Raw genomic sequence first — 57263 nt, forward strand, 5'->3', positions numbered from 1 at the left:
GTCTGGGCAGAAGGCCCAACGCCGGCGCTTCCCCCAGATTCAAAAGCCGATTTCGATATCGTAGTCCATGATCACCGGCGCGTGATCGGAAAAGCGGGTGCCGCTGTCAATCCAGCCATCCTGAATGGTCTTGCGAATGCCCGGGGTCATCAGCTGGTAGTCCACCCGGATGCCCGCATTCTTGCGTGACCCTTCAGTCTGCTCCGGCCACCAGGTGAACTGATTGCTCTGCTTGTTGATCTCGCGGAACGCATCAATACAGCCCATCTCATCAAACAGGCGATCCAGCCACGCCCGCTCATGGGGCATAAAACCGGACACATCCAGCTTGTGGTAAAGCGGGCTCGCGTCCGTCACATGCTGTGCCGTCTGCAGGTTGGCGCCGAAAATGAACTGACGACGCTTGCGCAACGTTTTTTGCATGTGCAGGCCAAAGGCGTCCATGAAGTCGTCCTTGTGGTCCAGCACGGTCAGATCATCGTCACCGATCAGCTCATCTTCCCGGCCCAGGGCGCAGGGCGCCAGAACACAGGCAACCGACACCCTGTCAAAATCCGCCTGGATAAAACGCCCTTCCCGGTCTGCCTGCTCATTGGCGAATCCGTACATGATGGCCTTCGGGAAATGACGGGTGTAGATACCAACACCGCCATCCTCGTTATTCTCGCCATCAATGAAATACGCCTCGTAACCTTCCGGTATCAGGTTGAAGTCTTCAATCTCATAGGCCCGCATGCGGTGATCCTGGACGCAGACCACGTCAGCGTCCTGCTCGGCCAGCCACTCGAAGAAACCTTTTTCAACAGCCTGGGCCAGACCGTTGACGCTGATTGATACTACCCGCATACGTGTTCCCTGATTCGGTTTGTGTGTATGATACCGGTTTTACGCTTTAATTAAAGATCCACACCCGCCAGAAGCCTTGTCATGCACGACTATCAGCAACATTTCATTGAATTTGCCATTCGCCGTAACGTTCTCCGTTTTGGCGAGTTTCAGCTCAAGTCCGGTCGCACCAGTCCGTACTTCTTCAACGCCGGCCTGTTCAACACCGGTGAGGACCTGCTCGAATTAAGCAAGGCCTATGCCGCAGCCCTGCAGCGCAGCGGCCTGGATTATGACATCATTTTCGGCCCTGCCTATAAGGGCATACCGTTGGCCACGGTAACGGCCATGGCCCTGGCCTCTGAAGGCCAGAACAAACCCTTCGCCTTCAACCGCAAGGAAAAGAAGGATCACGGAGAAGGCGGTAACATCGTCGGCGCCCCACTTGAGGGCAAGGTGCTGATTGTTGATGATGTCATTACCGCCGGGACAGCCATTCGTGAATCCATCGACCTGATCCGGGCGGCTGGCGCAGAACCCGCCGGCGTGCTGATTGCCCTCGACCGCCAGGAACGCGGCAATGGCGAACTGTCGGCCATTCAGGAAGTGGAAAGGGACTTCGGTCTGCCGGTGGTCAGCATTATTCAGCTGGACCAGGTTCTCGATTACCTGGCGACCCAGCCTGGCTTTGCCGACCATGCCGATAACGTTGCACAATATCGGGATCGTTACGGAGTCTGAACTCACATGAAGCGTCTGACCAGGTTTTCACTCATTGCTTCCGCCCTCCTGCTGGCCGCAACTGCAGCAGAGGCCAGGATGTACCGTTACACGGACGAAAACGGCCAGATTGTCATCAGCAACACCATTCCCCAGGAAGCCTCCCGGCGAGGCTATGACATCCTCAATTCCAAGGGACGGGTAATCGACTCCGTTGATCCTGCACCCACTGCAGAAGAAATTGCAGCCAGGGAAGCCAGGGAACAACACGAAGAGGCCGAAAGAATCCAGCGTGAGAAAGATCAGGCTCTGCTCAAGCGTTTCAGCCACCCGGACCAAGCAGTCAGGGCCATGCATCGCAAAATTCGCGAACTGGAGGGCCTGAACCAGCTCAAACGCGGCAACATCTCCGTGATCGTCAGCCAGCTCGACAACGAGGAAGGCCGGGCCGCCGACATGGAGCGCGCCGGGCGAGACATCCCCGAATCCATGTTGGAAAAGATTCGTCGCCTGGAAGCTCAAATCCATGACATTGAGCAGGAAATTGCCTTGCAGAAATCCGAAATCCAGTCCCTGCGCGACGACTTCGAAGCTGACATCAAGCGTCTGGAAACCCTGACAGGAGAAGAGAGAACGCTTCCCCTCGAACGCCCCGAAGACAACCAATAGCTTCGCGACACAGTCACAAAAAAGGCCACCTCAACAGGTGGCCTTTTTGCTGAATCCGGCAAGCGGATCAGGCAGAAGCAGTGCTCTTCTTGGCAGTGCTCTTGCGTGCGGTGGTCTTGCGCGCCGCAGGCTTCTTGGTCTCAACGGACTTCTTCGCAGTCTCGGCCGCTTCGGAAACTTCTTCCGCGGTTTCAGAGACGGCTTCCGCGCCTTCAGCGGCTTCTTTTTCCAGCTTCGCTACCAGATCAGCGGCAAAGTTGTTGAAACGGCTGTTTAGGCTGCGCAGCTGCTCGAACAGGCTTTCGCTGTAGCCGTCGTAACGGGTACGCAGGGTCTTAACGCTGTATTCGCGTACTTCAGACTCCAGTTTTTCAGCGTAGTCGAACGGCTTGGAAGCCAGTTTCTTCTGCTGCTCTTCAGCAGTGTTAATACCCTTCTCGACGATGTCCTGAAGCTGTTCCTGATATGACTTGAGTTTACCCATAATTGTCTCTCCTGAGATTATCGAGGTTGAGGATTCGTTAGCGATCCTTAATAGCACTCACTCAGGTTACGGCTAAAAATTAGAATGTTCATACTAAAAGCCGCACAGAAATCAATCAGATCTGAGGAGACACATTTACCAGCGGAAAAGAACCCAACTGGGCACCAGCATGTCGGTCTCGTCTTCACGGATCCAGCCACCGCCATCGGCTGGCACCAGGTAATACTCCGGCCCCACTTCCGGTACCACCTTGATTTCCACCAACTGGCCATTCACCCGATATTCGTAAAACACTTCCTGCTCACCGGGACGAATCACAATCTGAGGCCCCTCGGAGGACGGCTGGTAATCTGACACCACAATGGGCTCTTTCGGTGTCTCCACAACCTCCTGATCAAGCCCGCCACTTTGCTGCGCAACAACCGGCGCGCAGAGCAGCACAGATACAACACCCAGACAGGCGACTCGTTTCATTTTCGTGATACCCTTTCGTCCATTCATGGCTACAGAGTTGCACAAGGCAACCCTTGCTTCAATCAGAATCCGGACCTGCTTGATATGACACAGCAACAGACCCCACCGGTCGTTCTTGTAGACGGCTCATCTTATCTGTTCCGGGCATACCATGCCCTGCCACCACTGACCACCAGCAAAAATCACCCCACCGGCGCCATCAAGGGCGTGATCAGCATGCTGCGCCGACTGGAACAGGACTTTCCTGGCTCGAAAATGGTGGTGGTGTTCGATGCCAAGGGCAAAACCTTCCGCCACGACATGTACGAAGAGTACAAAGCCAACCGCCCGCCCATGCCGGATGACCTGGCGTGCCAGATCGAGCCCATCCACGAGATCGTCAAAGCCATGGGCCTGCCCCTGCTGATCGTACCGGAAGTGGAAGCGGACGATGTCATCGGCACCCTTGCCCACGAAGCCACCAGCAAGGGCATCGACGTGGTCATTTCCACCGGCGACAAGGACATGGCGCAACTGGTCAGCGACCACGTCACCCTGATCAACACCATGACCGAAACCCGGATGGACCGGGACGGGGTGGTTGAGAAGTTTGGCGTCAAACCGGAGCAGATCATCGACTATCTCGCCCTGGTGGGCGACAAGGTAGACAATATTCCGGGCGTCAACAAATGCGGGCCCAAGACCGCGGTGAAATGGCTGCAGGAACACCACGATCTTGACCAAGTCATCGCCAATGCTGACAAGGTCAAGGGCAAGATCGGCGACTACCTGCGAGAGGCGCTGGACACCCTGCCCCTGAGCCGGGAACTGGCCACCATACGCACCGATGTTGACCTGGACTTCGGCCTGGAAGACCTGCAATTGCGCAACCAGGATGACAGCACCCTCCTCGGCCTGTTCCGGGAGTATGAGTTCCGTTCCTGGATTGCCGAGCTGGAAAATGCGGATGACGCGCCATCCGACGCCAGTACAGAAAGCGCCAGTGATAACAGTCAACCGCTGGAAAAGCGCTACAGTGTGGTGACGGAACAGGCAGAGCTGGATCGCTGGATCAATCGCCTGAAAGAGGCCGCCCTGTTTGCCTTTGACACCGAGACCACCAGCTTGCGCTATATGGATGCGGAAATTGTCGGGGTCTCCTTTGCCATCGAACCCGGCGAGGCGGCCTATGTGCCCCTGGGCCACGATTACATGGGCGCTCCGGAGCAACTGGACCGGGACGACGTTCTGGCGCAACTGAAGCCGCTGCTGGAAGATCCGGACGCCCGAAAGCTGGGGCAGAACCTGAAGTACGACAAGAACGTGCTGGCAAATCACGGCATTACCCTGGAAGGCATCGCCGAAGACACCATGCTGGAGTCCTATGTACTGAACTCCGTGGCGTCCCGCCACGACATGGACACACTGGCCATGCAGTACCTCGACGAGCAGACCATTACGTTTGAATCCATTGCCGGCAAGGGCGCGAAGCAGCTCACCTTCAACCAGATTGATCTGGAAAAGGCCGGGCCCTATGCCGCGGAAGATGCGGACATCACCCTTCGTCTGCACCACGTATTGCGCCCCAGACTGGCAGAAACCGGCAAACTCCAGTCCGTTTACGAAGACATCGACCTGCCGCTGGTTCCGGTGCTTTCCCGCATGGAACAACGCGGTGCGATGATCAGCGCCAGCACCCTGAAGCAGCACAGCCAGGAACTGGCGGAGCGAATGGCGGAGCTGGAAAAGGAGGCCCACGACGAAGCGGGCGAAACCTTCAACCTGGGCTCCACCAAACAACTGCAGGCCATCTTCTACGACAAGATGGGGCTGCCGGTCATCAAGAAAACCCCCAAAGGCGCGCCTTCCACGGCGGAACCGGTACTTCAGGAACTGGCCCACGAGCATGCCCTGCCCCGGCTGATTCTGGAGCACCGCAGCCTGAGCAAGCTCAAGTCTACCTATACGGACACCCTGCCGGAGCTGATACATCACCGCACCGGGCGCATCCATACCTCCTATCACCAGGCGGTCGCTGCCACAGGACGACTGTCGTCGTCCGAGCCCAACCTGCAGAACATCCCCATCCGCAGCGAACAGGGGCGGCGTATCCGCCAGGCCTTTGTAGCTCCGGAGGGCTACAAGCTGGTAGCGGCGGATTACTCCCAGATCGAACTGCGGATCATGGCTCACCTGTCCGGTGACAAGGGTCTGCTGACCGCCTTCGACAAAGGCGAGGACATCCACAAGGCGACCGCTGCGGAAGTGTTCGGGGTGTCCGTCAGCGATGTAACCGGCGACCAACGCCGCAGCGCCAAGGCGATCAACTTTGGCCTGATCTACGGCATGTCCGCGTTTGGCCTGGCTCGCCAGCTTGATGTGGGTCGCAACAAGGCCCAGGAATACATCGACCGCTACTTCGAGCGTTACCCCGGCGTGTTGAAGTATATGGACAATATCCGCAAGCAGGCCCACGACGACGGTTACGTGGAAACCCTGTTTGGCCGGCGCCTGTACCTGCCCGAGATCAACGCCCGCAACAAACAGATGCAGCAGGCCGCCGAACGCACGGCGATCAACGCACCAATGCAGGGAACCGCCGCCGACATCATCAAACGGGCCATGATTGAAGTGGAAACCTGGCTACTGAAAAACCATGCCGACGACGCCCGGATGATCATGCAGGTACACGATGAGCTGATCCTGGAGGTTAAGGAGAGCGCTCTGGAAAAGATCTGCAAAGGTCTTGAAACGCGCATGTCCGCAGCCGCCAGCCTGGATGTTCCTCTGTTGGTGGAAGCCGGTGTCGGTAACAACTGGGACGAGGCGCACTGAGGGACACTGGCCGGGCCTATGTCCGGCCAGTCATCCGGCCGCCTGTATCGGCACCATTTCGGGGCGTTTTTGATTAAGATGCCCCGTTTCAGTACGCACCTTATCCGCACCTTCACCCCACGCACCCTGCCCCGCCCTCCGATAACAACATTCGCCTGTACGGCACGATATTCGCAAGCTATTGACCGTCGGCTCCTATTTCCACCCGGGAGCCAGGTTGTGACAACTCTTTTCCGAGGCCCTTACCATGACATCTCTGGCATCTGAACGAAGCTGGCTACTGGACCCTGGCTTGCTGAAACTGGTCCACCAGTGCCGCCGACTGATTCATACCGAGTTCGGAGTCAAGCTGCACCTCACGGAGGAGCACCTGGAGCAGAGGCTGGCCGACTACGCCCGCAAGACACGCTCCAGCCAGTTGATACGCACCTGGGAAACCCTGAAAGAACGGGTTCCGCAGCTCGATATTGCCGATCCGGAGGATGACAATCCGGAAGCAGTAAAACGAACCTACCGCGGACAGGTTATTCCGGAAGACAACAGTGGTGACAGGGAAAGCCGTCAGGAAGAGGAGGAGACCCGGCCACGACGAACCAGGGTGATCTATCGTGGCCAGGTGGTTGGCTGACCGGACCCGGTCAGCCTGTCAGCAGGATCCGCTTAAAAGGACTTGCTGACCTGGATGCCAGCGCTCCAGGCGTCGAGCTCGTACTCGCCCTGATAGTTGCTCTGGTCCGGCACGCCCGGCTGAAGTTCAGCGACCTGTGACGGGTTTTCGTGCTGGTAGTTACGCTCATCGACCCGGCCGTTGCCGTCGAAGATCAGCGTGCCGGCCGCAACGTCAACGGTCCAGCCGCTACTTGCGTCAGCCCACTGGGCACCCAGCGTGAGCCAGTGACGGTCATTGGACGGAATGCGTGCGGTGACGTAGTTTTCATTAACCGGTGATTCGTCAAATGCATAACCGGTTTTGAATGCCCACTCCGGAGTTGCCTGCCAGATGCCGCCGAGGTTGAACTGCCAGGTGTTCTGCCATTTTTCGGTGATGTGGCTGAGGACCGCGCCTTCCTGGGGCGCCCGGGTAATCTCGCCGCCCGTCTCACGACTTATGATATCCAGCTCTTCGAAACGACTCCATTTGGCATAAGTCGCGCCCGCCAAAAGCGTAACGGTATCGGTCAGCTGATGGCGTGCACCCAAGGTGATGCTTTCAGGAATCGCCAAAGGCACTTCCACCTTCTCGGAGACGCTGGTCGGTGTGGTTACGCCTGCCGCCGGATTCACGTAGCCAGTCAGGTCTGCGTCACCCTCAAGGTTCAGCTCGGTGCCTGTTTGAGCCGACAAGCCAAACTGGGTTCTCTCGGACAGCTCATACAGGAAACCAACACGGAAGGTTACGCCAACATCGTCCCCCTCAATGTCTGCATAACCCTGATCATAAAATCCGGGATCGGGATTACCGCTTGGCGCCGTCACCGCCACACTGGCCAACGAGTTGTCCAAAAACCGCGTCAACTTGCCTTCGGCGTAAATGATATTGATGCCTGCACCCATCGACAGCCCCTTGCCGTTGTTGACGGAAATGGACGGACTAAAGGAGATGGCAGTCAGCTCGGTTTCATCGGCGAAGAAGCGCCCGGTGAAATCATCCTCGTAGTCAGCCGCTAGCCCGAACGGGGCGTGGATACCAAAGCCGACATCGATAGAATCACTGACCTCGTGGGTCATATAGAGATTGGGTAGTACTGCCGGGTCAGCAATATCCCCGCCGCGCGAACCCTGTACCGGAAGCCCCAGCTGATTGGTGGCTTCCACGCCCTCTTTCGCTTCCGCATCAATATCCAGCACGGCCGTACCAAAGGAAATATTGGTACCAGACAGTTGGCTCATGCCCGCCGGGTTGAACAGCACGGTGGTTGCGTTCTCGGGATTGGCGGCAGTACCGGCATTGGCAACTCCCATGGCGCTGGCGCTTTGCTCATTCAGGGCAAAACCACCGGCCATAACGCTGGCAGGGGCAGCAGCGGCAGTCAGGGTGGCAAAGCGGATGGCAGAATAAAGATTGGACTTATTGTTGCGCATACTTCCTCCTTTGAATTTTGCGGCGGAGTATACGCATCGCGGGCCAATGGCCTCAAATGCCATCCCTACTGGTTCGTGAGACTAATCATTTCAGACTAAAGTCTAATTCGCTTGCCGGTTGATCAATCGTCCTGAATCGACAGTTTGTCCACGGATGATGACAATTGATCGGCGCCCTGGGCGTCGGTACCCAGCTTGATCATCAGGCGCAGATCATTGGCGGAATCCGCATGGGCCAGGGCATCCTCGTAGGTAATCGAACCTTCAGCATAGAGCTTGTAAAGCGCCTGATCGAAGGTCTGCATGCCGGATTCGTTGGACTTGGACATCAGTTCCTTGAGTTTGTGCACTTCGCCCTTGCGGATCATGTCTGCCACCAGCGGCGTATTGATCAGCACCTCGATCACCGCCTTGCGGCCCTGACCATCCGGCGTCGGAATCAGCTGCTGGGCCACGATGGCCTTGAGGTTCAGGGACAGGTCCATCCAGATCTGGTTATGCTGCTCCGGCGGGAAGAACTGAATGATGCGGTCCAGCGCCTGGTTGGCGTTGTTGGCGTGCAGCGTGGCCAGGCACAGGTGACCGGTTTCCGCGAATTGCACCGAGTACTCCATGGTCTGGCGGGTACGCACCTCACCGATAAGAATCACGTCTGGCGCCTGGCGCAGTGTGTTCTTCAGGGCGACCTCAAAGCTTTCGGTATCGATCCCCACTTCCCGCTGGGTCACGATACAACCCTGGTGCTGGTGCACGAATTCGATGGGATCCTCGATGGAGATGATATGGCCACGGCTGTTGCGGTTGCGATGCCCCAGCATGGCCGCCAGCGAGGTGGACTTACCGGTACCGGTGGCGCCCACGAACATGATCAGGCCTCGCTTGGTCATGGCCAGGTCCTTGATTACCTCTGGCAGGGCGAGGTCGTCAATCTGCGGGATTTTCACTTCGATCCGGCGCAGCACCATGCCGCACAGGTTACGCTGAAAGAAAGCGCTCACCCGGAAACGGCCAATGCCCCGGGCGCTGATGGCGAAGTTACACTCATGGCTTTCCTCGAACTCGGCCCGCTGCTTGTCGTTCATGGAACCGTAGACAAACTCCCGGGTCTGCTCCGGTGTCAGCGCGCTCTTGGTGACCGGGAGTACCTTGCCGTTCACCTTCATGCTGGGAGGCACACCGGCGGTAATAAACAGGTCTGAACCGCCTTTTTCCACCATCAGCCGCAACAGTTTTTCGAATTCCATGATTTATTACCTATTCGTCGGTCTTCGGTGCAAGGGCGCACCGGGTGAAGCTATCCGCGCCCGCAAGCGTTGTTCGTGCCTGCCAGACAGATCAGAAATTGTCTGGCATTTTTGCCTTGGCCTTTGCCGCTTCGCGGGAAATAAGGCCTTTTTGCAACAGGCGCTCCAGGCATTGATCCAGGGTCTGCATGCCAATGGCACCGCCGGTCTGAATAGACGAGTACATCTGGGCGATCTTGTCTTCCCGGATCAGGTTACGAATCGCCGATGTGCCGATCATGATTTCGTGGGCAGCGATCCGGCCGCCGCCCATTTTCTTCATCAGGGTCTGGGAGACGACCGCCTGCAGGGATTCCGACAGCATGGAACGAACCATGGATTTCTCCTCGGCCGGGAACACGTCAACCACACGGTCGATGGTCTTCGCGGCGGAGGTGGTGTGCAGGGTGCCGAAGACTAGGTGGCCGGTTTCAGCCGCGGTCAGCGCCAGACGAATGGTTTCCAGGTCCCGCAATTCGCCCACCAGGATGATGTCGGGATCTTCCCGCAGTGCCGAGCGCAGCGCTTCGTTGAAGCCCAGGGTGTCCCGATGCACTTCCCGCTGGTTAACCAGGCACTTTTTGGATTCGTGCACGAATTCGATCGGGTCCTCGATGGTGAGCACGTGCTCGTAACGGCTGTCGTTGATGTAGTCGATCATGGCCGCCAGGGTCGTGGACTTACCGGAACCGGTCGGGCCGGTCACCAGCACCAGGCCTCGGGGAACCGAGGACACGTCCTTGAACACCTGTCCCATGCCCAGGTCTTCCATGGTCAGCACCTTGGACGGGATGGTCCGGAATACCGCACCGGCGCCGCGGTTCTGGTTGAAGGCGTTGACACGAAAACGGGCGACACCGGGAACCTCAAAGGAAAAGTCGGTCTCGTAAAATTCTTCGTAGTCCTTCCGCTGCTTGTCGTTCATGATGTCGTAGATCAGCCCGTGGACTTCTTTATGCTCCATGGGCGGGAGGTTGATCCGGCGCACATCGCCATCAACTCGAATCATCGGGGGCAATCCGGCGGACAGGTGCAAGTCGGACGCACCCTGTTTGGCCGAGAAGGCAAGCAGTTCGGTAATATCCATAGATTTCCTCGGAAGGCGTTTTTCTTTTATCCCGGTCTGAAGCCGGTTCCGGTGCGGATCCCGCATTCAGGATCACTTGGCATTTCAGTAACCTGCGGGTAACGTGTCAGCAAGACAGTGACAGACCGGAGTCGGCGGATTCACACTATGAGCAGCATAGCAGACAACATCGGGAGCGTAACCCGACGCATACAAAAAGCAACATTGAAGGCCGGGCGGGCTCCCGAATCTGTGCACCTGTTGGCAGTCAGCAAGACCCGCACGTCGGACGATGTCCGGGAAGCCGTAGCTGCGGGCCAGGTGGCCTTCGGCGAGAACTACCTGCAGGAGGCCCTGGACAAGATCGAGGCGCTTGAGGATCTGCCGGGGATTGACTGGCATTTCATCGGCCCCATCCAGTCCAACAAGACCCGCCAGATCGCTACAGCTTTCTCCTGGGTCCACAGCGTTGACCGCCTGAAAATTGCTCGCCGGTTGAGCGAGCAGCGGGACGCCGGCCTGCCGCCCTTGAATATTTGCCTGCAGGTCAATATCAATAATGAAGAGAGCAAATCCGGGTGCGCCCTGGAGGACCTGGACGAACTGGTCAGTGCCGTTGGCGAACTGCCCAACCTCTCACTGCGTGGGCTGATGGCGATCCCTGATCCCGACCAGCCAGAGGCGCAGCTGCGGACCAGTTTCCGCAGCCTGGCCAACACATTGAAAGCCCTGCGCCAGGATCATCCTGAAGCCGGCCCCCTGAATACGCTTTCCATGGGTATGTCCGGGGACATGGAAATTGCCATAGAGGAAGGGGCAACCTGGGTCCGCGTTGGCACCGCCCTCTTCGGTGAACGGGCAGCAAAGAGCTGAATCGTTCAGTTCCTGTTATCATCGGGGCCGGATCAATAACAGATCAACTTGTGGAGTGAACTTTGAGCACATCACCAACCATTTCGTTTATCGGGGCAGGCAACATGGCCAGCGCCATCATTGGCGGTATGCTGGACAACGGCTTCAAGGGAGCCGATATCTGGGTCAGCGCTCCCGATGACAGTCACCTGCAATCCATTCGCAAGCGCTTCGGTGTCAGTGTGACCACGGACAACCGCTACTGCGCACAGCAGGCCGACATGGTGATTCTGGCGGTGAAGCCCCAGGTCATGGCGGATGTCTGCCGCGATATCGCCCCGGTGGTGCAGAACACGCGACCACTGATGGTGTCCATTGCCGCCGGTCTGGAAGCCGGTACGCTGGACGAGTGGCTTGGCGGCGGCCTGCCGCTGGCGCGGGTCATGCCCAACACTCCGTCGCTGGTTGGCAAGGGCGCTGCCGGGCTGTTTGCCAATGATCAGGTCAGCGACAAACAGAAGCAGATGGTCGAAACCGTCTTCAACAGCATCGGTTCCGCCCTCTGGGTGGATGAGGAATCCCTGCTGCACGCCGTCACTGCCCTCTCGGGCAGCGGTCCTGCCTACTTCTTTCTCATGCTCGAAGCCCTGGAAGAGGCCGCCACGGAAGCCGGCATTGCCCCGGAGACCGCCCGTCAGCTGGCGATCCAGACCATGGCTGGCGCCGCCGAAATGGCCGGTCGCAGCGAACATGATCCCGCCCAACTGAAGCGCAACGTCATGTCCCCCGGCGGCACCACTGAGCGCGCGATCCACACCTTTGAGGATGGCGGCCTGCGGGATCTGGTCAAGAAAGCCTATTCCGCCGCTTTCTCACGCTCTGAAGAAATGGCCAAAGAACTGGCGAACCAATAACGGAGACACGGCTTCATGCTGGCTGATATTCTGATCACCATCCTGCTCATCGCCTCAACGTTTTACATGACGATTGTCCTGTTGCGCTTTTTACTGCAGTTGGCGAGAGCGGATTTCTACAATCCCATTTCCCAGTTCGTGGTGAAAGCCACCAACCCGCCGCTTCGCCCCCTCCGGCGTGTCATCCCGGGCTGGGGCGGCATCGATGGCGCCGCACTGGTGCTGGCGATCGTCATCCAGGCCATCGCGTTTCTGCTGATCCTGGTGACACTGAACGGCGGCATGCCGAGCATCAACCCACTCACCTTGTTGGTGTGGGCCGCCCTGAACGTACTGGATCTGGTGGTCAAGATCTACTTCTGGTCGGTCATTGCCGTGGTGGTCGTCAGCTGGATTGCTCCGGGCAGCCATCATCCCGCGATTCAGCTGGTGGCGCAGATCACCGAGCCGGTCATGCGCCCGGTCCGGAACGTGATACCGTCCATGGGCGGACTGGACCTGTCCCCGATTGTCGTGTTCCTGCTGCTGAACGTGATATCGGTGGTCATTAACCACATGAAGATCGCTGCGGGCATGGGCGCCCTCGCCGGAATGTAAACCACGTCACGAATATACACTCCGTTACAGTTCTCTACACAAAGCATCACACCCGGGCCGCCGATTCATCCCACTGATTCGGCGGCCTTTTTTGACCAATACCTGCCGCTCTGCTATACACATCTGTTTTCACGCCCAAAGAAACGCACAGCAGCTGGGATAATATTGCCTATAGTTCGCCATTAACCCGTGCACAACACCGTTACCCGGAAGTCGCGCAGAAGGAAATTCCGATGAACAAACAAGGAACTCTGTCGCAGCAGGTAGAGGCCTACCACAACTGGAAAAAGGAACTGATCCGCCAGATCGGCCGTTACCGCTTGTGGTTACAGGACAACGACCTGTTCTCAGAGGACGTGAGCCGCCGTATCCGGCACGGCCTGGAACTATTGATCGAAGACGAACTGACCATCGCCTTTGTCGGGGAATATTCCCGTGGCAAAACCGAACTGATCAATGCCCTGTTTTTCTCCGAGTATGGCCAGCGCATGCTGCCATCCCAGGCCGGACGCACCACCATGTGTCCCACCGAGCTGTTCTTTGATCGCACCGAAAACGCCAACTACCTGCTGCTGCTCCCCATCGAGACCCGCACCGGGGAGTTGTCCCTGCATCAGCTGCGCAAGCAGCCGGAACGCTGGGTCAAGCATGATCTGGACGAACGTAACCCTGAAGTGATGCGGGAAGTATTGGCGGAAGTGGCCCGGGTCAAAAGCGTGACACCCAATGAAGCCCGCGACCTGGGTTTCGACGAAGACATGCTGGAGCACGATCGCAACAACCCCGGTAATGTCCTGGTCCCTGCCTGGCGCAATGCCCAGATCAGCATCCGCCACCCGCTGTTTGAACGTGGCCTGCGCATTCTCGACACACCGGGCCTGAATGCCCTGGGCTCGGAACCGGAGCTGACCATCAGCATGCTGCCCCGGGCCCATGCGGTGGTCTTCCTGCTCAGCGCCGACACCGGTGTCACCGCCAGCGACATGACCATCTGGAAGGAGCACATCGACACCGAACACGCCGATCACCGCGCCGGTCGGTTCGCAGTCCTCAACAAGATCGATGTGCTTTGGGACGATCTCCAGGGCGAACACCACACCCGTGAAGCCATTGACCGTGTCCGCAACTACACCGCGGACCACCTGGGCATTCGCAACAATGACGTGATCCCGCTCTCCGCCAAGCAGGGCCTTACGGCCCGCGTCAGGCAGAACAGCGACCTGTTTGAACGCTCCAACCTCGGGCAGCTTGAACATCTGATCATCAGGCGCATCCTGATGCACAAGGAAGAGCTGATCACCCAGAGCCTGATCAATGATCTGCTGGGCATGCTCCAGAACAGCCAGGCCGCCATGCAGACCCGGCTTGATGCCCTCGAGGAAGAGCTGGACGCCTGCTCCGGCGCCACCATGGACAAGGCGGCGTTACGCCGCCTGGCCGACCGGGCACAAAAAGACTACGACTTTTACTACAAGAAACTTATCACCCTGCGCTCCAGCCGCCGGCTTATGGACTCCCAGGGCGACATGCTGAAAAAGCTGGTCAACCAGGAGCGCTTTGAGGGCCATGCGAACAAAGTCCGCCAGTCGATGTCGAAGAGCTGGACGACGGCCGGTATGAACCGTGGCATGGACCACTTTTTCGAGTTACTGGAAAGCGACCTGAACAACCTGATGAGCGAAGGCCGGCTGGCGGAAAAAATGGTCGGGGCCATCTATCGGCGTTACAACGAAGACACCCGCGCGCGCCACCTTGAGCCCATCCCCCTGCGCTCCGGTCGGCATGTGATCGCGATAAGGGAATTGCGCAAGAAAGCCCGGCGTTTCCGCGCCAATCCCAAGAACCTGCTGACCGAACAGTCCGTGCTGATCAGACGCTTCTTCAACGTCATGGTCAATGAAGCCCGCACCCTGCACCAGCGGGCCCAGGCCGACGTGGAGCGCTGGCCATCCGAGGCTCTGCTGCCGATCATGCAGTACTCAATGGAGCAGAAACAGCTGCTGGAGCACCAGATCCGTCGCCTCAAGGACATGGTCCGCAGTGACCGTGACAGCCGTGCCGAACGGAAGCGTCTGCAAAACACCATCACTGACCTGCGCCGGCAGCTGGAACTGGCGGACGCCATGCAGCGACAGATTCGCAAACCCGCCCCCACACTGATTCAGCAAAAGGTCGTTAACATATCGGGCGCTGTCTGAGCGCGCCCGATCATCCTGCGGTTGCAGCCACGAGGGCCGGCCTTTAAACTGCTGGGCTGGCAACCGCTCTCCCCGCGTTGTTCCAGACTTTTACTGACTGAACCAGGAACCTGTCGCGCCGATGCCCGATTCCCTGCCAACGGATTCTGTCGGGATAGTCACCCCGCAGACACTACATTTCGACGCGCCCATTACACTGGCGTGTGGACAAACGCTGGATAGTTACGATCTGGTGATCGAGACCTACGGCACTCTCAACGCCGATGCCAGCAATGCCGTTCTGATCTGTCACGCCCTGAGCGGTCACCACCACGCTGCCGGTTACCACTCCATGGATGAGCGCAAGCCCGGCTGGTGGGACGCCTGCATTGGCCCGGGCAAACCCATCGATACCAACCGCTTCTTCGTGGTCAGCCTGAACAACCTCGGAGGCTGCCATGGCAGCACCGGCCCCAACAGCATCAACCCGAAGACCGGCCAGCCCTACGGACCGGATTTCCCGGTGATTACCGTCAGCGACTGGGTGCAGAGTCAGGCCCTGCTGGCGGACCGGCTCGGCATCGAGTGCTGGGCCGCTGTGGTGGGCGGCTCCCTGGGCGGTATGCAGGCACTGCAGTGGAGCCTGGATTATCCGGATCGGCTGCGGCATTCGGTGGTGATTGCCTCCACCCCCCGGCTGACGGCCCAGAACATCGCCTTCAACGAAGTGGCGCGGCAGGCCATCACCTCAGACCGTGAGTTTCACGACGGCCGTTATCAGGATTTCAATACTGTCCCTCGCCGTGGCCTGATGCTGGCACGAATGGTGGGCCACATCACCTACCTGTCCGATGCCTCCATGGGTGAAAAATTCGGCCGTGAATTGCGGGATCAGGCCTACAAGTTCGGCTATGACGCCGAATTCCAGGTGGAAAGTTACCTGCGCTATCAGGGCGAACGTTTCTCTGAGATGTTCGATGCCAACACCTACCTGCTGATGACCCGCGCACTCGATTATTTCGACCCGGCGTACGAGTATGGTGGAGACTTGTCCAAGGCGCTGGCGCCCTCCAACTGTGAATACCTGGTATTGTCCTTCAGCACCGACTGGCGCTTTACCCCGGCCCGCTCCGAAGAAATCGTCAACGCCATGATCGCGGCAAGGAAGCGGGTGAGTTACGCGGAAATCGACGCGCCCTGGGGGCACGATGCCTTCCTGATTCCCACGCCGAGGTACACTGATATTTTCACCGCCTATATGGATCGTGTCGCACGGGAGGTGGGCGCATGAGACCAGACCTGGAAATCATTCAGCAATGGGTCAAACCCGGCAACCGGGTGCTCGACCTGGGCTGCGGTGACGGTACCCTGCTGGACTTCCTGCAGCGTGAACGCGGCGCCACCGGCTTTGGCCTGGAAATCAACCCGGACCACATCACCACCTGCATGAGCCGTGGCGTTTCGGTGATCGAACAGAATCTGGATACCCAGGGCCTGGGTAACTTCGACGACCGCACCTTCGACACCGTCCTGATGACCCAGGCCCTGCAGGCCGTAAGGCGGCCAGACATGGTGCTGGATGAAATGCTCAGGGTGGGCCGGGAAGGCATTGTCACCTTTCCCAACTTTGCCCACTGGCGCCTGCGATGGGGACTGACCCTGAAAGGGCGCATGCCGGAATCCGAGGCATTGCCGTACAAGTGGTACAACACGCCCAACATCCGGCTGTGCACATTCCATGATTTCGAAGCCCTGTGCCGCCAGAAGAACATCCGCATCAAGAGTCGGCGGGTGGTGGACGGACAGCACCAGAATAGCTGGCTGGCCCGCCTCTGGCCCAATATGCTGGGAGAGATCGCCATATACCGTATTACACGGGAGGAAACATCATGCTGAGTTCCCGAATCTGGCAGACTGCCGCGCTGATCTGCCTCACCCTGATCAGTTCAATGGCCCATGCCGCCGGTTCCAAGGATTTTGGTGAGTACCAGGTGCATTACAGTGTCTTTCCGAGCACATTCCTGGATCCCGAAGTGGCCAGGGCCAACAACCTCAATCGCAGCCAGAGCATTGGCATCGTCAACATTGCCATCATGCAGGAGGGGGAAAACGGAGCGCTGCAAACGGTCTCCGGACAGGTTGAAGGCAAGGCGCTGAATGACGTCCAGCAGCCGAAGTTCCTGGCGTTCCGTCGCATCCAGGAGGGTGACGCCGTCTATTTCATCGCGGAATACCAGTACCGCACCGCGGAGTTGATGACCTTCCAGATCACTGCCCGCCCCAGTGGCGCCGGCCAGGATCTTCCCATCCGATTTGCCCAAACACTGTTCAACGACTGATGACTGAAACCAACACCCAACTGGTCATTGCCAGCAACAACAAAGGCAAAATCGCGGAGCTTACCAGCCTGCTGAGCCCGCTTGGCGTGCAACCCGTGGCACAGGGCGAGCTTGGTGTCAGCGAGGCCGAGGAACCCGCCGTTACCTTTGTCGAGAACGCCATCCTCAAGGCCCGCCACGCCGCCCGGGAAACCGGGCTGCCGGCACTGGCGGACGATTCCGGGCTTGCGGTTGACGCCCTTGGCGGTGCACCCGGTGTCCGCTCGGCCCGCTACGCCGGCGAAAACGCCAGTGACGCCGACAACGTGCGCGCCCTGCTCGATGCCATGTCTTCGGTTCCGGATGACCAGCGGGGCGCCCAGTTCCACTGCGTCCTGGTGTATCTTCGCCATGCCGATGACCCCACGCCCATCATCTGTCATGGTCGTTGGCCCGGGCGTATTCTGAGGGACCTCCGCGGCGAAGGTGGTTTTGGCTACGACCCGGCATTCCTGGTTCCCGAGACCCACTGCAGTGCCGCGGAACTCAGCCGCGAACAGAAAGGCCGCATCAGCCACCGCGGCCGCGCATTGGCCCTGCTGCTTGAACAGCTGAAAGCCAGGACGGACACCCCGTGACGTCCGCCTTCACCGAGGCGGATTCTGCCCTTCCGCCTCTGAGCCTGTATATCCACGTACCCTGGTGCGTTCGCAAGTGCCCCTACTGCGACTTCAACTCCCATGCCCTGCAGGGGGACATTCCGGAAGACCGTTACCTGAACGCGCTGCTGGAAGACCTGGATCAGGATCTCGCCCTGACCGGAGGGCGTCGTATCGAGACCGTTTTTATCGGCGGCGGCACGCCCTCACTGATGTCGGCGACCTTCTACCAGAATCTTTTCCGGGCCCTGAGGCAACGCCTGGACTTCAGCCCCGATGCCGAAATCACCCTGGAGGCCAACCCCGGGACCGTGGAACAGGCAAGGTTTGAAGGATTCCGCGATGCCGGCATTAATCGACTGTCCCTGGGCATCCAGAGCTTCAACCCGGAGCACCTGAAAGTTCTGGGGCGCATCCACGATGATCGGGCTGCCCACGACGCAATCAGGGCCGCCAAACAGGCAGGCTTTGACAACTTCAACCTGGACCTGATGCACGGGCTGCCGGGGCAAACACCGCAGAACGCCATTGCGGATCTCGAAGCCGCCCTGGCCTGGGAGCCGCCCCACGTTTCCTGGTACCAGCTGACCCTGGAACCCAATACCGAGTTCTACAGCCGCCCGCCAGTGCTGCCGGATGACGACCGCTTATGGGACATCTACGAGCAAGGGGGAGACTACCTGCGACGCCATGGCTACACCGATTATGAGGTGTCCGCCTGGTCCCGTCCCGGCATGGCGTCCCGCCATAACCTGAACTACTGGACCTTTGGCGACTACCTGGCGCTGGGCGCCGGCGCTCATGGCAAGATCACTACTCCCGGGCAACAGACGCGATACTGGAAAACCCGGCAACCGTCGGCATACCTGAACCGCATCGGCAGCCGCACCGCCGGCAGCGAGATCATTGAAACCAGCGAATTGCCACTGGAATTCCTGATGAATGCTCTGCGTCTGACCGAAGGCGTGGACGATCAGTTATTTAGTGCACGAACAGGTTTACCCCTGAGCACGGTTGCGGTAAAACTTGAACAGTTAAGAAAGGAAAACCTGCTGGCCCCCGACCGGATCAAAGCCACCGAGCTTGGTCAGAGGTATCTGAACAGCCTGCTGGAGCGTTTTTTGTAATGCACATTCCGAGCATCATCCAATCCTTACCCAAAAAACTGAAACTGGGTCTGGTCGTCACCGTTACGCTGCTGGTGGCCCTGCTGGCCACTAACCAGCCCCTGCAAACCGGCTCGGCGCCCCAGGGCATCGTCAGCTTCCAGCTCGCCGCCACCGCCGATCACTCCATGGCCATTTTGCGCAGCTGGCGCGGCGACGCCATGTTCTGGGCACACCTTTCCCTGTGGCTGGATTTCCTGCTCATCCCCGCCTATGTCATCACGCTGCTGATGGTGACCAACCTGATTATGCGGGATCGCCCCGGAGTGCGGGAGCGGAACGTGGCGCGGTGGGTCAGGGCATTGTTTGTCACCGCCGGCGCCAGCGATGGACTGGAAAATATTCTGCTGCTGAATAATCTGAACCCGCCAACCGATACCATCAGTCTGTCGGCCACTATCTGTGCACTGATCAAGTTCACCGGACTGATGCTTGGGATCGCGGGACTGGTGATTATCCGCGCCGCCAGACGTCACCCACTGGCTCACGGGTGACGCCTGAGGATTCAACGTCAGTTGGTGCGGTGGAAGAGCAGATCCCAGACCCCGTGACCAAGGCGTTCGCCACGTTTCTCGAACTTGGTGATGGGGCGGTCATCCGGGCGTGGTGAGAACTGCCCCGACTCCCGGGCATTGGCGAACCCCTCCGCCTCACTCATAACCTCCATCATGTGTTCGGCGTAGTTCTCCCAGTCCGTTGCCAGGTGCAACACACCGCCAACCCGCAGTTTGTGGCGAATCCTCTGAACAAAGTCATGCTGGATCAGGCGGCGCTTGTGATGACGTTTCTTGTGCCAGGGGTCGGGGAAAAACACCATGACCCGATCAAGACAGGCATCAGGCAGGCACAGGTCAATGACATCGTTGGCGTCAATGGAATACACCCGCACATTCTCGAGCTTGCGATCTTCCACTTCTTTCAACAGCGCACCGACACCGGGCAAGTGCACTTCCACGCCAATGAAATCCTGTTCGGGTGCGGCCTCCGCCATATCAGCGAGGGATTTGCCCATACCGAAGCCAATTTCCACGTTGAGCATGGCATCGCGCCCGAATACCTCGCGCGGATCAATCATGCCATGTTCCCGGGTTAAGCCGTAGACTGGCCAGCTGCGTTCGTACGCCTTTTTCTGGCCTTCGGTCATCCGGCCCTGGCGCAACACGAAACTGCGAATACCCCGGCGCGTGGTTACCGGAGAATCGTTGGACAGATCTTTTTCATCGGTCATCTGTAGTCCTCAACCGCAGGAAGCGGATTCTGGTTCTGAAGAAATTACCGCACAGTTTACCAGAGTGGATCGTTTCAGGCCGACACTACCGAATTTCGTGACTGCTGCCGGTCCAGCTTGCGATACCCAAGCGCTTCCACCAGATGGCCATTGCCAATGGTATCGACCCCATCAAGATCCGCCAGCGTTCGCGCCACACGCAGAATCCGGTGCAGCGCCCGCGCCGAGAGCCCAAGCTTTTCCATGGCGCCCGACAACAGGGCTTCGCCACCGCTATCGAGGCGGCAGTGGCGGTGCAGTTCATTACCAGCAAGGCTGGCATTGATCGTGCCCCGTTGCAGCTGACGCTCCCTGGCCCGAGCCACCCTTGCCCTGACAACCTCGCTGGATTCGCCATCCGCCTGTTTCTGCATCAGCACGTCTCCGCCCTGAACCGGCACTTCCACATGCAGGTCAAAGCGATCCAGCAACGGACCAGAGACCTTGCCCCGGTAGCGTATGACCTGCTGTGGCGTACACTGGCATTCGATGGTCGGGTGACCATTGTAGCCGCAGGGGCAGGGATTCATTGCCCCCACCACCTGGAAGCGGGCGGGAAAGCTCACCTGTCGCACCGCGCGGCTGATGGAGATTTCCCCGCTCTCCATGGGTTCCCGCAATACCTCCAGCACTTGCCGCCCGAACTCCGGTAACTCGTCGAGGAAGAGTACGCCGCGATGTGCCAGGGAGATCTCTCCCGGACGGGGGCTGCTGCCACCGCCCACCATGGCGACGGCGGAAGCGGTGTGGTGGGGCGAACGAAACGGAGGCTGCCGCCAATAGCCATCCCGTACCGGCAACCCGGCAATCGAGTGGACGCTGGCCACTTCCAGCGCGGCCCCGGTGGTCAGCGGCGGCAGAATACCGGGCAACCGGCTGGCCAGCATGCTTTTCCCAGTGCCTGGCGGGCCAAAGAAAAGCAGGTTATGGGCACCGGCGGCGGCCACTTCCAGCGCACGTCTTGGCACGCTCTGCCCCCTGACATCCGCCAGATCCGGCCCGGCACCGGCGCCCTCATCCAGGGACGCCGGCGGAACCGGCACCAGCGTTGCCCTGCCACACAGATGCTCACACACGGTCAGTATATGGGCCGCGGAGAGCACATCGTCCTGGCTTGCCAGGGCCGCCTCGGAGGCATTCGCCTGCGGCACCAGCAATCGCCGGCCCTCCTCTCGTGCTGCCAGTACTGCCGGCAACACGCCTTTGAGGGGCCGCAATGCACCGTCCAGGGACAGCTCCCCAACGAATTCGCAGGACGTCAGGCTTTCGGGGGGGATCTGGCCGGAAGCGGCAAGAATGCCCAGGGCAATCGGCAGGTCAAAGCGGCCACCTTCTTTCGGCAGATCGGCAGGGGCAAGATTGATGGTGATACGACGAGCAGGAAATTCGAAACCGGCGTTCAGCAGGGCGCTACGAACCCGCTCTTTGCTTTCCCGAACCCCGGTTTCCGGGAGCCCGACAATGGACAGGGCCGGCAACCCGCCGGACAGGTGTACTTCAACGGTTACTGCGGGTGCGGACACGCCAATACTGGCGCGGGAATGGACAATAGCTAACATAACGACCTTCCGTGGTCAGATTCATTCGGTGTTCAATGGAGGGGCACCCAGGCCTATCCCGGGGCAAACTCAGCTGTCTTGCAGCTTGCTTTCCAGTGCCGCTACGCGCTTCTCAAGCGCCTCCACCTTTTCACGGGTTTTCATCAACACCGCCTGCTGGGCATCAAACTCTTCACGGGTCACCAGCTCAAGGCGGGAAAGCACCGACATCACCGTTGCCCTCGCCTGGGTTTCAAAATCTTCCCGGGCCGCACGGGCCATATCGGGCACGAACTGGCCAAACTGGCCCTGGAGCTGGGTCAAGAAATCCTGCGGACCTTTCACAACATCACCTCTCTGGCATCGACGGGTTCCGGCGCTAACCGACGATCAGTCGCCCGGAACGGAGTTGCGGGAGTGTAACACATCGCTGGCCCTGCCATACTGTGCCCTGTCCGCAGTATAATAGCGCCGCTGGACGGTTTGCACGGTGCGCCAATTTGGCTCGTCGTGAGAACCAATGCTCTGTTTTGGTGCAACATAATGTTCCAAACTGGAGCGCAATATTTCTAACAATATGAAATTATGCAACTTTTTTGCGTTGGCACACCCGATGCTATAAACCTCGTACGCAATCCGCACAATTGGTGTGCGAGGTGGCAGCATTCCGACCTCAACATAAACGGCTAATAGGCCCTCACTGTTGGGACGGCTTTACCAAGGAGAAAGCAATGAAACTTGTGACAGCGATCATCAAGCCTTTCAAATTGGATGATGTCCGTGAGGCACTATCCGAGATTGGCGTGCAAGGCGTAACCGTCACCGAAGTGAAAGGCTTCGGGCGGCAGAAAGGCCACACAGAACTCTATCGTGGCGCGGAATACGTGGTGGACTTCCTGCCCAAGGTCAAGGTTGAAGTTGCCATCGGTGACAACCTGCTGGACCAGGTTATTGAATCAATCACCAAGGCTGCCAATACCGGCAAGATCGGTGACGGCAAGATCTTCGTGACAGAACTCGAACAGGCGATCCGTATCCGGACCGGGGAAACCGGCGAGGAAGCGGTCTGATAACAGCCTGAATTCCGATAGCCAACGCAAAAAAAACTTATAACCTGAAAAGCCTCGTGCGGAGGGCTTCATATGGAAAGCAACATCTTTCACCTGCAGTATGCTATAGATACTTTTTATTTCCTGGTGTGCGGTGCATTAGTCATGTGGATGGCAGCTGGCTTTGCCATGCTGGAAGCTGGCTTGGTACGCGCCAAAAACACCACTGAAATCCTGACCAAAAACGTGGCCCTGTTTGCAGTGGCCTGCACCATGTACCTGGTTTGCGGTTACGCGATCATGTACGGCGGCAACATCTTCCTCACCGGCATGGGCGACGTGGACGTGGCCGGTGTCCTTGGTGACTACGCTGGCCGTGAGGACGGCTTCGAAGGCGGCTCCATCTACTCTGGCGCCTCTGACTTCTTTTTCCAGGTTGTGTTCGTTGCAACCGCCATGTCCATCGTATCCGGCGCCGTGGCCGAGCGTATGAAGCTCTGGGCTTTTCTGTTCTTTGCGGTTGTGATGACTGGTTTCATCTACCCGATGGAAGGCGCCTGGACCTGGGGCGGCGCCTCCGTGTTCGGCATGTACAGTCTGGCCGACCTGGGCTTCAGTGACTTTGCCGGTTCCGGCATTGTGCACATGGCCGGTGCCGCCGCCGCTCTGGCAGGTGTTCTGCTGCTGGGTGCCCGTAAAGGCAAGTATGGCCGCAATGGCGAGATCCATGCCATTCCGGGTGCCAACATGCCGCTGGCAACCCTTGGCACCTTCATCCTGTGGATGGGCTGGTTCGGCTTTAACGGTGGCTCGGTGCTGAAGCTTGGCGATATCTCCAGTGCCCACTCCGTTGCCATGGTGTTCCTGAACACCAACGCCGCCGCCGCTGGTGGCGCCCTCGCCGCGCTGATCACCGCACGACTGATGTTCGGCAAGGCCGACCTGACCATGCTGTTGAACGGTGCCCTGGCCGGCCTGGTCGTTATCACTGCCGAGCCCGCCACCCCCAGCGCCCTGACCGCACTCATCTTCGGCGGCCTCGGTGGCGTGCTGGTTGTAATGAGCATCGTCACCATGGACAAGTTGCGGATTGACGATCCCGTCGGTGCCATTTCGGTACACGGCGTGTGTGGTCTGCTTGGCCTGCTGCTGGTGCCGGTTACCAACGACGGCTCCAGTTTCATCGGCCAGATCGTCGGTGCCCTCACCATCTTTGTCTGGGTGTTCGTCGCCAGCCTGATCGTGTGGGGCGTCATCAAGGCCGTGACTGGCCTGCGGGTCAGCGAGGAAGACGAATACGAAGGCGTCGACCTGTCCGAGTGTGGTATGGAAGCCTATCCGGAGTTTGTCAGCAGCAAATAAAGACTGCCGACAGTGACACGCAAAAGGGGCGCTCCATGGAGCGCCCCTTTTGTTTATCAACCAATCAGGGGTTATATCGCATTGCGGAAGATGTCGTCTTCCGAGTGGCGTAAATAAAGCAGCAGCTCCATCTGCGCCTCATTCACATTGTCGAACGGCCCTTCAAACGAGCCCTCCCGGGTCTGAAAGAACCACTGGCCATTGACCATGGTAAACCGATCACTGCGAAACCAGTTTCGCTCCTGCTCACCTTTTCTAACGTCCATATCCTACTCTCCAGCTACAACCGAACGGTTAACGTCGATCAATTACTGATCACTTTTGCAGTTTAGCCAAGATCCACAGGAATGCGAAAACCATCAGGCCTCGCCGGGAACAACGCGATCTTCCAGCACGTCCACCATGAACTGTGGCATGGCCAGGGCCCCATGATGCGTGCCGACATTGTAATAACGGGTCACAAACGGCCGCTGCTCGGCGTCTTCCTCACGGAAGTACTGCACCGGCTTTTCTTTCCCCGCCATGGTGCAGCTCCACCAACCGGTCGGGTAGACCGGCTGCGGGAATGGCAGCGTCTGGATGTGATCAAATCCGGCCTTTTGCATATCTTCATGCATCGTCTTGATGATGGTATCGGTATGCAGCAACGGCGATTCGCTCTGCTGGACCAGGATGCCGCCATCACGAAGGGCCAACATGGCGTCACGGTAGAAATCGAGGGCAAACAGACCCTCCGCGGCGCCCACGGGATCGGTGCTGTCGATAATAATCACATCGATGCTGTTGGGCTCCACATCCCGCATCCACTCAACACCATCTCCAAAGAAGAAGTTGGCGCGAGGGTCGTCGTTGGATTCACAGAGTTCCGGGAAGTACTTCTCTGACAGCCGGGTCACCCGCTCATCAATCTCTACCTGCCAGGCTTCCTCAACGCCCGGGTGCTTCAGCACTTCCCTCAACGTGCCGCAGTCACCGCCCCCCACGATCACCACCTTCTTCGGGTCACGGTGGGTAAACAGCGCCGGGTGGGTCATCATCTCGTGGTAGAGGAAGTTATCCCGGCTGGTCAGCATCACGCAGCCATCAAGAACCATGAGGTTTCCGAATGTTTCGGTCTCGTAGATCTCCAGCTTCTGGAATTCGCTCTGCTCCTCGTGCAGTTTTTTCTTAACCTGCAGGGAAAATGCCGTTCCCTGGTCCTGGAATACCTCGGTAAACCAGTTTTCGTTCAATGCCTTCATGGTGAGTTCCTCGTGTTGCTCAGCGAGCCTGTTTCGTATTTGCTGATATTGTAGGTGGGCCAGGCTCTCAGCTAAAGCACTATAGCCCGCGTCATCCACGTATTTTCCACAAGCGGTTCTTTTAGCCGGGCAGCGTAATCCCTACAATGGCGACCATACGCCGGCATGTGCCCGGCCCGGATTCTGTACAGGATGACCGCAATGACCCAAGCCACCGTAAGCGCCGCCCACAAGGTGTACAACATCGCCCACTGGAGCGATGGCTATATCGATGTGAATGACCGTGGGGAAGTACTCATACGGCCAGACCGTGGCCGCAGTGACAATCCTGCGGAAGGCATCAACCTGCCGGAACTGACCCGCACCCTGACTGCGCGGGGCATCCAGTTGCCAGTACTGATCCGTTTTACCGACATCCTCCACGACCGGGTGAACAAACTGTGCGGCGCGTTCAACAAAGTGGCGTCGGAACAGGGCTACCAGGGGCAATACACCGCGGTTTACCCGATCAAGGTCAACCAGCAGCGTCGCGTGGTGGAGGAACTGCTGAGAGCCGAGCCGGCCGCAAGCAACAACCAGATTGGTCTGGAAGCGGGCAGCAAACCGGAGCTGATGGCCGTATTGGCGATGTCCCGCCAGCCGGGATCGGTGATTGTCTGTAACGGCTACAAGGATCGCGAGTACGTCCGCCTCGCACTGATCGGTCAGAAACTGGGGCACCGGGTTTTCATTGTGGTGGAAAAACAATCCGAGCTGCCTCTCATTCTGGAGGAATCACGAAACCTCGGTGTTTCGCCGCTGATCGGTGTACGCGCCCGCCTGGCCACCATCGGCAAGGGTAACTGGCAGAATACCGGGGGCGAAAAATCCAAATTCGGCCTGTCCGCCAGCCAGGTACTGGATGTGGTGGCGACCCTCCGCGAGGCGGACGCACTGGATGCCCTGCAACTCCTGCATTTCCACCTGGGATCCCAGATAGCCAACATTCGCGACATCCAGACCGGTCTCAAGGAGAGTGCGCGATTCTACAGCGAATTGCGCAAGATGGGCGCTCCCGTGGGCACCGTGGATATCGGGGGCGGCCTGGGTGTGGATTACGAGGGCACGCGCTCGCGCAGCAGTTGCTCCATGAACTACAGCGTCCACGAGTACGCCTACAATGTTGTCCATATCCTTCAGGCGGAATGCGACCGCGCCGGCATCCCCCACCCGGATCTGATCAGTGAATCCGGCCGGGCGTTAACGGCCCATCACTCCGTGCTGGTCACCAACGTGATTGACCAGGAAACCCCCGACGCCCGCGTACCAGCCCAGCCCGGGGCCGACGCCGCCGCACCGCTGCAGGATCTGTGGCGCGATCTGCAGAGTCTCAACGATGAAGGCTCACCCCGTTCACTGGCGGAAATCTACCACGACGTACTCCACGCCATGGCTGATGTTCACGCCCAGTTTGCCCACGGCCTGCTGTCCCTCGACGAACGGGCGAACGCCGAGACCCTGTACACCTGCAGCTGCCGGTTGCTGAGATCCCAACTGGACAGTGCCAACCGGGCGCACCGCGAAATCATCGACGAACTGAACGAAAAGCTCGCCGAGAAGCTGTTCGTGAACTTTTCCCTGTTCCAGTCACTGCCGGATGTCTGGGGCATTGATCAGATTTTCCCGGTCATGCCCATCAATGGACTGGACCGGCCCTTGCAACGTCGCGCAGTGATCCAGGACATCACCTGTGACTCCGATGGCCGGATCGATCGCTACGTGGATGGTCAGGGCGTGGAGACCACCTTGCCACTACCGGAGAACAAGCCCGGCGAAGCCTTGCTGATGGGGTTCTTCATGACCGGCGCCTACCAGGAAATCCTGGGCGACATGCACAATCTGTTTGGCGACACCCATTCCGTCGATGTCCATGGCAATGGCGCCGAAGGGTACACCGTCAGTGACGCCACCACCGGAGATACCGTCGCCAAGGTGTTGCGATACGTGAACTTCGAACCTGAGGCCCTGCTCGAGTCCTACCAGCACCAGTTCCGCGCCAGCAGCCTCCCCGCTGATGAACAAACCCGATTGTTCAATGAGCTGAAAGGCGGACTTGACGGCTACACCTACCTGGAAGAATAACGCCGCACCCTGGCCATAGGTGCTTGTCCCGACAGTTCTGAAAAAACGGCTGATCCGCAACGGGGGTCAGCCCGTATATCACGGAACTGACAAACCCGAGACGAGTGCATAGAATAATGTCCAGAACATGCTCAAATCATGCAACAGTCAAGGAGCGTCCGGTGACAACACTGGAGCGGCAGTCCGCTCGCCCCGAGGGCCGCAAGGATCCCTGGAGCCAGATGCTGGACAAGGTGGGCAAACACCAGGATCGCCAGGCCTATCACGCTCTGTTCGAGCATTTTGGCCCGCAGATCAAGTATTACGCCATGGCGAATGGCCTGGCCAGTCACGCTGAAGAACTGGTGCAAGAGGTCTTCGTGTCCATATGGCGGCGATCCTGCCTGTATGACTGGCGCAAGGCCGCGGCCTCAACATGGATCTTCACCATCGCGCGGAACCAGCGCATCGATATGTTGCGGAAGATGAGGCGCACCAGTGCGGAGATGCCGATCGAAACCGAGGATCTGTGGCAAATCCCCGGCGAAAACGAGGATGAGCCAGTCACCTCTCTGCACCGTCTGATGTCCGAGCGACGCATCCGGGAGTCCCTGAGCCACTTGCCGGAAGAACAGATTACCGTGATTGCCAAGGTCTACATGGAGAACAAGTCCCACCAGATGGTGGCTGACGAGCTCAATATTCCCCTTGGCACCGTAAAGAGCCGGGTTCGTCTGGCTCTGAACAAGCTGAAAGTGATTTTGCAGGACCAGAACGTATGACACGGCACCATCCCGACAGCCTGACGTTGATGGAGTACAGCGCCGGCAACCTGACCGAGCCCCATGCTCTGTGCATCCGGCTGCATCTGGATCAGTGCCCCCATTGCCGTGGCCGCGTGGACACTCTCGACAGCCTGGGCGCGGTAATGATGGAACATCAGCCGAAAGTCAGCGTCAGTGAGGATATGTTCGACAACATCCTGTCGCGGATTGACAGCGAGGAAGACGAAGGCCGTGCGATTGCGGCCATTGAGCCAAGGGTCAGCGCGCTCCGGAAATTGCTGGGGGACGACCTGAACAGCCTGCCCTGGAAACGCCAGTTGGGGGATGTCAGCGTGCTGGATATCTCCGAACGCTTCCCGGGGCAACACGAACAGGTCGTCCTGCAGAAACTGGCAGCGGGAGGCAAGGCGCCCGCCCACACCCATAGGGGCGAAGAAACCACCATCGTGCTGCAGGGTGCATTCGCGGACCACAAAGGCGTGTTCAATCAATGGGATTTTGTGGTTCTCAACGAACAGGACGAGCACCGGCCGATCGCGGTTGGCTGCGAGGACTGCATCACATTGTCCATCCTCAGTGCCCCGGTTAAATTGACCGGCACCTTTACGCGACTGCTTAATCCTTTCATTCGCTGAGCACGTCGGGGTTGAGGCACGGCACCAGTAACCAGGTCCGCATGCTGGCCGGAAATGACCGACAGTTGTCAGGCTCTGACCTTCAGATAGTCTGCCCGAAGATAGATACTAAGCGGGTTGATTAGTGTCTCTGAACTAGTCCTGTTCAACTCCCCGTCGGGTTGAACACTTGCTTGTAAGCCACGCCCCGCGTGGCTTTTTTTATGCCTGCCGATGCTTGGGTTACAATCTCCGTCTTTGACATCACCGGAGACCTCCATGACCCCTGACGACTACGGTTTTCGCTTTGGCGGGATAGAACGCCTGTATGGCCGTCGCGCCCTGGAAGCCTTTCGCCAGTCGCATATTGCCATCGTCGGACTCGGCGGCGTGGGCTCATGGGCGGCGGAAGCGCTGGTTCGGTCTGGCGTCGGTGCCATGACCCTGATCGACATGGATGACATCTGTGTCTCCAACACCAATCGACAGCTTCATGCCCTGGAAGGCCAGTATGGTCGAACCAAGACCGACGCCATGGCGGAGCGGCTGAAAGCGATCAATCCCCAGGCAGACATCCGCGTGCATTTCGGATTCCTGACCCCGAAAAACGTCGATGCGTTGATCACCGCTGACATGACCGCCGTGGTGGATGCCATCGACAGCGTCAAGGCCAAGGCCGCCCTGATTGCCTACTGCCAGCGCCGGAAACTTCCCGTGATCTGTGCCGGCGGCGCCGGCGGCCAGCTGGACCCGACCCAGATCCGCGTTGCCGACCTCAGCAAGACCACGCAAGATCCATTACTGGCCAAGGTTCGTAACATGCTGCGCCGGGAGTACGGTTTCTCCCGTAATCCCAAGCGGCGCTTCGGCATAGAAGCCGTGTACTCGCTGGAACAGCTGACGTATCCTGCCGGAGACGGCGAAGTCTGCCTGCAGAAACCCGCCACCGAAGGCCCGGTCCGTCTGGATTGCGCCTCGGGCTTCGGGGCAGCCAGCCCGGTCACCGCCAGTTTCGGCTTTTTTGCGGCCTCGCGGCTACTGAACCGGATCGCACGACGCGCTAACCCATAACTCAACGGACCTGAAGTCACTATGCCCGTAAGCACTGTTCTGCTTCTCGCAAGCATCGGCATTCTTTCTCTGTTCTGTCAGTGGCTCGCCTGGCGCGTCAGGATGCCAGCCATTCTCTTCCTGCTGGCTGGCGGTATTGCCGCGGGCCCCTGGCTGGGTTTCCTGACACCGGAAGTGGTGTTTGGCGACTTACTGTTCCCGCTCATTTCCCTGTCTGTCGCCATTATTCTCTTCGAGGGCAGCCTGACGCTGCGCTATGAGGAAATCCGTGGCCACGGCAAAATGGTGCGTAACCTGATTCCGGTCGGCTCCATTGTCACCTGCATCATCGGCACGCTGTCAGCACGGTGGCTGCTTGAGGTGTCCTGGGAGGTTGCCCTGCTCTTCGGAGCCATTTCCATCGTCACCGGGCCGACGGTGATCGCCCCGCTGCTGAGATCCGTTCGACCGGACGCCAAACTGGCCAACATCCTGCGCTGGGAAGGCATTATCATTGATCCGGTGGGCGCGCTACTGGCGGTTCTGGTGTTCGAGGGCATTGTGTCCTGGGGTCAGGGCAATGTGTTCGGACACTCGCTCTACATCTTCGGCAAGACCCTGGCGGTGGGCTTCCTCATCGGCGCTGTTGCCGGCTACCTGAACGGCCTGGCGCTGAGAAAACACCTGATCCCCCAATACCTGCATAACGCCGGCACCCTCACCTTCATGCTTGGCGTGTATGCCCTTTCCAATGAGTTAGCACACGAGTCAGGACTGCTGACCGTTACCATCATGGGTATCTGGATGGCCAACATGAAGCAGGTGCCCATCGACAGCATCCTGGAGTTCAAGGAATCCCTCAGCGTGCTGCTGATCTCGGCGCTGTTCATCATCCTGGCGGCGCGGGTGGAATTTTCCGCCATTGCCGAACTGGGCTGGGGCCTGGTGGCGGTGCTGGCCATGCTGATGCTGGTGGCACGCCCGGTGAGCATTTTCCTGTCGGCTATTGGCACCAGCCTCAACTGGCGGGACAAGCTGTTTCTGAGCTGGATTGCCCCCCGGGGCATTGTCGCGGCGGCGGTTTCCGCGCTGTTTGCATTCCAGTTGCAGAAGCTCGGATATGAGAGCGCCGGGGCCCTGGTGCCTCTGGTGTTCATGCTGATCATTGCCACCGTGACACTTCAGAGTCTGACCGCCCGCCCCCTGGCCCGGCTGCTGAAGGTTGCAGAGCCCGCCGAATTCGGTTTCCTGATTCTCGGCGCCAACCCGGTGGCCCGGAAGATCGCCGTTGCCCTGAAGAAGTATGACGTGCCAGTGACACTGGCCGACACCAACTGGGAAAACATCCGCCAGGCGCGCATGGACAACCTCCAGGTCTACTTCGGTAACCCGGTATCCGAGCACGCCTCGACCCACCTGGACCTGACCGGTATTGGCAACCTGCTGGTCATTTCACCCTACAAGCACATGAACTCGCTGGCGACCTACCATTTCCTGGACTGGTTCGGAAAGGATTCGGTGTTTACCCTGGCGGAAGGCGATCCCGACCAGAAAGCGCGACACCAGACCGCCGAGAAGATCCAGATGACCCGGGGCCTGTTCGATGGCGTCAGCTACGCCAAGCTCGCGAGCCTGGCCAGCCAGGGCTACACCGTAAAAACCACCCAGCTCAGTGAAGCGTTCGGATACAAGGACTTCCTGGAAAAGTTCCATCACCAGCCGCTGGTGCTGTTTGTCTTTGACAGCAAGGGGCGCGTGTCGCCGGTACTGGATATGGACCGCGTCAAGCCAGAGAATGACTGGATCCTGGTCAGCCTGGTACCACCCCAGGCTCCGAAAGAGCGCAAGGAAAGGGAAGAACAGACAGCAGAAGCTGAGAGGGAGCTTCCGGACGGGGCCACCGCCCGGAAGTAAAGGCGCTTCGGAATATCAGCGGCAGTCGAGCACCAGCTTGCCGCGCACGTGGCCGCCCTCGAGCAATTCGTGGGCGTCGGCCACCCGGGCCAGCGGGAAGGCCTGCTCGATGTGGACCTTGACGTCGCCGTCTTCGATCAGTTCCGCAATCTCATCCAGGTGGAACACATCGGGGCGCACGGTCATGCCGTGGGCCCGCAGCCCCAACTCTTCAGCCGCGCTGATGATCTCGTCCGCGGTGACCGTGGGAATGGTCACCAGTACGCCGTGTTCGCCAAGGGTGTGCAGGGAACGCTTGCCGGCTTCACCACCAACCAGATCCAGCACCACATCCAGGCCATAACATTCCTCGGCAACATCCATGGTGCGATAATCTATTACCTCGTGCACGCCCAGCTCTGCCAGGAAATCACGGTTACCGGCCGAGGCCGTGGCGACCACATGGGCACCCCGCTCCAGAGCAAACTGGACGGCAAAATGCCCGACACCACCGGCGCCGGCATGAATCAGGATCTTCTGACCCGACTCCAGCTTGGCCACCTCGAACAGCGCCTGCCAGGCCGTCAGTGCCGCCAGCGGCAACGCCCCCGCGGTTACCAGGTCAAGTTCCTCCGGAACAATGGCCAGTTCATCCGCGGCGGCCAGGGTATATTCCGCGTAACCGCCGCCTGTCGCCGGGAAACCGACCATCCCCATAACGCGATCCCCCGGCGCCAGGGTTGTCACGTCGTCTGCCACGGCAACCACTTCACCGGCCACATCGTAGCCCGGCGTCCAGGGCAACGAATCCTCAATCTGGCGCGCAGCGAATCCCAACCCCTTGCGGGTCTTCCAGTCAATGGGGTTCAGGCCGGCGCCATGGACGCGGATAAGTACCTGCCCCGCTTGTGGATGGGGAACCTCCGAGCTGACCACCTGCAGGACATCACGTTCACCAAAGTGATCATAGATCACATGGCACATGGAGGATTCAGTGTTCTGATCAACGACGTTTTCCATGGGGATCTCCGGACAACGGTGGTAACGGCAAACGGGCTTTTGTTCAGACTAGCAGAAGTTGGCGTGCAAGGTGATTCAATCCAGTGTCAGACCACGACCGCCAGCCACCACGGCGCTACCGAGTATCTCGGCGAATTCTTTCGGCGCCCTGGAAGGCCGCTGGGATTTCATGTTTACGCAGGCATGGGTGGACATGGCTCGCACCAGAGTCTTGCCATCCGAGACGCGTACCAGCTGGAACTGGCGCGAGGAGCGGAAACGACCGTCATATCCGGTCAGCCAGGTGCCCAGCACCAGGCGATCGCCGGCATTGGCTGACGCAAGGTAGTCAATCTCGGTACGGGTGATGGCCATGGCTTTCCCCGTGGCCTCATGGAGCTCCCAGGTCATGCCCAGGCTTTCGATGTGCGCCCAGCTGACATCCTCCAGCCAGCGGACATAGACAACGTTGTTGGCGTGACCGAGGCGATCGGTGTCCTCATCCCTGACCAGGATGTCCATGGTATACGGGGACGGCAGGTCCCATTCAATCGTCTGCTCAATCGCCTGCACGCTGTCGCTCATTCGTCCTGTTCTCCCTGTTTTTCCAAGCCCGGAATGGCCCGCAACGGTAGCCGTCCGATGCGGTCATTGTGAAGTGAACCAAAGTATAGGTTACCGTCGTGCGGATTGACCGAGGTGATTTCCTGCAGGTGAGTCCCGCGGGTATCGTGGAGACTGGTGATCAGTTCACCATTGGCGTCAAAGGCCAGCACCAGGCCATATTCCTGTGGTTTTGGGTGGAAGCTTTCCGGCAGTTTGGCCACCAGGTCTTTCAGCCAGGGCTGGCGATGCATGGAATCCACCCGGGCATTGCGGAGCGTCGGAAAGGCCACCCAGTAACGCCCGGCATGATCCACGGCTAGGTTGTCCGGGAACCCCGGCAGGTTATCGGCAAAAACCTCTGCCTGCCCTGCCCTGGGACCGTGGATCCAGTATTTCAGGATACGGTATTTCCAGGTTTCATTGACCAGCACATAGTCCCCGTCCGGAGACACCGCCACGCCATTGGCGAAGTGCAGGTTTCTCAACAGGGTTTCCGTTTTGCCGGTACCGGGATTATAACGGAGCAGGCGGCCATGGGGACGCATCTCCAGCAGGTCCAGTACATAGTCCGGCTGTTCAAAGCGGGAGCTGGCGTCGGTGAAATAGATACGGCCGTCCGGAGCAATATCCACATCATCGGTAAAGCGAAACGGCAGCCCCTCCGATTCCCGTGACAGCAGGGTAACGGTCTTGTCCGGGGCAATCGACAACAGGCCTTTCCAGGCATCCGCCACGATCAGGTTGCCTTTGTCATCGAATACCAGCCCGAGGGGGCGACCACCGGTTTCCAGCCACTCCTCGACCCGCCCGTCCGGCCAGACCCGGACAACCTTGCCGTCCTGGGTGCCGGTGTACAACACGCCGTTGGCGCCCACAGTGGTATCTTCCGGCCCGTACACCTGGCCACGGGCGAGCAGGTCGGACAGGCGCAACAGTTCGTTGGGCGCGAGCTTGCCGGTCATGGCCGGTGGCGAAGGCGCTTTCCAGGCCTTGCTGTCAACGGGAGACGGAGACAGCAGAAAGCCCCCCAACAACACAAACCCGACCAGCAAAAGTCCCAACAGCCACTTCATAACAGACATCCGTCCCATTCAGATACGATGACGTAACCTTAGCAGAGACGCGGACACGGCTACACCGCTGCCCGGGCCGGACTCACTGTTTCAGGAAGCGGCGACACAGAGCCTCAAAAGCGTCGGTCTTCTCCGCATGCAACCAATGCCCCGTGCCTTCGATGACCTGAAGTTCCGCGGAAGGGAACAAACGGCGGATCTCATCCCAGTGCTTCTCCTGGATATAGGCAGACTCCGCCCCCTTGAGAAACAGCACAGGGCCGTCATAGGGGCTATCGCCTTCCGGAGCCAGCGCCAGTTGCGGATAGCAGGCCTCAATAACCGGTAGGTTCAGGCGCCACCGATAGAGACCTTCTCCCGGTTTCTGCTCCCCCTGGGGAACACGCACCAGGTTTTTCAGCAGGAACTGGCGAACCTGGGGCATGTCGACATGCTCTGCCAGCATGCTGTCTGCATCCTGACGGGTTTTGACGGCGCTCAGGTCAAGAGAGGTAAGTCCTTCCAGAATGGCATCATGGCGGGGCTTATAGGTCACCGGCGCAATGTCTGCAACGATCACCCTGTCCACCCGCTCCGGCGCTGACAGCGCCACCTGCATGGCGGTTTTACCGCCCATGGAATGACCAAGGATGGCGGCCTTGTCCAGTCCCTGGGCGTCCATATAGGCAACCACATCCGCCGCCATGGCCGGGTAATCCATGGTCTCGGTATGAGTGGAGTTTCCGTGGTTGCGCTGGTCCAGGGCATGAACCTGCCATTCATCCTGCAAACGCCGGGTAATACCGCCCAGGTTATCCATGGACCCGAAAAGGCCATGCAGAATGATCAGTGGCGGCCCTTCGCCGGTAATACGATGGTTCAGTTCAACACTCATGAACGATGCTCTCCGGATCGGTTCTTTGTCTGAAGTCAGCGGGATACATTACCACTGCCGGAAAATGGAGCAAGGCCGGCGACGCCTCCAGGTTTCTGCAGGCATAAAAAAAGCCGGGGAGTTCCCCGGCTCAAAGGTCAATAGCGTACGGTTTGCCTGATCAGCAATAGAAGATGCTGTTCAGGTATTCGGCGAGTGCCTCACAGTTCCGGCGTTCACGTTCTGTATGGGGCACGAAAATTTCGCGTTCCATAGTACACACCTCCTCAATAATCGCTGATCCATTGCTCCAACCTGATGACTTAATGCTATCGTTGTTGGTATGACAAACCGTTGACAGGCTGTCCCATCCGTTTGACATTTTGTATCAGCGGAGATGAAAACCTGTTAACAACAGGAATGGATCACAGTGAACGCAGTTCCGGCTGAAACAACCACGGCACCTCTGGTTGCCGCCTCCAGTACCCTGGCGCTGGTGCACTACCTCGACTGCCTGGGGGTGCTGAACCGGGCGCGCATCGAACACATCCTTGGCATGTCCCTGGAGGCCTTGGCTGACCCCGACTTGCGTGTTCCCGCCGATGCGCACTACCAACTCTGGCAACATGCCGAACAGGTAACGGGCGATCCCGCCGTCGGTCTCCATGCCGGGCAGGTGGTGGACCCGGAACGCATGGGGCTGGTAGGCCATGTCTTTTTCAACTGCGATACCCTGGGGGAGGCCGTTACCCAATACGTGCGACTGCACCGGCTGATCAATGAGTCCGTTACCCTCAGTTTCGAGCAGACCGGTGAACAGGCGATTCTCACCTGGCAGCCGGACAGCCCCGGCCACTACTGTCGCCAGGATATGGATCGCACCCTGGCAGCAGCCCTGTGCCGCACCCGACATTTCATTCATCCCGGCATCCACGCGGAATGGGCCGAGATTGCTCACCCCAGACCCGGTTATGCCGGCGAATACGAGCAATTGCTGGGGGGCACCGTCATTTTCAACAGCACCAGCACACGTCTGGCCTTCAACAGCCGGCACCTCAGCCATCCGATCCCCCACCGCAATCCCTATGTGTATTCCGCGGTGTTGCGACAGGTGAATTCCCTGCTGGCACGCCTGCAGACCCGCCGCACCTTTGGCCGCAAGGTGCGGCGCCTGATCTCACGCCAGATGTCCACCGACAGGATCGACGCCGATACCCTGGCCCGGCAGTGTCATATGAGCCGGCAGACGCTCTACCGCAGGCTGAAAAAAGAAGGCCTGAGTTTTCATGACCTGGTGGAGCAGGTGCGCAAGGACAAGGCCCTCAGGTATGTCGCAGCTGATCAGTATGCCCTGGGGGAGATCGCCTTCCTGCTCGGTTTTTCAGAACTCAGTGCGTTCAGCCGCGCCTTCAAACGCTGGACCGGCATGGCTCCGGCGCAATACCGTGCCCGCCACCTGGCCGGAGAATCCGGCCAGGCACAGGAATAACGATGCCTGAAACCACCCTGATCGCGATTGCTGTCAGCCTGCTCTACCTGGCTGCACTGTCCTGCGTTTACCGGATACTGCTGACGTACCGCACCGCCCAAGGCGCGATTGCCTGGATCATTGCTCTCATCGGCCTGCCTTACCTCGCCGTGCCCCTGTTCCTGCTGTTCGGTCGCAACCGCTTTGGCGGTTATGTCCGTGCCCGGCGCATGGGCGACGCCGCGCTGACCGATTTACTGAACCACTTCGAGCAACAAACCACGACCCTGTCGCACCCGGGCAACGAACATTTCGGCGATGAATTTCAGGTGCTGTGCAAGCTGGGGCGACAGCCGTTCACCAGCAATAATCACTGCACCCTCCTGAAAGATGGCGAAGCCACGTTCGATTCGGTTTTCGATGCCATGGAAAACGCCCGCCATTACATCCTGCTGGAGTTCTACATCATTCGCTCCGACAAGGTCGGTCAACGCATCAAGTCGATCCTGAAACGCAAGCTCGCGGAAGGTGTTCAGGTGTGGTTCCTGTACGACGATATCGGCAGCGTCTGGCTGCCCCGCACTTACCTGAAAGAGCTGGCCCACGCCGGCGCGCGGGTGGCGTCTTTCGGGGATGGCAATATCCGCCGGCGACGTTTCCAGATCAATTTTCGCAACCATCGCAAACTGCTGCTTTGCGACGGCAACATCGGCTTTGTCGGCGGCATCAACCTGGGAGATGAATACCTCGGCACCGCCATGGATCAGGAGCCCTGGCGCGATACCCATTGCCACATTGCCGGACCTGCGGTTATCGGGCTGCAGCTGGCGTGGCTGGAAGACTGGAACTGGGCCAGTAACGAATTCCCGGACCTTAACTGGCAACCGGCGCTGCCGCCCTCCGGCGACCACGAGGTGCTGATACTGCCGACCGGACCCGCCGACACCTACGAAACCTGTACACTGTTTTTCCTCAACTGCATCAACAACGCCCGCACCCGCATCTGGATCGCGTCACCCTACTTCGTGCCGGATTTCCAGATCATGAATGCCCTGCAGCTGGCCGCCCTGCGGGGTGTCGATGTGCGCATTATCATTCCGGAGAAATCAGACAGCTGGCTGATCAAGGTCGCCGCCTATTCCTACCTTGTCCAGGCCTCCCAGGCGGGTGTCGGCATCTATCGTTACCAGCCGGGGTTCATGCACCAGAAAGTCATTCTGGTGGACAACCGCTATGCCGCCGTGGGTACCGCCAATCTCGATAATCGCTCAATGCGCCTGAACTTCGAAATCACCGCCATCACCACCTCCAGCGAGTTTGTCTCGGAGGTGACCACCATGCTGGAAGAGGATCTGGAAAACTCACGGCGGATGACCGAGCGCGACTATCAGGATCGCTCCATCGCCTTCCGCCTGGGCTGCCGTGCCGTGCGATTGTTGGCACCGCTGCTCTGAGGGGTTTGGGTGCAAGCGTTTTCCCGGCGGATAGAATGTGAGAGTATTCAGGGAACCCGAGCCAGGCAAGCAGTAACGAAGCAGGACCATGACCACATTCAAGCCCCGAGAAACCCTCACCGAACAGGTTGCCCGCCACATTGAGAACCTGATTGCCTTTGGCCAGCTTCGCTCCGGCGAGCGCATTTACGAGAACTCCATGGCCAAACAGATGGACGTCAGTCACGGATCCATCCGCGAAGGGTTACTGCTGCTGGAAAAACGCCACCTGGTCCGCAACGTTCCCCGCAAGGGCGCGTTTGTCACGGAGCTGGATGATTATTTTGTTCGCAGCCTGTATGAAACCCTGGAACTCTACCTGACCCATACCGGCCGCAAACTTGCCCGCCAGTGGCAACCGGCCGACATGGACAAGCTGGAATCCCTGTACGACCAGATGCAGGCGTGCTTCCAGCGCAATGACCTGATGCGATTCCTGGAGCTGGGCATCGAATACACCAAGGCCTCCCTCGCCTATGCGGATAACTATTTCATCGTTTCCGCCATTGAGGATCTCTGGCCATCCGCCAAACGCTGCGCATTCGTGGCCTTCCAGAGCGGTGGCAACAAGGTGCTGGAGGATAATCTGGCCCACATGGACGAATCCATCCGCGCCATCAAGGACCGGGACGAAGACCGGTTGGCCAGGATCCTCCAGCACTTTGCCGAACAGCAATGTCGCCAGGTACTGGAGGCGCTGAACAACAACCAGACACGCCGCGGAGCCTGACTGCAATAACGACTCAGTAGAATAACTGGGTGAACGAAAACCCGATGTTCAGGTAAGCGGTCCAGTCATCTTCATTGTTGTAGGCGGTGGCAAACTGAACCGGTCCCAGGAAGGTATCGACGCCGGCAAACACGCTCCAGGACCTGACCGTGTTGTTCCAGCTGGCATCGCCGAACGACTCCCAGGCGTTACCAGTCTCGAAGCCCATGCCGGCAAACCAGGGTAAAAAGGGGCCGCCAAACTCCTGGCTGGCAAACAGCGACGCCATGGCCGCGTTTTCACCGGTAATCTCGCCCGGAGCATAGGCCGACAACCGACGAAACCCGCCAAGCCGGACGGTATTTTCGATACCGGGCTCCCCGCGGGTGACGGCATGGGCATACAGCAACCCGGTCATGGTGAAATCCCGCCAACTGCCGGTGCCCAGCCCCATGCCGGTGACGGAATCAAAGTGCCGATCCGAACCCAGATCGTCCCGCTCCATTCGCCCCCGGATACCGGCGAAGCCTCCTGACTGGGGGTAGAAGATATCGTTCAGGGAATCATGCACCAACTGCAGGCTGAGACTGCCCTGATGAATGGACCCGGACGGCGCCACCGGCGTGCCAAGCTGTTCGTCCACCGTGGCGTAACCGCGGGTATAACCCAAACGCACATCGCCATTCCCGCCAAGTTCCATGCCCAGCGCCAGGTCGAACTGGCGAAAGGTCACGTCCACTTCGGCAATACGGTCGCCGTCATCGCCAAACACGCTGAAGGTGTCGCGGGTATATTCCGCACCGGCAATCAGAAACCGCTCATAGCCGTAATCCAGGGGCTGGAACCATTCCGTGCGCACGTAGGGTTCGGTTCCCAACTGCAGCCCGGTCTGCCACTCGCCACCAAGGGCGTTAAGCTCGGTCATGCGCAGGGCGGAACCGACATTAAAGCGGGTTTCCCCGTCGAAGTTGTCTTCGTAGTTCAGTCCAAACGCAAGGTAGTTGGGCCCCCAGGATTTTTCCTGCACGCGGATGGTGAGCACGGTGCCTTCGTCGGACGGAGACAATGAATAGGAGGCCGTCTCGTAGTAACCCAGGCCATAGATCCGTTTCAGGTCATCCTCCAGGATCTCCACGTCCAGGGGGTCACCGATTTCCTGGCGGATTCTGGAGCGCAGGAATTCTCCGGCCAAACGGGAATCCTGATCCACTTCAATACGGACAATGTCACCCGGGGAAAACCCACTGGTATTCATTGTTTCCCGGATGTCGGCCCAACGTTCCCGCGAAACACTCAGGTGACGCAACTCGACGGCGTGAGAACGGGTGCTGGTCGCCCCCAATTCAAACAGTATTGGCGCATCGTAAAAGTCGGAGGAGGTTCGCCCCTCCAGGTCTGGCCGGATCAGGATATCCTGATCCTGTAGCCGCTCCAGCTGATAATCCGTGTTCATCCGCGTCATCATGGTCGTCAACTGACCGACCACCGAGAATGCTTCCTGGAGATCCTCCGCTTTCAGCAAAGGGTCGGTGATATCCACCGCAATCACGATGTCCGCCCCCATCTCGCGGGCCACGGTCACCGGCAGGTTGTTGGCAACCCCGCCGTCCACCAGCAGGCGGCCGTCCCATCTCACCGGCGCATACACCCCCGGAATACTCATGCTGGCGCGAATAGCTTCGGACAGGTTGCCATTGCCGATGACAACCTGCTCGCCGGTCTCCAGATCGGTGGCCACCGCCCGAAAAGGGATCGCCAACTGGTCAAAGTCCTCCACCAGGGCGGCATTGCGGGTCAGTTCGTTGAGAATAAAGCCAAGATTCTGCCCCGCGATGATACCGCCGCCTACATGGAGGCCATCCAGCCGCACACCAAGGCCGGGAACCACGGGAAAACGCCAGTCTTCCTGTTTGCGACGCACGGGTTTGTAGGCCCGGCCCGGGTCATCCCGAAAGCTGGAGACCCAATCCAGATCGATAAAACGCTGCTCGATCTCATCCACCGGCATGCCAGTGGCATAGAGTGCCCCGACTGCGGAGCCCGCACTGGTGCCCACCACCAGGTCCACCGGAATCCGCATCTCCTCGAGCACCCGCAGGACACCCACATGGGCCATCCCCTTGGCGCCACCGCCACTGAGCACCAGCCCGACCGTGGGGCGGTCCTCAACCGAATCCGCCGTCACGGTGGGGACAAAAGAGACAGCACAGACAAGCAGGAGGATTGCGATCCTTGGCAAGAGAGGGATCCTGTTATTTACTGGTTTTTGGTGGTTTCGTCATCGGCCAACGACAGGTGAGACACATCGGGCACCACCGGCGGAGGCAGATCACGCTCGACGCCCAGGTCCGTACCGGCAGGGGCCAGCGTCCACTCGTCCAGATGCTGGAACATCGGGGCTTCCACCTCCTGATGCTCGGCCAGGTTAACACCGACCGGATCCAGAGAGAGCCCCGAGCCCGCCAGAATGGTATCCACTTTTTCCCCCGCAACCTGCAGTCGGTCACCGGGTTCCACCGACGGAGCGCTTTCAGCGGACCTGGCCGGCTGGTCTTGTGTAACCGGTCGTGCAGGTGCAGGTTTCGGTGCCGGGGATGGCGCCTCGCGGGGCGTTGGTTCCGTTCCGGCCATTGGCTGCACATAGGCAACCATCCCGTGTTTTGCCAGTACCGCGCGATACTTCTCCGCCTGCTCCCCATCCAGCTTGTTGCGGATCACCACCGGCTGCCCGCTGAACATACGTTCTATTTGCTCTACACTGGCCTTGAACAGCGTCCGCGCATTATTGCGGGCGGTGGCGGCATCAATACCCGGTGCGCATTCACCCTTGAAGACGAGCTGGAACATGAATCTGCCTCTTGCTGAATCGGTTTATTATCATGATAGTTGATCGGTCATGCCCGCGAAAACCTGTCGCCTTCCGCACACTTTCTGACCGCCCTGAAAACAATTGAAAAATCCCTGTCGCGTTGCACGCAAACTGCTTCAGAGTCTGCGATAATCACCGTAACCAGATGTTACACCCAGTTACTAAGCGACCGGACCAGCACCACGGAGTGCATCCATGAACAGAGCCCTCGGCGCCGCCACGTTTATCCTGCTGTCCATCCTGGCAAGCCGTCCCGCGCTGGCGGAGAACCTGGACGTGCTCATGAGCAACGTCTTTAGCAATGAGCAGCCGACCTATATCGGCTACGAAAGCGTGGAGCGTGAGGATATTCCGGTCACGGCTGCGGTCGATCGCAAATACCTGATTGTGGACTTTAGGTTTCATTCCACGCCGGCGGCAGAGCAATTGCAGGCCAGCGTCCACAAGGTCTGCATGACATTGCTGAAAAACCGGGAACTGATCCGCTCCCTGTCCGACTCCGGATACGACATGGTCGCTGTTGCCTTTGATCGCCGGTCGCAGTTTGACTGCCTGTAACCCGTTATTCCTGGCGCGGCACCCTTGACCGGGCAACCTACTGATCCCGGCCAAGCAGGCGGGGGAAAGCGTCCAGGGCGTTGTTCACGGCGTCAAGATTGAACGCCTCCACATCGGTCAGCAACTTCTCGCCATAACGGGTCACGGAGGGTGAACGGAAACGCTCCCCCCAGGTGAGAACACGCCTGGCGAAATCCCGCATCTGTTCCGGATCACCGCTTTCTCGCACGGTTTCCCACTCATCACCAAAATCCCGGGCCAGCTGTTCACGCAACCAACCGCGTTCCTGCATGCTCAGGGTCTGGGCCAGCAGACGTTCGGCCTCTTCCGGCTCGCCTTCGTCCTCGGCCTGTTCCACCGTAGCCTCTACCCGTGGAAGGGTGACGGTAAAAGTCGAGCCCTGCTCCGGCTCGCTTTCCACGGTGAGCTCTCCCCCCATCATCCTCGCCAGCTTCCGGCTGATCGCCAACCCCAGGCCGGTGCCGCCATAGCGACGACTGTTCTGCCCCTCCTGTTGCTCGAACGCATCAAAGATCCGCTCCAATTGGTCATCCTGAATACCGATCCCGGTATCCCTGACAGTCACCTCCAGCCGATAGAGTTTCCTGCCGTCGTCTCCCGACTCCGCCTCCTGCCTGGAAACCGGCGTTGCGGTGGCTCGTACGGTCACACCACCTTCATGGGTGAACTTGATGGCATTGCCAACCAGATTGAACAGCACCTGACGCAGCCGGGTTTCATCCAGCATCATCGCCGCCGGCATTTTCGAGTCGACGCTGACTTCCAGGGTAATGCCCTGCTCCCGCGCCCGCAGGTCGAAAATATGACGGACGTCGCCCAGCAGCCGACGCACTGAGACAGCGGAGTAATCGAGTCGCATTTTTCCGGCTTCGATCCTGGACAGATCGAGAATGTCGTTGATCAGCATCAGCAGACTGCGACTGCCGGCCCGGATGGCGTCCAGATAATTACGCTGCTGCGGATCCGTTACGCTGTCGCTCAGCAAATCGCTGTAGCCAATGACGGCATTCATCGGCGTACGGATTTCATGGGACATATTGGCGAGGAATTCACTCTTGGTGAGGCTGGCCGCCTCCGCTTCCCGCGCCAGCCGCTCCGCTTCCAGCTTGGCCGCCCGCAACTCATCTTCGCTGCGGCGAAGCGCATTCTCCGAGCGTATCCGCTCATCCACCTCACGGGAGAGTTTGCGGTTCCAGTAGAGGAATATCAGTACCACCACCAGGGCAATACCCACGACCCGCCGGACCACGGTGTAGTCGGTTTCCTGCTCAATATCCAGGTGTATCCAGCGGTTATAGATGGATTCGGTTTCAGCGGCATCGAGGCTGCCCAGCGCCTTGTTGAGAATGCGCTGTAACTCCGGGCGATCCTTGCTGACAGCCAGGCTCAGTTCGTACTGGTAGGGGGTGATACTGGTGATGCGCAGGTTCGACAGCCCCAGTCTCGCCACGGTATAGCTTACGGCCGGTATGTGGGTGACCATGACATCCAGGTCGCCATTGGAGAGCGATAACAGCCCTTCCTCCACGCTGTTTACCGGGTATAGGTCGAGGTCCGGGTGGTTGATCAACAGATAGTCGTGGGCGGAGTGACGGTTCACCACGCCCACCCTCTCGGAACGAAGCTCCCTCAGGTCGCCGATAAACCGCCCATCGTCACGGATCACCAGGGCAATCGGCACGGTCAGGTAGGTGCGGGTGAACAGGAAATCATCGCTGCGCCGGGGCGTTCGGTTAAAAGCAGGCAGGATGTCCACGCCTCCCTGCTGCAACTGCTCTTCCGCCTCCATGATGTCCGATGTCTCCTGGCGGTGGAACCGGACATTCAACTGGCTTTCCAGGCGGGTCACGAGGTCCGGCACCAGACCAGCCGGATTGCCGTCCTGGGTGAACTCGAACGGCGGCCAGTCGGTGCGAAACGCCACCCGCAGGTTGGGGTTCCGTTTCAGCCAGTCCTGTTCGTTGCTGGAGAGAGTGATGCTGTTCTCGTCCACGGTCGGCAAGTCGGTCTGCAGCCAGGATTGCCGTATGGCGCGATGCTCATTATGACTGATGGCTTCAACCGCCCGGTTCAGCACCCGCAACAACTGGTCATCGTCCGCGTCGACTTCCATCACCACATCAACCGCTTGCTGGTCCAGCAGCAGGGCGAGACCAATGCCGTTGATCATCGCTGACTGCAGGTAATCCGACACAACGGGAAGCGGACCGAGAAACGCATCCGCCTGCCCCGAGAGCACCATGCTGACCGCCTCGCTGATGCTGGCAACGGGTACGGGCGTGAAGCTTTCCACCGGGTCCAGCAGCAGGTACTGATTAGTGTCCTCGGCAACCAGTGCAACCCGGCTGCCCTCCAGATCCGACAATTTACGGATGCCCGCATCTCCGGCGCTGACAAACAGGCCATAGGTCAGGCTCATCAGGGGCTCGGTGATGGAGCGCCCCTCCGGACCAGGCTGCCGCGGACTGCGGGCCACCAGCCTGGCATCCAGTTCGCCGGAATCAATTTGCGCCGCCAGGGAAGAGGTACTGCCGGAGACCGGGGTTATCGTCACCCCCAGCTTGTCGGACAGGCGGTCCAGGTAATCAATGTAGATACCGGCCAGAACGCCGTCTCCGGTATCAAAAACCAGGGGGATCTGGCCACCAGACAACCCGATATGGAAGTCTTCCTGCCCGGATAACCAGTCCAGGTCCTGGGTGCCCAGTACGGGAGCCGGCGATGATTGCGGCGGATCAGCCAGCACCGGGCCTGCGCCCCCGATGCACAACAAGAACAACAAACCCTGCAAGACGGACTTCACTGGATATCCTCAACAGTTCCGCTAAAGTTTAAGGAGCCTCTGAACAATACCTGCAAATCTCCCTGATTTCATTCACGCGAAGGCAATGCAAGGAGACGAAAGCGATGGACACCAGCAAACACACGTTCAGCACGCTGTTTCAACAACTTGGGCTGGCCTCTGACAACGCCAGCATCGAGGACTTTATCTCCAGGTATTCTCCGCTGCCAACGGAAATTGCACTGCAGGATGCACCGTTCTGGTCGGAGAGCCAGGCCCAGTTTCTGGAGGAAGGACTGGAAGATGATTCTGACTGGGCCGAAATTATCGACGAGCTTGACGCCCAGATGCGGCACTGACCCCCTCAGCATCAACCGCAAGGCGGACCCGGTTTCTGCCTGCATCCTTGGCGGCGTACAGTGCCTTGTCCGCACGATCAAATAACAAATCTTCAGTATCACCGTTTTTAAACGTGACGAGGCCAACCGAGAAGCGTTCAAGATACTGCGGGAATTGTCTAGGTATCATCCCTGTCTCGCCCATCACGGCGATGGGCGCGCGGGTGACTCTGGTCGTACACCCGAGCCAGATGCTGGAAATCAAGATGAGTATAGACTTGAGTGGTGGAGATGTCCGCATGGCCCAGCAATTCCTGGACTGCCCGCAGATCACCACTGGACTCCAACAGGTGACTGGCAAACGAATGGCGCAGCATGTGTGGATTCAGCCGCTGCTCCGCGCCCTTGACCAGCCCCCACCGGCTCAGCCGGGACTGGATACTGCGATTGCTCAGACGTCCGCCCCGCTGACTGACAAACAGGGCCTGCTCGGATTCGCCCGCCAGCCCGGGACGGACCGCCAGCCAGGCATCCAGGGCCCGCAGGGCCTTGCTGCCCACGGGTAGCACGCGCTCTTTGCTGCCCTTACCCAGCACCCGGATTTCTCCGCCACGGTGATCCACCGAATCAAGGTCAAGCCCCGCCAGTTCCGACAACCGCAGCCCCGAGGAGTACATCAACTCGAACATGCACAGGTCGCGGACTTCCAGGGGGTCATCGGGGTTGGCATCCAGCAGGTGGTTCAGCTGATCCACATCAGCCACTTTCGGTAACCGGCGGCCAGACTTGGGGGCACGGATATCCAGCGCCGGATTGTCCCGAACCTTCTTTTCCCGTAGCAGGTACTGGTAACACCGACGAATAGCGGAAAGGTGCCTGGCAATGCTGCGCCCTTCCAACCCTTCCCGGCTGAGCCACGCCACATAGCGGCGCAGATCGTGGCTGGTGACAGTTGCCCAGTCATCGATCTGGCGCGATGCCAGCCAGCCGCCAAATCGCTGCAGGTCCCGCTGGTAACTGTCACACGTCCGGGGAGAATGCCGCTTTTCCGAAGACAGGTGGCAAAGGAAGTCCGCAAGGGGCGCGGACAGGGATTCCGGCAGTTCCACCCGTTCCCCGGAAGCCGTCACCGTCAGCGTGACTCCGCAACCACGCCGGTCAGGGGAGAGGCATTGGTATGACGCTGCACCATCGGGGGCAACAGGCGGCTCAGGGTATCGCTGATGTAAGTCAGGAACAGTGATCCCATGCTCTGGTCAAAGTAACCCGGCTCACAGCTGCCAACCGCGAAAACACCCAGCAATTCGTCATGACGCAACGGCACCAGGGCCACAGAGGCAATGGCCTCCTCCCGGTCCGGAAACAGGAAATTGCGCTCGGATTCGCGGAACTGGCCACACACCGCCCGCTCTCCGTCCAGCAGGCTGCCGAGACGCTCCTTGGCCTGGGCCGGCGGCACCACATGCAGAGCGCCTTGCGACGCCAGCGGCAGTTCGGAATCGGTGAACAGGATCACCGACGCGGCATCCAGCCCGAAATCGCCGCGGATACTGTCATCAATGGCGGACGCCATGTCATTGAGGTTGCGGGCCTCGACCACCTGCATCAACAGCCGCTTGCTCTTTTCAAACAGGCGGTCGTTGTGCCGGGCAATGGACACCAGCTCCACCAGTTCCCGCCGCAACGTATCCCGCTGCTCGCGGAACAGATGCACCTGGCGCTCGACCAGTGAAATGGCACGACCACTGTCGTGGGGCAGGGTCAGGCTGCGCAGAAGCTCATCCTGGTCCACAAAAAAATCGGGGTTGGCGCGCAGGTAATCCGCGACCTGTTCCCGGGTGAGCCCGCCGGCCTTCTGCTGGGCCGTTTGTTCTGTCATGCTGCTCTCCTGATCGTCAGGACCTTGGTTTTGCCGGTCGACTACCTTTGCGACGCCGCCCGGAGTTGTCGCCGGGCAGACGAATCTGGCCTTCAAACACACTGGCCGCAGGGCCTTCCATCATAACAGGGGTCCCTTCCCCCTGCCATTCAATGATCAGCCGGCCACCGCGCAATTCGATTTCCACCCGGGAATCCAGCAGGCCCCGCAGACAGCCGGCAACCACCGCCGCACAGGCACCGCTACCACAGGCCAGGGTTTCCCCGGACCCACGTTCGAATACCCGTAACCGCGCATGGCTGCGGTCAACAATCTGCAGAAAGCCGATATTGGCGCGGGCGGGGAAGCGCGGGTGATTCTCAAGCTTTGGCCCCAGGGAGTCCACGGGAGCGCTGTCCACATCGTCCACCAACAGTACGCCGTGGGGGTTGCCCATGGACACGGCACTGAGTTCGACGGTCTGGCCATCCACCTCGACCGTGTAAACATCCTTGCGGCGATCGGCGGCGAATGGAATCGCTGGCGGGTTCAGCTCGGGCACGCCCATGTTGACCATCACCAGGCCATCGCGACCCACCCTCAGTTCAATCACGCCCTTGGCGGTCTGAACCCGGATCACCCGCTTGTTGGTCAGGCGCTGGTCACGGACAAAACGGGCGAAACAGCGGGCGCCGTTGCCGCACTGCTCCACTTCCGAGCCGTCACTGTTGAATATCCGGTAGCGAAAATCTACATCCGGCAAGCCGGGTGGCTCGACCACCAGCAACTGATCGAAACCAATGCCGAAATTACGGTCCGCCAGCTCCCGGATCATTTCAGGGCGCAGGCGGAACGGCTGGCTGATGGCATCCACCACCATGAAGTCATTACCCAGACCGTGCATCTTGGTAAATCGCATCGATGGCCCCTGCCCCCGGCGTTGAACGCCCATATCGTCCCGCTTGCCCATAGCTGCGTTCATCCCGGCAAACAGCTTTCAGGACCGAGCTGGTCTTCCAGGGTTTCACGGCGACGAACCACGTGTACCTGGTTGCCGTCCACCATGATTTCCGGCGGGCGGTTACGGCTGTTGTAATTAGAGCTCATAACAAAACCATAGGCACCGGCTGACCGCACCGCCAGCAGGTCACCGGCCTGCAGGCGCAGCAGGCGATCCTTGCCGAGGAAATCACCGGTCTCACAGACCGGACCGACCAGGTCCCAGGCTTTTTCTTCGCCGTCCTGACGAGGCACGGCCGGAATGATGGCCTGCCAGGCACTGTAGAGGGCGGGACGAATCAGATCGTTCATCGCCGCGTCGATAATGGCGAAATTACGGTGCTCGGTACACTTCAGAAATTCCACCCGCGTCAGCATGATGCCGGCATTGGCGGCAATCGAGCGCCCCGGTTCCAGCACCAGTTCGAGCTCCCGCTCACCCATGCGCTCGGCCAGCGCCTTGACGTAGTCCGAGGGCTGCGGCGGTTGTTCGCGATCGTAACTGACGCCCAGGCCACCGCCCATATCGAGATGGCGAATGGTGATGCCCTGCTCCGCCAGTGCATCGATCAGCGAAAGCACCCGGTCGAGCGCATCGAGGAACGGCGACACCGTGGTCAGTTGGGAGCCGATGTGACAGTCCACACCGATGACCTCCAGATTCGGCATGGCCGCGGCCCGGGCATAGACCTCCGGCGCCTCAGTGATATCAATGCCGAACTTGTTTTCCTTCAGGCCCGTGGAAATGTAGGGGTGAGTGCCTGCATCCACGTCCGGGTTCACCCGCAGGGACACCGGCGCACGCTTGCCCAGTTCACCGGCCACCGCATTGAGGCGGTCCAGCTCGGTGTCGGATTCCACGTTGAAGCAGCGCACCCCGGCTTCCAGCGCCCGCTTCATTTCCCATTCCTGCTTGCCAACGCCGGAAAACACCACCCTGGCGGGGTCGCCGCCGGCGCGGATGACCCGCTCCAACTCACCGGCCGAGACAATATCAAAGCCGGCGCCCAGGCGTGCCAGTACATTGAGCACCGCCAGGTTGCTGTTGGCCTTGACCGCGTAACACACCAGGTGCGGACGCCCCTTGAGGGCATCGTCATAGGCGCGGTAATGGCGCTCGAGCGTAGCGCGGGAATACACGTAAGCCGGAGTCCCGAAGCGCTCCGCAATCCTGCTCACCGGTACGTCTTCGGCGAACAGTTCGCCGTTGCGATAGTTAAAGTGGTCCATGAAGATCCTGATTCTGTTGGCGGGTCAGCGATCAGACGAGTCGTCATCCTGGCGGCTGCCCGGGTCACTGCTGCGGCTTTCCGCGACGGCCTCGGCCGCCGTTTCATCCGGCACTTCCCGGTACAACGGTCCTTTCTGGCCGCAGCCGGCCATCACACTGACCAGCACCAGCCCAACGCTCACTGTTTTCCATGCCTGCATGGACGTTGCCCCTGTTTCCGATATGGGCGAAGTATACCTGACTCAGCGGCTGGCGGGCGAGCCAGTGTCCCGTCCGGTGAACGAATTAACGGGACGGGACACTAAACCTTTAAATGGCGGTTAAGGGAAGCTTCGAGAGATGCCCGGTAATACAGGTATTGCGTGGTCTGGATATCCTGTTGGTACACCTGCGGATCCAGGTCGTGAGGCAGGTGGACATCGGTCAGATAGACCGGGTAGGTCTCACCGACCTGACGCAGGGAGCGGATGTAGTGGGCAACGGCGGGAATCAACTGGTCTCCGTATTCCTGCACGGTGAACTCCTGGTCACCACAGAAAATATCAAAGCGCAGGCGGTTGTCCCCTTCCTGCACACCAACCGCCTGCACATCGAGCCCCGGCAGAGGCACGCTGGTGTCCTCGTCAAACCGCCGTTCCGCTTTCCATTGCCCGTCCCGGCGGACCAGCTCGTAGCACTGAATACCCGCAATGCCCACGGGGCTGTCCAGCTGTCGCAGCTGGCGGCGCTCGACGAGATTGGCCAGGAACCGTAACAGCGGCACCAGCAGGTAGCGACGGTTGCTATAGCTCTGGTCCCAGGTGAACACCGAGCCCAGTTCGTCCACCACCCATAGCGTCGCACGATGGCCGACGACCCTGAAGAAAACCTGGATATTCGCCGGCTCACTGGTCTGACACACGGCACGCAGGGGCTGGTCATCCTGCATCGCTCCGCGATCAAACACCACCGGCAGGTATCGTTCCTGCGGCCGGGCCAGTTGCTCCATCAGCGCTTCGGGGCTGTCCAGAGCCACGAAACCGGGCTCGGCGCCATTGAACTGCAACAGGAAGTAACGCCGATCCATTTCAATCACGTACCGCAATGGATGTGGCCCGACGCCGCCGGCAAAGAAGTGGCGCAGAACATCGGCAAAGAGCTCCTGAACCCGGCGCGCAATGGCCGCCCCGTGCCCACGGTTATGGCTGTGGACCTGAATGTCCGGCAGGTTCGCCGGCGCTGACGCCACCGACGCCAGTACGTTCTTGAGGCACTGGATCAGGGTATCGCCGGCCGCATAATGCTGGAGACTGACTTCATGCCAGCTGTTCAGCGTCACCTGGTCGATGGTGGCTACCAGGTTGTCCCGGCCACCGCTGAAGCCCAGGGAATCGTGGCGGGCGCTGAGCTTGTGCAGCCCCCGATCCGTCAGGTGGGCCTGGGGATCCACCCCGACATTGACCAGGAGCAGGTTGCGCAGAGGTTTGACCCCCAGGGACAAGGCCTCCCGACTGGCCGGGGCCACCGGAAACGGAATGAACGCCGACAGGGCGTCCAGCATCTCCCGCAGCTCCGCCACCGAGGCGGTACTTGAGCCTGACCGAACATTCAGGCGGGTGGTCCGCGTCAGCAGGCCATTGCAGTAACACCACACCATCAGTTCAGTGAGGTTGCCACTGCGGCGAATCACCGGTTGCCAGAAGGCGTCGGATGGATCCTCCAGATCCCGGTACAGCAGCCAGCCGTCCTGACCGGGTACCCCGCCCTGCTCGGACAGGTGATGAAACGCCAGGTTTTCCTCGGTCAGCGACGGTGCCAGCCCCGGGTTGATCTGTTCGATTTTTCCGGCCTTGCGCTGAAAGGCGGCGTAGAGTTTCCGCCCAAGCAGGTTCATGTCGTTGCTGCTGATGGCCGCCTGCGCCCCATGGTCCCGGGCCAGTCGCGACAGCAGGCGATAACTGTGGGTCAGCTCGGAGACAATGGTTCGGCGTAACCTCATCACCTCTTCGGCACGCCACTGCTGACGATTATCCAGGTCTTTTAACGCTGCCAGGGACCAACCCCAGTCATCTACCAGTTGCCGGAGCAAACGCACCCGCCAGTTCTCGGCGCCCATGTCGGTACGGGACAGGGGCAGGCCGGCTTTGAGGTAAAGGCTGCGACGTACCAGTTCCAGTCGCTGGGGAGCCTCCCGGGATAACAGCCATTGCTCCAGCCGCTGGTACAGCAATACGTAGGGATCCAGGCGATCGGCATCGGTTTCGCCGTCATACACGGCAGCCTTGAATACCCGGGATAACAGCGGCTCACCACTGCCCCGGGCGTAACATTCGATCAACAACAGCTTCAGAATGGACTTCCAGGGCGCGTCCATACCCTTGTACAACTGCCAGACCCCTGCACCCAGGAACTCTTCCTGCGGGATGGATGGCGCGGGACCGAAGTCTATGTACTCGCTTCCCTTGATGAAACGGCAGTCGATCAATTGCCGGGCACAACTATCGTAATTGTCCTCTTCACAGGCAGGAATCAGCCACCACAACGGGTAGCAGCCACCGAGGTGAATACTCGTACGGTAGAACTCATCCAGCAGCAGGTAATGCTGGGCACTGCCGCAGTTCTCGCCCGCCACCTCGGCCCGTTGACGGCCGGCCCGCCAATCCGCCGCGGCAAACACGAACACATGCAGTTCCACACCAAGCGTGGCGGCCCAGCCGGTGAGCCTGTCGGCCTTGCGTTCCAGGCAGCGTATGCCGGATTCGGACAGATCCGGGCGATGACACAGCCAGACGTCAAGATCACTGGCCACTGAGTGCCCGAGGGTGCCCGGGCTACCCATCAGGAACAAGGCGTCCAGGTCCGGATTTCTTTTGCCCTCGTCTTTCAGGGAAAAGGCGCGAGCCAGGCGGCGAGCGGCGCTGAGCGTCGGCTCGGAGGGCTGATAATGACTGAGGCCGTAGGGGCAATCCCGGTCCAGGTAGCCCGGCAGGGACGGGTGGTTGAGGTGAAACACCAGCGGCAGAATGTCCAGCACCACCTGCTGCCGGTACGTCAGCGCCGAATGAGCCCGCTCCCACCGTTGCTGGTTGACGGCGATGAAACGATCCCGCAGCCGGCGCAGTGTTTTCCGGTCAATCCCCTCATTGAAATCCAGGGCAATGGGTGTGTTGTGGATGGTCAAGGCGGCTCCGCGGGAGAGGTTCTTTCCGGTGTCATTATCAGTATGATGAACGCATCGTGGCAAAACCGGCAAAAAAATAAAAGCGGGACAGACTGTACACTCCCGCCGCGAAACTGGCTGAGGCTCACCCGTCGTGAAAGAATTCTTTATCCGTCGTTATAGTTCAGATAACCCTCTGGCAGCGGACCGTCGCACTCTGGTTCGCATTGATGATGAGGGACTTGTGACATCGGCGGATCACCATGCCGAAGCCGTTCTTGGCTACGACGCCGGCGAACTCGAGGGTCAGCCGGTACACCGGATCCTGGCGGCGCGCCAGGACGACCCGTTTGCTCCGGCCAATCGACACCGGATGGAGGGCGGCGAGCCGGTGTTGATCACCTTCCGCCACAAGGACGGCTTTTTCTTCACGGCAAGCCTCAGCCTCCGCGTGAATATGCGGGATTCCGATAAGGCCGCCAACGCTTACATCACGCTGCGCGACAGCTCCCCTGTCGATCATCAACTGACGCGTCTGGCGGAGGGTTCCGCCGGGTTCGGCATCTGGGAACTGAACATCCACAACAATGAGCTGACCTGGACTGAAGGGCTCTACACCCTGCTGCAGCTTCGGCCCGGCGCCAACATCACGCCCGAACAGGCCCTGTTTTACTGCCAAACTGGCCAGGGGCGGGTGCGCGCGCTGTTCCGGCGCTGTGTGCGCAGTGGCGAGCCGTTTTCCATCAGCCTCGATGTTGTGACCGCGAAACAGCAGCATCGGCGCGTGGAACTGACTGGCAAAGCCATGAAGGAAAATGGTCGCATCCACAGGATCGGCGGCGCCCTGGTGGACCATACCAGAGCATTCGGTCTGGAACAGGCCCGCCGGCACTCCGGACAGTTGCTGATGGCCACGGCCAACGCCACCAACGATCTTGTCGCGGCGGTTGATCGGCGGCTCAACCTGCTTTACTTCAATCAGGCTTTCAGCCGCCAGTTCGCCCACACCTTTGGCCATTTGCCCCATCCTGGCGGGCACCTGCCAGATTTGCTGCGGGATTTCCCCAATGAACGGCGGCTGATTGAACGCTTGTGGAACCGGGCCCTGGAGCGGGACAGTTTTGTGGTGGAAATGCCGCTGGCGCAGCAAAACCGCGATCTCCCGGTTTACGAGTTCCATTACCAGCGGGTGACCAACGATCGCGGTGAAGTCACCGGCGCTGTACACGTCGGCAAGGATATCAGCGCCCGGGTCAGTAACGCCTCCAGCAGCGAGTACCGCATCCGCCATGATCCGGTCACCGGCCTGATGAATCGCAAGGCCTTTATCCATCGGCTGAAGCGGGTCATTGAACCGCCCCGCCGACGGGACACCACCGACGGCCTGCTGTACCTCGACCTGGACAATTTCGACCGTATCAATGATTTGGCGGGCAGCGGTACCTGCGACCGCTACCTGCGGGAGCTTGCCAGCAACCTTGGCGTGAAGGTGCGCCAGCGTGACGCCCTGTCGCGGCTGTCAGGGGACACCTTTGCCCTGCTGATCGAGAACTGCCCGGAGGCCCAGGCGCGCAGGATCGCCGACAACATCCTCGAACTGATTGGCAGTTTCGTGTTCGACTGGCAGGACCGTCAGTTACAGACCACCGCCAGCGGCGGCCTGTTAATCCTGAACGACGAAGCCCCCACGGACCCCGAACAGTTGCTGCGTCAGGCCGCAGACCTTTGCCATACCGCCAAGACCTCTGGTCGCAACCGAATTCACGCCGCCCACGCCATATCCGAGGGCCCTGATGAGGGAGCCAGCGGCAAACTGGTCGAACAGATCCGCAGCGCCCTCGATAACGGCCACCTGATCCTTGAATACCAGCCCCTGCGCCCGGTGGCCAGCGTGACCTGGGGCGACCATATCGAGATCCTGTCGCGAATTCCCGGGCAAACCCCGGAGCAACCGTCACTACAACCCGGCGAGTTCCTGCCGGTGGCTGAACGGTTTGACCTCGCCAAGCCACTGGACCGCCAGGTGATCCGCCAGACGTTCCAATGGCTGGGCAGTCAGCGATTACTGGAGCCAAGGCTGAAATACTGCGGATTCAACCTGTCGCTGGCCAGCGTACTGGATGACACCTTCGCCGACTTCATGGAATCGGTGCTGGCCAACTCGCCCTATGCTGCTGAGTGTTTCTGCCTGGAGATACGCGAATCCCACGCTACCCAGTATCCGGATGAGGTCGCCGTGCAGTGTGACGCCCTGCACCGGATCGGCTGCCGGGTGGCACTGGACGGCGCGGGCGCATCGGTGGAGAGCTACAGCCTGGCGGCCAGGCTGCCAGTGGATATCATCAAGCTGGACCGCAAGATGATGCAGAACCTGCACGACGATCCGGTGCAGCAGGTGATGGTGGAGGCCTTGCACAAGATTGCCGAAGCCGCCGGCAAGACCACTGTCGCCACGTTTATTGAAAACGACGACACGCTACGCAAGGTGCGCACACTGGGCATTCACTTCGGCCAGGGGTTCCGGCTGTGCCGGCCCCGCCCCCTGCAGGATCTGAAACCGGCCGCCGTGGATCTGAGTACCGGACGAATCGGCGGCTAATCCACCGATTCATCCGATGCCGGATTAAAGTTGTTTGCGGGCTCTCGCCACGGCCGCACGGACCTGATCCGGCGCGGTACCGCCAAGGTGATCCCGGGCCTGCACCGAACCTTCCAGGGTCAGCACGTCAAACACATCCTCGCCGATAACGTCGGAGAAACGGGCCAGCTCGTCGAGGGTCATATCCGACAGGTCGCGGTTTTCGGCGACACCGAAGGCGACCGCTTTGCCAACGATTTCATGGGCATCGCGGAACGCCACGCCTTTCTTGACCAGATAATCCGCCAGATCGGTGGCGGTGGAGAACCCGCGCTTGGCCGCTACCCGCATGTTATCGGCTTTGGCCTGAATGGCCGGGATCATGTCGGCGTAGGCCTTGAGGCAGCCCTTGATGGTGTCGACGGTGTCGAACAGCGGTTCCTTGTCTTCCTGGTTGTCCTTGTTGTAGGCCAGCGGCTGGCTCTTCATCAGGGTCAGCAGGCTGATCAGGTGGCCGTTTACACGACCGGTCTTGCCGCGCACCAGTTCCGGCACATCCGGGTTCTTCTTCTGGGGCATGATGGAAGAACCGGTGCAGAAGCGGTCCGGCAGATCGATGAAGTCGAACTGGGCCGAGGTCCACAGCACCAGCTCTTCGCTGAAACGGGACAGGTGGGTCATCAGCAGCGCTGCGAAGCTGCAGAATTCGATGGCAAAATCCCGGTCACTGACCGAATCCAGGGAATTCTCGGTGGGGCGGTCAAAGCCCAGCAAACGCGCGGTCATGGCGCGGTCGATCGGGTAGGTGGTGCCCGCCAGCGCGGCCGCGCCCAGCGGCATGACATTGACCCGTTTACGGCAGTCCTGCAGACGTTCGCCATCCCGCACCAGCATTTCGTACCAGGCCAACAGGTGGTGGCCAAAGGTCACCGGCTGAGCGGTTTGCAGGTGGGTGAAGCCGGGCATGATGGTGTCGGCCTCGCGCTCAGCCAGATCCAGCAGGCCGGTCTTCAGCCGGGTCAGTTCCTCGGCGATCACGTCGATCTCGTCCCGCAGGTACAGGCGGATATCGGTGGCGACCTGGTCATTGCGGCTGCGGCCGGTATGGAGTTTCTTACCGGTGATGCCGATACGGTCGGTCAGTTGTGCCTCGATGTTCATGTGCACATCTTCCAGGCTGACGGACCATTCGAAGGTGCCGGCCTCGATATCGGCCTTGACGCCCTTCAGTCCCTCAATGATGCTGTCCCGCTCTTCCGCGGTCAGCACGCCCACTTCCGCCAGCATGGTGGCATGGGCAATGGAACCGGTGATGTCGTGGTGGTAAAGGCGCTGATCAAAACCAACGGACGCGGTGAAGCGTTCAACAAAGGCGTCGGTCGGCTCACTGAAGCGACCGCCCCAGGGTTTTTCGGAGCTTGTGCTCTGGTCAGACTTTTTCTGATCCGTCATGGTCTATCTTTCCTGCTGACAGCCCGGCATTATTTCGCGGGGTGAATGAAGAGGTGAATAAGATGGTCGCGGGATTATAACATTCCGGCGCGCTCTGTTGCGCTCCCTGTTCAGGAAAGAGGTTTAATGGCAGCACCACGCAAAAGCAGCGAATTCTACGTGCCGGACCTGTGCCGCGTGCGGGCCGTGTTCATGCTGCTCATTACCAGCGAACTGATGGTGCTGGTGCTTTCCATTG

Annotated in this window: 53 protein-coding genes (1 of these 53 running past the window's edge); 28 read left to right on the forward strand and 25 right to left on the reverse strand. The window is 59.6% G+C overall.

Features of this window, described 5'->3' with window-relative positions:
• Nucleotides 1-39: 39 nt before the first annotated feature.
• A complete protein-coding gene (locus tag ACJO5Y_RS05435) occupies nucleotides 40-846 on the reverse strand; it encodes an exodeoxyribonuclease III (RefSeq protein WP_406985407.1) in 807 nt (268 codons plus the stop codon).
• A gap of 81 nt (nucleotides 847-927) precedes the next feature.
• Here ACJO5Y_RS05435 and pyrE point away from each other — a divergent pair, with 81 nt between their 5' ends.
• Nucleotides 928-1566 carry an orotate phosphoribosyltransferase gene (gene pyrE / locus ACJO5Y_RS05440; protein ID WP_406985408.1) on the forward strand — a complete coding sequence of 213 codons (639 nt, stop codon included), beginning with the start codon at nucleotides 928-930 and terminating at the stop codon, nucleotides 1564-1566.
• A 6-nt stretch (nucleotides 1567-1572) separates the two neighbouring features.
• On the forward strand, nucleotides 1573-2214 hold the full coding sequence (locus ACJO5Y_RS05445; RefSeq protein ID WP_406985409.1) for a DUF4124 domain-containing protein: 642 nt from the start codon (nucleotides 1573-1575) through the stop codon (nucleotides 2212-2214).
• A gap of 67 nt (nucleotides 2215-2281) precedes the next feature.
• On the opposite strand, the gene ACJO5Y_RS05450 is transcribed toward ACJO5Y_RS05445, so the two are convergent.
• Complete coding sequence (locus tag ACJO5Y_RS05450; protein WP_406985410.1) at nucleotides 2282-2698, reverse strand: hypothetical protein; 417 nt, start codon at nucleotides 2696-2698, stop codon at nucleotides 2282-2284.
• A 135-nt stretch (nucleotides 2699-2833) separates the two neighbouring features.
• The gene (locus ACJO5Y_RS05455) at nucleotides 2834-3172 is read right to left on the reverse strand and encodes a DUF2782 domain-containing protein (RefSeq protein ID WP_406985411.1); all 339 of its coding nucleotides are present in this window, start codon (nucleotides 3170-3172) and stop codon (nucleotides 2834-2836) included.
• Nucleotides 3173-3256: 84 nt separating this feature from the next.
• On the opposite strand from ACJO5Y_RS05455, the gene polA reads away from it, so the two are divergent.
• Both polA and ACJO5Y_RS05465 read left to right on the forward strand, forming a co-directional pair.
• Nucleotides 3257-5986, forward strand: coding sequence for a DNA polymerase I (gene polA, locus ACJO5Y_RS05460; RefSeq protein ID WP_406985412.1), 2730 nt, complete (start codon nucleotides 3257-3259; stop codon nucleotides 5984-5986).
• 247 nt (nucleotides 5987-6233) lie between these two features.
• Nucleotides 6234-6614, forward strand: a complete 381-nt coding sequence (locus ACJO5Y_RS05465) for a hypothetical protein (RefSeq protein ID WP_406985413.1) — start codon at nucleotides 6234-6236, stop codon at nucleotides 6612-6614.
• Nucleotides 6615-6646: 32 nt separating this feature from the next.
• Here ACJO5Y_RS05465 and ACJO5Y_RS05470 read toward each other — a convergent pair whose 3' ends face one another.
• From ACJO5Y_RS05470 to ACJO5Y_RS05480, 3 genes are all read right to left on the reverse strand, one after another.
• Nucleotides 6647-8068, reverse strand: a complete 1422-nt coding sequence (locus ACJO5Y_RS05470) for an OmpP1/FadL family transporter (RefSeq protein WP_406985414.1) — start codon at nucleotides 8066-8068, stop codon at nucleotides 6647-6649.
• 122 nt (nucleotides 8069-8190) lie between these two features.
• Nucleotides 8191-9312 (reverse strand): PilT/PilU family type 4a pilus ATPase, encoded by a 1122-nt coding sequence (locus ACJO5Y_RS05475; protein ID WP_406985415.1) that lies wholly within the window; start codon nucleotides 9310-9312, stop codon nucleotides 8191-8193.
• Between the two features lie 91 nt (nucleotides 9313-9403).
• Nucleotides 9404-10438, reverse strand: coding sequence for a type IV pilus twitching motility protein PilT (locus tag ACJO5Y_RS05480; RefSeq protein WP_406985416.1), 1035 nt, complete (start codon nucleotides 10436-10438; stop codon nucleotides 9404-9406).
• A gap of 147 nt (nucleotides 10439-10585) precedes the next feature.
• On the opposite strand from ACJO5Y_RS05480, the gene ACJO5Y_RS05485 reads away from it, so the two are divergent.
• The 10 genes from ACJO5Y_RS05485 to ACJO5Y_RS05530 all read left to right on the forward strand — a co-directional run bounded on the left by ACJO5Y_RS05485 (nucleotide 10586) and on the right by ACJO5Y_RS05530 (nucleotide 19594).
• Complete coding sequence (locus ACJO5Y_RS05485) at nucleotides 10586-11290, forward strand: YggS family pyridoxal phosphate-dependent enzyme (protein ID WP_406985417.1); 705 nt, start codon at nucleotides 10586-10588, stop codon at nucleotides 11288-11290.
• A 62-nt stretch (nucleotides 11291-11352) separates the two neighbouring features.
• Entirely contained in the window at nucleotides 11353-12183 is an 831-nt protein-coding gene (gene proC / locus ACJO5Y_RS05490; RefSeq protein WP_406985418.1) for a pyrroline-5-carboxylate reductase, read from the forward strand.
• 15 nt (nucleotides 12184-12198) lie between these two features.
• The gene (locus tag ACJO5Y_RS05495; RefSeq protein ID WP_406985419.1) at nucleotides 12199-12780 is read left to right on the forward strand and encodes a YggT family protein; all 582 of its coding nucleotides are present in this window, start codon (nucleotides 12199-12201) and stop codon (nucleotides 12778-12780) included.
• Between the two features lie 233 nt (nucleotides 12781-13013).
• Entirely contained in the window at nucleotides 13014-14978 is a 1965-nt protein-coding gene (locus ACJO5Y_RS05500; protein WP_406985420.1) for a dynamin family protein, read from the forward strand.
• A gap of 121 nt (nucleotides 14979-15099) precedes the next feature.
• Nucleotides 15100-16248, forward strand: coding sequence for a homoserine O-succinyltransferase MetX (gene metX, locus ACJO5Y_RS05505; RefSeq protein WP_406985421.1), 1149 nt, complete (start codon nucleotides 15100-15102; stop codon nucleotides 16246-16248).
• A complete protein-coding gene (gene metW / locus ACJO5Y_RS05510; protein WP_406985422.1) occupies nucleotides 16245-16853 on the forward strand; it encodes a methionine biosynthesis protein MetW in 609 nt (202 codons plus the stop codon). The genes metX and metW overlap by 4 nt, the downstream gene beginning before the upstream one ends.
• A complete protein-coding gene (locus ACJO5Y_RS05515; protein WP_406985423.1) occupies nucleotides 16847-17296 on the forward strand; it encodes a DUF4426 domain-containing protein in 450 nt (149 codons plus the stop codon). The genes metW and ACJO5Y_RS05515 overlap by 7 nt, the downstream gene beginning before the upstream one ends.
• Complete coding sequence (gene rdgB / locus ACJO5Y_RS05520; protein WP_406985424.1) at nucleotides 17296-17913, forward strand: RdgB/HAM1 family non-canonical purine NTP pyrophosphatase; 618 nt, start codon at nucleotides 17296-17298, stop codon at nucleotides 17911-17913. Before ACJO5Y_RS05515 ends, rdgB begins: the two co-directional genes overlap by 1 nt.
• On the forward strand, nucleotides 17910-19061 hold the full coding sequence (gene hemW / locus ACJO5Y_RS05525; RefSeq protein ID WP_406985425.1) for a radical SAM family heme chaperone HemW: 1152 nt from the start codon (nucleotides 17910-17912) through the stop codon (nucleotides 19059-19061). Before rdgB ends, hemW begins: the two co-directional genes overlap by 4 nt.
• Nucleotides 19061-19594, forward strand: coding sequence for a hypothetical protein (locus ACJO5Y_RS05530; protein ID WP_406985426.1), 534 nt, complete (start codon nucleotides 19061-19063; stop codon nucleotides 19592-19594). Before hemW ends, ACJO5Y_RS05530 begins: the two co-directional genes overlap by 1 nt.
• Nucleotides 19595-19611: 17 nt before the next feature.
• Here the strand turns inward: ACJO5Y_RS05530 and trmB are convergent, their stop codons facing one another.
• The 3 genes from trmB to ACJO5Y_RS05545 form a co-directional block, all read right to left on the reverse strand.
• Nucleotides 19612-20328: a tRNA (guanosine(46)-N7)-methyltransferase TrmB gene (gene trmB, locus ACJO5Y_RS05535; protein ID WP_406985427.1), complete on the reverse strand. Its 717-nt coding sequence runs from the start codon at nucleotides 20326-20328 to the stop codon at nucleotides 19612-19614.
• Nucleotides 20329-20402: 74 nt separating this feature from the next.
• Nucleotides 20403-21926: a YifB family Mg chelatase-like AAA ATPase gene (locus ACJO5Y_RS05540; protein ID WP_406985428.1), complete on the reverse strand. Its 1524-nt coding sequence runs from the start codon at nucleotides 21924-21926 to the stop codon at nucleotides 20403-20405.
• A gap of 69 nt (nucleotides 21927-21995) precedes the next feature.
• A complete protein-coding gene (locus ACJO5Y_RS05545; RefSeq protein WP_406985429.1) occupies nucleotides 21996-22250 on the reverse strand; it encodes an accessory factor UbiK family protein in 255 nt (84 codons plus the stop codon).
• Nucleotides 22251-22636: 386 nt separating this feature from the next.
• On the opposite strand from ACJO5Y_RS05545, the gene glnK reads away from it, so the two are divergent.
• A complete protein-coding gene (glnK, locus tag ACJO5Y_RS05550; RefSeq protein WP_004578958.1) occupies nucleotides 22637-22975 on the forward strand; it encodes a P-II family nitrogen regulator in 339 nt (112 codons plus the stop codon).
• A gap of 72 nt (nucleotides 22976-23047) precedes the next feature.
• Nucleotides 23048-24316 (forward strand): ammonium transporter AmtB, encoded by a 1269-nt coding sequence (gene amtB, locus ACJO5Y_RS05555; RefSeq protein ID WP_406985430.1) that lies wholly within the window; start codon nucleotides 23048-23050, stop codon nucleotides 24314-24316.
• Nucleotides 24317-24387: 71 nt separating this feature from the next.
• Here the strand turns inward: amtB and ACJO5Y_RS05560 are convergent, their stop codons facing one another.
• Nucleotides 24388-24582: a DUF6316 family protein gene (locus ACJO5Y_RS05560; RefSeq protein WP_406985431.1), complete on the reverse strand. Its 195-nt coding sequence runs from the start codon at nucleotides 24580-24582 to the stop codon at nucleotides 24388-24390.
• Nucleotides 24583-24675: 93 nt separating this feature from the next.
• Nucleotides 24676-25557: a polyamine aminopropyltransferase gene (speE, locus tag ACJO5Y_RS05565; protein WP_406985432.1), complete on the reverse strand. Its 882-nt coding sequence runs from the start codon at nucleotides 25555-25557 to the stop codon at nucleotides 24676-24678.
• Nucleotides 25558-25758: 201 nt separating this feature from the next.
• Here speE and speA point away from each other — a divergent pair, with 201 nt between their 5' ends.
• The 5 genes from speA to ACJO5Y_RS05590 all read left to right on the forward strand — a co-directional run bounded on the left by speA (nucleotide 25759) and on the right by ACJO5Y_RS05590 (nucleotide 32020).
• Nucleotides 25759-27678, forward strand: coding sequence for a biosynthetic arginine decarboxylase (gene speA, locus ACJO5Y_RS05570; protein ID WP_406985433.1), 1920 nt, complete (start codon nucleotides 25759-25761; stop codon nucleotides 27676-27678).
• Between the two features lie 161 nt (nucleotides 27679-27839).
• Nucleotides 27840-28439, forward strand: coding sequence for a sigma-70 family RNA polymerase sigma factor (locus tag ACJO5Y_RS05575; protein WP_406985434.1), 600 nt, complete (start codon nucleotides 27840-27842; stop codon nucleotides 28437-28439).
• The gene (locus ACJO5Y_RS05580; RefSeq protein ID WP_406985435.1) at nucleotides 28436-29077 is read left to right on the forward strand and encodes a ChrR family anti-sigma-E factor; all 642 of its coding nucleotides are present in this window, start codon (nucleotides 28436-28438) and stop codon (nucleotides 29075-29077) included. Before ACJO5Y_RS05575 ends, ACJO5Y_RS05580 begins: the two co-directional genes overlap by 4 nt.
• A 258-nt stretch (nucleotides 29078-29335) precedes the next feature.
• The gene (gene tcdA, locus ACJO5Y_RS05585) at nucleotides 29336-30127 is read left to right on the forward strand and encodes a tRNA cyclic N6-threonylcarbamoyladenosine(37) synthase TcdA (RefSeq protein ID WP_406985436.1); all 792 of its coding nucleotides are present in this window, start codon (nucleotides 29336-29338) and stop codon (nucleotides 30125-30127) included.
• 21 nt (nucleotides 30128-30148) lie between these two features.
• Nucleotides 30149-32020, forward strand: a complete 1872-nt coding sequence (locus ACJO5Y_RS05590; protein ID WP_406985437.1) for a cation:proton antiporter — start codon at nucleotides 30149-30151, stop codon at nucleotides 32018-32020.
• A 15-nt stretch (nucleotides 32021-32035) separates the two neighbouring features.
• Here the strand turns inward: ACJO5Y_RS05590 and ACJO5Y_RS05595 are convergent, their stop codons facing one another.
• The 4 genes from ACJO5Y_RS05595 to ACJO5Y_RS05610 form a co-directional block, all read right to left on the reverse strand.
• Nucleotides 32036-33019 carry an NADP-dependent oxidoreductase gene (locus ACJO5Y_RS05595; protein WP_406985438.1) on the reverse strand — a complete coding sequence of 328 codons (984 nt, stop codon included), beginning with the start codon at nucleotides 33017-33019 and terminating at the stop codon, nucleotides 32036-32038.
• A gap of 75 nt (nucleotides 33020-33094) precedes the next feature.
• Nucleotides 33095-33583, reverse strand: coding sequence for an acyl-CoA thioesterase (locus tag ACJO5Y_RS05600; RefSeq protein WP_406985439.1), 489 nt, complete (start codon nucleotides 33581-33583; stop codon nucleotides 33095-33097).
• The gene (locus tag ACJO5Y_RS05605; RefSeq protein WP_406985440.1) at nucleotides 33580-34677 is read right to left on the reverse strand and encodes an SMP-30/gluconolactonase/LRE family protein; all 1098 of its coding nucleotides are present in this window, start codon (nucleotides 34675-34677) and stop codon (nucleotides 33580-33582) included. The genes ACJO5Y_RS05600 and ACJO5Y_RS05605 overlap by 4 nt, the downstream gene beginning before the upstream one ends.
• 82 nt (nucleotides 34678-34759) lie before the next feature.
• On the reverse strand, nucleotides 34760-35551 hold the full coding sequence (locus ACJO5Y_RS05610; protein ID WP_406985441.1) for an alpha/beta fold hydrolase: 792 nt from the start codon (nucleotides 35549-35551) through the stop codon (nucleotides 34760-34762).
• A gap of 403 nt (nucleotides 35552-35954) precedes the next feature.
• Here ACJO5Y_RS05610 and ACJO5Y_RS05615 point away from each other — a divergent pair, with 403 nt between their 5' ends.
• The 3 genes from ACJO5Y_RS05615 (at nucleotide 35955) to ACJO5Y_RS05625 (ending at nucleotide 39221) form a co-directional block, all read left to right on the forward strand.
• The gene (locus tag ACJO5Y_RS05615) at nucleotides 35955-37019 is read left to right on the forward strand and encodes an AraC family transcriptional regulator (RefSeq protein WP_406985462.1); all 1065 of its coding nucleotides are present in this window, start codon (nucleotides 35955-35957) and stop codon (nucleotides 37017-37019) included.
• Nucleotides 37020-37021: 2 nt separating this feature from the next.
• A complete protein-coding gene (gene cls / locus ACJO5Y_RS05620; protein WP_406985442.1) occupies nucleotides 37022-38452 on the forward strand; it encodes a cardiolipin synthase in 1431 nt (476 codons plus the stop codon).
• Between the two features lie 88 nt (nucleotides 38453-38540).
• Complete coding sequence (locus ACJO5Y_RS05625; protein ID WP_406985443.1) at nucleotides 38541-39221, forward strand: GntR family transcriptional regulator; 681 nt, start codon at nucleotides 38541-38543, stop codon at nucleotides 39219-39221.
• Between the two features lie 13 nt (nucleotides 39222-39234).
• On the opposite strand, the gene ACJO5Y_RS05630 is transcribed toward ACJO5Y_RS05625, so the two are convergent.
• The gene (locus ACJO5Y_RS05630; RefSeq protein WP_406985463.1) at nucleotides 39235-41316 is read right to left on the reverse strand and encodes a patatin-like phospholipase family protein; all 2082 of its coding nucleotides are present in this window, start codon (nucleotides 41314-41316) and stop codon (nucleotides 39235-39237) included.
• Nucleotides 41317-41456: 140 nt separating this feature from the next.
• Complete coding sequence (locus ACJO5Y_RS05635; protein WP_406985444.1) at nucleotides 41457-42047, reverse strand: hypothetical protein; 591 nt, start codon at nucleotides 42045-42047, stop codon at nucleotides 41457-41459.
• A gap of 217 nt (nucleotides 42048-42264) precedes the next feature.
• On the opposite strand from ACJO5Y_RS05635, the gene ACJO5Y_RS05640 reads away from it, so the two are divergent.
• Complete coding sequence (locus ACJO5Y_RS05640) at nucleotides 42265-42627, forward strand: hypothetical protein (RefSeq protein ID WP_406985445.1); 363 nt, start codon at nucleotides 42265-42267, stop codon at nucleotides 42625-42627.
• Nucleotides 42628-42664: 37 nt separating this feature from the next.
• Here ACJO5Y_RS05640 and ACJO5Y_RS05645 read toward each other — a convergent pair whose 3' ends face one another.
• Nucleotides 42665-45451 (reverse strand): ATP-binding protein, encoded by a 2787-nt coding sequence (locus ACJO5Y_RS05645; protein ID WP_406985446.1) that lies wholly within the window; start codon nucleotides 45449-45451, stop codon nucleotides 42665-42667.
• Between the two features lie 104 nt (nucleotides 45452-45555).
• On the opposite strand from ACJO5Y_RS05645, the gene ACJO5Y_RS05650 reads away from it, so the two are divergent.
• Nucleotides 45556-45789, forward strand: coding sequence for a DUF2789 domain-containing protein (locus ACJO5Y_RS05650; protein ID WP_406985447.1), 234 nt, complete (start codon nucleotides 45556-45558; stop codon nucleotides 45787-45789).
• Nucleotides 45790-45947: 158 nt separating this feature from the next.
• Here the strand turns inward: ACJO5Y_RS05650 and xerC are convergent, their stop codons facing one another.
• The 6 genes from xerC to ACJO5Y_RS05680 form a co-directional block, all read right to left on the reverse strand.
• Nucleotides 45948-46904, reverse strand: a complete 957-nt coding sequence (gene xerC / locus ACJO5Y_RS05655; RefSeq protein WP_406985464.1) for a tyrosine recombinase XerC — start codon at nucleotides 46902-46904, stop codon at nucleotides 45948-45950.
• The gene (locus ACJO5Y_RS05660) at nucleotides 46901-47647 is read right to left on the reverse strand and encodes a DUF484 family protein (RefSeq protein ID WP_406985448.1); all 747 of its coding nucleotides are present in this window, start codon (nucleotides 47645-47647) and stop codon (nucleotides 46901-46903) included. The genes xerC and ACJO5Y_RS05660 overlap by 4 nt, the downstream gene beginning before the upstream one ends.
• A 16-nt stretch (nucleotides 47648-47663) precedes the next feature.
• Nucleotides 47664-48578, reverse strand: a complete 915-nt coding sequence (gene dapF, locus ACJO5Y_RS05665) for a diaminopimelate epimerase (RefSeq protein ID WP_406985465.1) — start codon at nucleotides 48576-48578, stop codon at nucleotides 47664-47666.
• A gap of 26 nt (nucleotides 48579-48604) precedes the next feature.
• Nucleotides 48605-49855 carry a diaminopimelate decarboxylase gene (gene lysA / locus ACJO5Y_RS05670; protein ID WP_406985449.1) on the reverse strand — a complete coding sequence of 417 codons (1251 nt, stop codon included), beginning with the start codon at nucleotides 49853-49855 and terminating at the stop codon, nucleotides 48605-48607.
• Between the two features lie 24 nt (nucleotides 49856-49879).
• On the reverse strand, nucleotides 49880-50056 hold the full coding sequence (lptM, locus tag ACJO5Y_RS05675) for an LPS translocon maturation chaperone LptM (protein WP_406985450.1): 177 nt from the start codon (nucleotides 50054-50056) through the stop codon (nucleotides 49880-49882).
• Nucleotides 50057-50157: 101 nt separating this feature from the next.
• Nucleotides 50158-53016: a class I adenylate cyclase gene (locus ACJO5Y_RS05680; protein ID WP_406985451.1), complete on the reverse strand. Its 2859-nt coding sequence runs from the start codon at nucleotides 53014-53016 to the stop codon at nucleotides 50158-50160.
• A 133-nt stretch (nucleotides 53017-53149) separates the two neighbouring features.
• Here ACJO5Y_RS05680 and ACJO5Y_RS05685 point away from each other — a divergent pair, with 133 nt between their 5' ends.
• A complete protein-coding gene (locus ACJO5Y_RS05685; RefSeq protein ID WP_406985452.1) occupies nucleotides 53150-55594 on the forward strand; it encodes an EAL domain-containing protein in 2445 nt (814 codons plus the stop codon).
• Nucleotides 55595-55618: 24 nt separating this feature from the next.
• Here ACJO5Y_RS05685 and argH read toward each other — a convergent pair whose 3' ends face one another.
• The gene (argH, locus tag ACJO5Y_RS05690) at nucleotides 55619-57025 is read right to left on the reverse strand and encodes an argininosuccinate lyase (RefSeq protein WP_406985453.1); all 1407 of its coding nucleotides are present in this window, start codon (nucleotides 57023-57025) and stop codon (nucleotides 55619-55621) included.
• A 126-nt stretch (nucleotides 57026-57151) separates the two neighbouring features.
• On the opposite strand from argH, the gene ACJO5Y_RS05695 reads away from it, so the two are divergent.
• On the forward strand, nucleotides 57152-57263 hold the start of the coding sequence (locus tag ACJO5Y_RS05695; protein ID WP_406985454.1) for a sensor histidine kinase. It continues 959 nt past the right edge of the window; the window shows 112 of its 1071 coding nt (coding positions 1-112); its start codon is at nucleotides 57152-57154; its stop codon lies beyond the right edge, outside the window.

Source organism: Marinobacter alkalisoli, from assembly GCF_045449855.1.
Taxonomy (GTDB): domain Bacteria; phylum Pseudomonadota; class Gammaproteobacteria; order Pseudomonadales; family Oleiphilaceae; genus Marinobacter.

Excerpts from the sequence above, each read along its gene's own strand:
- ACJO5Y_RS05540 (WP_406985428.1), bottom strand. The coding sequence starts at position 21,926 with ATGTTAGCTATTGTCCATTCCCGCGCCAGTATTGGCGTGTCCGCACCC.
- ACJO5Y_RS05610 (WP_406985441.1), bottom strand. The coding sequence starts at position 35,551 with ATGAGTGTTGAACTGAACCATCGTATTACCGGCGAAGGGCCGCCACTG.
- metW (WP_406985422.1), top strand. The coding sequence starts at position 16,245 with ATGAGACCAGACCTGGAAATCATTCAGCAATGGGTCAAACCCGGCAAC.
- ACJO5Y_RS05465 (WP_406985413.1), top strand. The coding sequence starts at position 6,234 with ATGACATCTCTGGCATCTGAACGAAGCTGGCTACTGGACCCTGGCTTG.
- glnK (WP_004578958.1), top strand. The coding sequence starts at position 22,637 with ATGAAACTTGTGACAGCGATCATCAAGCCTTTCAAATTGGATGATGTC.
- lysA (WP_406985449.1), bottom strand. The coding sequence starts at position 49,855 with ATGGACCACTTTAACTATCGCAACGGCGAACTGTTCGCCGAAGACGTA.
- ACJO5Y_RS05445 (WP_406985409.1), top strand. The coding sequence starts at position 1,573 with ATGAAGCGTCTGACCAGGTTTTCACTCATTGCTTCCGCCCTCCTGCTG.
- argH (WP_406985453.1), bottom strand. The coding sequence starts at position 57,025 with ATGACGGATCAGAAAAAGTCTGACCAGAGCACAAGCTCCGAAAAACCC.
- metX (WP_406985421.1), top strand. The coding sequence starts at position 15,100 with ATGCCCGATTCCCTGCCAACGGATTCTGTCGGGATAGTCACCCCGCAG.
- rdgB (WP_406985424.1), top strand. The coding sequence starts at position 17,296 with ATGACTGAAACCAACACCCAACTGGTCATTGCCAGCAACAACAAAGGC.
- lptM (WP_406985450.1), bottom strand. The coding sequence starts at position 50,056 with ATGCAGGCATGGAAAACAGTGAGCGTTGGGCTGGTGCTGGTCAGTGTG.
- dapF (WP_406985465.1), bottom strand. The coding sequence starts at position 48,578 with ATGGGCGTTCAACGCCGGGGGCAGGGGCCATCGATGCGATTTACCAAG.
- polA (WP_406985412.1), top strand. The coding sequence starts at position 3,257 with ATGACACAGCAACAGACCCCACCGGTCGTTCTTGTAGACGGCTCATCT.
- ACJO5Y_RS05515 (WP_406985423.1), top strand. The coding sequence starts at position 16,847 with ATGCTGAGTTCCCGAATCTGGCAGACTGCCGCGCTGATCTGCCTCACC.
- ACJO5Y_RS05625 (WP_406985443.1), top strand. The coding sequence starts at position 38,541 with ATGACCACATTCAAGCCCCGAGAAACCCTCACCGAACAGGTTGCCCGC.
- ACJO5Y_RS05605 (WP_406985440.1), bottom strand. The coding sequence starts at position 34,677 with ATGAAGTGGCTGTTGGGACTTTTGCTGGTCGGGTTTGTGTTGTTGGGG.
- ACJO5Y_RS05530 (WP_406985426.1), top strand. The coding sequence starts at position 19,061 with ATGCACATTCCGAGCATCATCCAATCCTTACCCAAAAAACTGAAACTG.
- ACJO5Y_RS05640 (WP_406985445.1), top strand. The coding sequence starts at position 42,265 with ATGAACAGAGCCCTCGGCGCCGCCACGTTTATCCTGCTGTCCATCCTG.
- ACJO5Y_RS05500 (WP_406985420.1), top strand. The coding sequence starts at position 13,014 with ATGAACAAACAAGGAACTCTGTCGCAGCAGGTAGAGGCCTACCACAAC.
- ACJO5Y_RS05470 (WP_406985414.1), bottom strand. The coding sequence starts at position 8,068 with ATGCGCAACAATAAGTCCAATCTTTATTCTGCCATCCGCTTTGCCACC.
- pyrE (WP_406985408.1), top strand. The coding sequence starts at position 928 with ATGCACGACTATCAGCAACATTTCATTGAATTTGCCATTCGCCGTAAC.
- tcdA (WP_406985436.1), top strand. The coding sequence starts at position 29,336 with ATGACCCCTGACGACTACGGTTTTCGCTTTGGCGGGATAGAACGCCTG.
- ACJO5Y_RS05450 (WP_406985410.1), bottom strand. The coding sequence starts at position 2,698 with ATGGGTAAACTCAAGTCATATCAGGAACAGCTTCAGGACATCGTCGAG.
- ACJO5Y_RS05650 (WP_406985447.1), top strand. The coding sequence starts at position 45,556 with ATGGACACCAGCAAACACACGTTCAGCACGCTGTTTCAACAACTTGGG.
- trmB (WP_406985427.1), bottom strand. The coding sequence starts at position 20,328 with ATGACCGATGAAAAAGATCTGTCCAACGATTCTCCGGTAACCACGCGC.
- amtB (WP_406985430.1), top strand. The coding sequence starts at position 23,048 with ATGGAAAGCAACATCTTTCACCTGCAGTATGCTATAGATACTTTTTAT.
- ACJO5Y_RS05600 (WP_406985439.1), bottom strand. The coding sequence starts at position 33,583 with ATGAGCGACAGCGTGCAGGCGATTGAGCAGACGATTGAATGGGACCTG.
- ACJO5Y_RS05495 (WP_406985419.1), top strand. The coding sequence starts at position 12,199 with ATGCTGGCTGATATTCTGATCACCATCCTGCTCATCGCCTCAACGTTT.
- ACJO5Y_RS05595 (WP_406985438.1), bottom strand. The coding sequence starts at position 33,019 with ATGGAAAACGTCGTTGATCAGAACACTGAATCCTCCATGTGCCATGTG.
- ACJO5Y_RS05630 (WP_406985463.1), bottom strand. The coding sequence starts at position 41,316 with ATGGCCCATGTGGGTGTCCTGCGGGTGCTCGAGGAGATGCGGATTCCG.
- ACJO5Y_RS05480 (WP_406985416.1), bottom strand. The coding sequence starts at position 10,438 with ATGGATATTACCGAACTGCTTGCCTTCTCGGCCAAACAGGGTGCGTCC.
- ACJO5Y_RS05485 (WP_406985417.1), top strand. The coding sequence starts at position 10,586 with ATGAGCAGCATAGCAGACAACATCGGGAGCGTAACCCGACGCATACAA.
- ACJO5Y_RS05475 (WP_406985415.1), bottom strand. The coding sequence starts at position 9,312 with ATGGAATTCGAAAAACTGTTGCGGCTGATGGTGGAAAAAGGCGGTTCA.
- speE (WP_406985432.1), bottom strand. The coding sequence starts at position 25,557 with ATGAAGGCATTGAACGAAAACTGGTTTACCGAGGTATTCCAGGACCAG.
- ACJO5Y_RS05590 (WP_406985437.1), top strand. The coding sequence starts at position 30,149 with ATGCCCGTAAGCACTGTTCTGCTTCTCGCAAGCATCGGCATTCTTTCT.
- ACJO5Y_RS05635 (WP_406985444.1), bottom strand. The coding sequence starts at position 42,047 with ATGTTCCAGCTCGTCTTCAAGGGTGAATGCGCACCGGGTATTGATGCC.
- ACJO5Y_RS05580 (WP_406985435.1), top strand. The coding sequence starts at position 28,436 with ATGACACGGCACCATCCCGACAGCCTGACGTTGATGGAGTACAGCGCC.
- ACJO5Y_RS05455 (WP_406985411.1), bottom strand. The coding sequence starts at position 3,172 with ATGAAACGAGTCGCCTGTCTGGGTGTTGTATCTGTGCTGCTCTGCGCG.
- cls (WP_406985442.1), top strand. The coding sequence starts at position 37,022 with ATGCCTGAAACCACCCTGATCGCGATTGCTGTCAGCCTGCTCTACCTG.
- ACJO5Y_RS05560 (WP_406985431.1), bottom strand. The coding sequence starts at position 24,582 with ATGGACGTTAGAAAAGGTGAGCAGGAGCGAAACTGGTTTCGCAGTGAT.
- speA (WP_406985433.1), top strand. The coding sequence starts at position 25,759 with ATGACCCAAGCCACCGTAAGCGCCGCCCACAAGGTGTACAACATCGCC.
- ACJO5Y_RS05660 (WP_406985448.1), bottom strand. The coding sequence starts at position 47,647 with ATGACAGAACAAACGGCCCAGCAGAAGGCCGGCGGGCTCACCCGGGAA.
- ACJO5Y_RS05435 (WP_406985407.1), bottom strand. The coding sequence starts at position 846 with ATGCGGGTAGTATCAATCAGCGTCAACGGTCTGGCCCAGGCTGTTGAA.